This window comes from Inquilinus sp. (genome assembly GCF_039594555.1).
Classification (GTDB): domain Bacteria; phylum Pseudomonadota; class Alphaproteobacteria; order DSM-16000; family Inquilinaceae; genus Inquilinus.
This window is the reverse complement of record NZ_JBCNNF010000006.1, coordinates 1-45,108: the sequence shown is the minus strand read 5'-3', so window position 1 is coordinate 45,108 and position 45,108 is coordinate 1. Positions and strand designations below refer to the sequence as shown.

44 protein-coding genes and 1 pseudogene are annotated in these 45,108 nt (G+C 70.3%); 15 read left to right on the top strand and 30 right to left on the bottom strand.

The features are described 5' to 3' along the window. Both ABDW35_RS01465 and ABDW35_RS01460 read left to right on the top strand, forming a co-directional pair. The coding region (locus ABDW35_RS01465) for a glutathione binding-like protein (RefSeq protein ID WP_343712065.1) at positions 1–580 on the top strand (580 nt) is incomplete at its 5' end. Between the two features lie 16 nt (positions 581–596). Continuing rightward, positions 597–1,106, top strand: a complete 510-nt coding sequence (locus ABDW35_RS01460; RefSeq protein WP_343712064.1) for a DUF1697 domain-containing protein — start codon at positions 597–599, stop codon at positions 1,104–1,106. Here ABDW35_RS01460 and ABDW35_RS01455 read toward each other — a convergent pair. The 7 genes from ABDW35_RS01455 to ABDW35_RS01425 all read right to left on the bottom strand — a co-directional run bounded on the left by ABDW35_RS01455 (position 1,103) and on the right by ABDW35_RS01425 (position 8,578). Beyond that, positions 1,103–2,170, bottom strand: coding sequence for an alpha/beta hydrolase (locus ABDW35_RS01455; protein WP_343712063.1), 1,068 nt, complete (start codon positions 2,168–2,170; stop codon positions 1,103–1,105). The genes ABDW35_RS01460 and ABDW35_RS01455 overlap by 4 nt on opposite strands. Before the next feature lie 69 nt (positions 2,171–2,239). Continuing rightward, positions 2,240–2,674, bottom strand: a complete 435-nt coding sequence (locus ABDW35_RS01450; RefSeq protein ID WP_343712062.1) for an SgcJ/EcaC family oxidoreductase — start codon at positions 2,672–2,674, stop codon at positions 2,240–2,242. A gap of 68 nt (positions 2,675–2,742) precedes the next feature. After that, complete coding sequence (locus ABDW35_RS01445; protein ID WP_343712061.1) at positions 2,743–3,234, bottom strand: hypothetical protein; 492 nt, start codon at positions 3,232–3,234, stop codon at positions 2,743–2,745. A gap of 76 nt (positions 3,235–3,310) precedes the next feature. Beyond that, complete coding sequence (locus ABDW35_RS01440; RefSeq protein ID WP_343712060.1) at positions 3,311–3,925, bottom strand: sarcosine oxidase subunit gamma family protein; 615 nt, start codon at positions 3,923–3,925, stop codon at positions 3,311–3,313. Beyond that, entirely contained in the window at positions 3,918–7,034 is a 3,117-nt protein-coding gene (locus ABDW35_RS01435; RefSeq protein WP_343712059.1) for a 2Fe-2S iron-sulfur cluster-binding protein, read from the bottom strand. Before ABDW35_RS01435 ends, ABDW35_RS01440 begins: the two co-directional genes overlap by 8 nt. Then, positions 7,031–7,306: a sarcosine oxidase subunit delta gene (locus ABDW35_RS01430; protein WP_343712058.1), complete on the bottom strand. Its 276-nt coding sequence runs from the start codon at positions 7,304–7,306 to the stop codon at positions 7,031–7,033. Before ABDW35_RS01430 ends, ABDW35_RS01435 begins: the two co-directional genes overlap by 4 nt. A gap of 12 nt (positions 7,307–7,318) precedes the next feature. Next, a complete protein-coding gene (locus ABDW35_RS01425) occupies positions 7,319–8,578 on the bottom strand; it encodes a sarcosine oxidase subunit beta family protein (RefSeq protein WP_343712057.1) in 1,260 nt (419 codons plus the stop codon). A 131-nt stretch (positions 8,579–8,709) separates the two neighbouring features. Between ABDW35_RS01425 and ABDW35_RS01420 the strand changes: the two genes are divergently transcribed. Together ABDW35_RS01420 and ABDW35_RS01415 are read left to right on the top strand one after the other, a co-directional pair. Further along, positions 8,710–9,018: a metalloregulator ArsR/SmtB family transcription factor gene (locus ABDW35_RS01420; protein WP_343712056.1), complete on the top strand. Its 309-nt coding sequence runs from the start codon at positions 8,710–8,712 to the stop codon at positions 9,016–9,018. Then, complete coding sequence (locus tag ABDW35_RS01415; protein WP_343712055.1) at positions 9,015–9,494, top strand: SRPBCC family protein; 480 nt, start codon at positions 9,015–9,017, stop codon at positions 9,492–9,494. The genes ABDW35_RS01420 and ABDW35_RS01415 overlap by 4 nt, the downstream gene beginning before the upstream one ends. Positions 9,495–9,701: 207 nt before the next feature. Here the strand turns inward: ABDW35_RS01415 and ABDW35_RS01410 are convergent, their stop codons facing one another. Together ABDW35_RS01410 and ABDW35_RS01405 are read right to left on the bottom strand one after the other, a co-directional pair. Beyond that, the gene (locus ABDW35_RS01410) at positions 9,702–11,762 is read right to left on the bottom strand and encodes an acetate--CoA ligase family protein (protein WP_343712054.1); all 2,061 of its coding nucleotides are present in this window, start codon (positions 11,760–11,762) and stop codon (positions 9,702–9,704) included. A 1-nt stretch (position 11,763) separates the two neighbouring features. Beyond that, positions 11,764–12,972: an aminomethyltransferase family protein gene (locus tag ABDW35_RS01405; protein WP_343712053.1), complete on the bottom strand. Its 1,209-nt coding sequence runs from the start codon at positions 12,970–12,972 to the stop codon at positions 11,764–11,766. A gap of 180 nt (positions 12,973–13,152) precedes the next feature. Here ABDW35_RS01405 and ABDW35_RS01400 point away from each other — a divergent pair, with 180 nt between their 5' ends. Further along, positions 13,153–13,494 carry a DUF559 domain-containing protein gene (locus ABDW35_RS01400; protein WP_343712052.1) on the top strand — a complete coding sequence of 114 codons (342 nt, stop codon included), beginning with the start codon at positions 13,153–13,155 and terminating at the stop codon, positions 13,492–13,494. 112 nt (positions 13,495–13,606) lie between these two features. Here the strand turns inward: ABDW35_RS01400 and ABDW35_RS01395 are convergent, their stop codons facing one another. From ABDW35_RS01395 to ABDW35_RS01385, 3 genes are all read right to left on the bottom strand, one after another. Further along, a complete protein-coding gene (locus ABDW35_RS01395; protein WP_343712051.1) occupies positions 13,607–15,163 on the bottom strand; it encodes an NAD(P)/FAD-dependent oxidoreductase in 1,557 nt (518 codons plus the stop codon). Then, positions 15,150–16,769 carry an NAD(P)/FAD-dependent oxidoreductase gene (locus ABDW35_RS01390; protein WP_343712050.1) on the bottom strand — a complete coding sequence of 540 codons (1,620 nt, stop codon included), beginning with the start codon at positions 16,767–16,769 and terminating at the stop codon, positions 15,150–15,152. Before ABDW35_RS01390 ends, ABDW35_RS01395 begins: the two co-directional genes overlap by 14 nt. Before the next feature lie 242 nt (positions 16,770–17,011). After that, a complete protein-coding gene (locus ABDW35_RS01385) occupies positions 17,012–18,355 on the bottom strand; it encodes an aminotransferase class III-fold pyridoxal phosphate-dependent enzyme (protein WP_343712049.1) in 1,344 nt (447 codons plus the stop codon). 194 nt (positions 18,356–18,549) lie between these two features. Here ABDW35_RS01385 and betI point away from each other — a divergent pair, with 194 nt between their 5' ends. The 8 genes from betI (at position 18,550) to ABDW35_RS01345 (ending at position 25,730) form a co-directional block, all read left to right on the top strand. Continuing rightward, the gene (betI, locus tag ABDW35_RS01380; protein ID WP_343712048.1) at positions 18,550–19,218 is read left to right on the top strand and encodes a transcriptional regulator BetI; all 669 of its coding nucleotides are present in this window, start codon (positions 18,550–18,552) and stop codon (positions 19,216–19,218) included. 142 nt (positions 19,219–19,360) lie between these two features. Next, complete coding sequence (locus tag ABDW35_RS01375) at positions 19,361–20,524, top strand: acyl-CoA dehydrogenase family protein (protein WP_343712047.1); 1,164 nt, start codon at positions 19,361–19,363, stop codon at positions 20,522–20,524. A gap of 117 nt (positions 20,525–20,641) precedes the next feature. Further along, positions 20,642–21,757 (top strand): polyamine ABC transporter substrate-binding protein, encoded by a 1,116-nt coding sequence (locus tag ABDW35_RS01370; protein WP_343712046.1) that lies wholly within the window; start codon positions 20,642–20,644, stop codon positions 21,755–21,757. A 185-nt stretch (positions 21,758–21,942) separates the two neighbouring features. Beyond that, positions 21,943–23,091, top strand: coding sequence for an ABC transporter ATP-binding protein (locus tag ABDW35_RS01365; RefSeq protein ID WP_343712045.1), 1,149 nt, complete (start codon positions 21,943–21,945; stop codon positions 23,089–23,091). Further along, a complete protein-coding gene (locus ABDW35_RS01360; RefSeq protein ID WP_343712044.1) occupies positions 23,088–24,029 on the top strand; it encodes an ABC transporter permease subunit in 942 nt (313 codons plus the stop codon). Before ABDW35_RS01365 ends, ABDW35_RS01360 begins: the two co-directional genes overlap by 4 nt. 148 nt (positions 24,030–24,177) lie before the next feature. Continuing rightward, a complete protein-coding gene (locus tag ABDW35_RS01355; protein WP_343712043.1) occupies positions 24,178–25,023 on the top strand; it encodes an ABC transporter permease subunit in 846 nt (281 codons plus the stop codon). A gap of 117 nt (positions 25,024–25,140) precedes the next feature. Further along, on the top strand, positions 25,141–25,353 hold the full coding sequence (locus ABDW35_RS01350; protein ID WP_343712042.1) for a hypothetical protein: 213 nt from the start codon (positions 25,141–25,143) through the stop codon (positions 25,351–25,353). Between the two features lie 206 nt (positions 25,354–25,559). Further along, positions 25,560–25,730, top strand: coding sequence for a hypothetical protein (locus ABDW35_RS01345; RefSeq protein ID WP_343712041.1), 171 nt, complete (start codon positions 25,560–25,562; stop codon positions 25,728–25,730). Between the two features lie 28 nt (positions 25,731–25,758). Here the strand turns inward: ABDW35_RS01345 and ABDW35_RS01340 are convergent, their stop codons facing one another. From ABDW35_RS01340 to ABDW35_RS01280, 13 genes are all read right to left on the bottom strand, one after another. Continuing rightward, positions 25,759–26,163, bottom strand: coding sequence for a GFA family protein (locus ABDW35_RS01340; RefSeq protein ID WP_343712040.1), 405 nt, complete (start codon positions 26,161–26,163; stop codon positions 25,759–25,761). A 20-nt stretch (positions 26,164–26,183) separates the two neighbouring features. Continuing rightward, positions 26,184–26,645, bottom strand: coding sequence for an SRPBCC domain-containing protein (locus tag ABDW35_RS01335; protein ID WP_343712039.1), 462 nt, complete (start codon positions 26,643–26,645; stop codon positions 26,184–26,186). Further along, on the bottom strand, positions 26,629–26,979 hold the full coding sequence (locus tag ABDW35_RS01330) for a metalloregulator ArsR/SmtB family transcription factor (protein ID WP_343712038.1): 351 nt from the start codon (positions 26,977–26,979) through the stop codon (positions 26,629–26,631). Before ABDW35_RS01330 ends, ABDW35_RS01335 begins: the two co-directional genes overlap by 17 nt. A 72-nt stretch (positions 26,980–27,051) precedes the next feature. Beyond that, positions 27,052–27,492 carry an SRPBCC family protein gene (locus ABDW35_RS01325; RefSeq protein WP_343712037.1) on the bottom strand — a complete coding sequence of 147 codons (441 nt, stop codon included), beginning with the start codon at positions 27,490–27,492 and terminating at the stop codon, positions 27,052–27,054. Further along, positions 27,479–27,745, bottom strand: coding sequence for a hypothetical protein (locus ABDW35_RS01320; protein ID WP_343712036.1), 267 nt, complete (start codon positions 27,743–27,745; stop codon positions 27,479–27,481). Before ABDW35_RS01320 ends, ABDW35_RS01325 begins: the two co-directional genes overlap by 14 nt. A gap of 69 nt (positions 27,746–27,814) precedes the next feature. Beyond that, positions 27,815–29,593, bottom strand: a complete 1,779-nt coding sequence (locus ABDW35_RS01315) for an SRPBCC family protein (RefSeq protein ID WP_343712035.1) — start codon at positions 29,591–29,593, stop codon at positions 27,815–27,817. Between the two features lie 201 nt (positions 29,594–29,794). Beyond that, entirely contained in the window at positions 29,795–31,132 is a 1,338-nt protein-coding gene (locus ABDW35_RS01310; RefSeq protein WP_343712034.1) for an 8-oxoguanine deaminase, read from the bottom strand. A gap of 149 nt (positions 31,133–31,281) precedes the next feature. Beyond that, positions 31,282–32,181 (bottom strand): 2-hydroxy-3-oxopropionate reductase, encoded by a 900-nt coding sequence (locus tag ABDW35_RS01305; RefSeq protein ID WP_343712033.1) that lies wholly within the window; start codon positions 32,179–32,181, stop codon positions 31,282–31,284. Positions 32,182–32,272: 91 nt separating this feature from the next. Next, positions 32,273–33,070, bottom strand: coding sequence for a hydroxypyruvate isomerase (hyi, locus tag ABDW35_RS01300; RefSeq protein WP_343712032.1), 798 nt, complete (start codon positions 33,068–33,070; stop codon positions 32,273–32,275). A gap of 155 nt (positions 33,071–33,225) precedes the next feature. Then, on the bottom strand, positions 33,226–34,983 hold the full coding sequence (gcl, locus tag ABDW35_RS01295; protein ID WP_343712031.1) for a glyoxylate carboligase: 1,758 nt from the start codon (positions 34,981–34,983) through the stop codon (positions 33,226–33,228). Between the two features lie 251 nt (positions 34,984–35,234). Next, positions 35,235–36,035: an IclR family transcriptional regulator gene (locus ABDW35_RS01290; RefSeq protein ID WP_343712030.1), complete on the bottom strand. Its 801-nt coding sequence runs from the start codon at positions 36,033–36,035 to the stop codon at positions 35,235–35,237. A gap of 19 nt (positions 36,036–36,054) precedes the next feature. Then, entirely contained in the window at positions 36,055–37,395 is a 1,341-nt protein-coding gene (gene guaD, locus ABDW35_RS01285) for a guanine deaminase (protein WP_343712029.1), read from the bottom strand. A 174-nt stretch (positions 37,396–37,569) separates the two neighbouring features. Further along, positions 37,570–38,826 carry a urate hydroxylase PuuD gene (locus ABDW35_RS01280; protein ID WP_343712028.1) on the bottom strand — a complete coding sequence of 419 codons (1,257 nt, stop codon included), beginning with the start codon at positions 38,824–38,826 and terminating at the stop codon, positions 37,570–37,572. A gap of 162 nt (positions 38,827–38,988) precedes the next feature. On the opposite strand from ABDW35_RS01280, the gene ABDW35_RS01275 reads away from it, so the two are divergent. Next, positions 38,989–39,900, top strand: a complete 912-nt coding sequence (locus tag ABDW35_RS01275; RefSeq protein ID WP_343712027.1) for a LysR family transcriptional regulator — start codon at positions 38,989–38,991, stop codon at positions 39,898–39,900. On the opposite strand, the gene ABDW35_RS01270 is transcribed toward ABDW35_RS01275, so the two are convergent. Further along, positions 39,878–41,017 carry a cysteine desulfurase family protein gene (locus ABDW35_RS01270; protein WP_343712026.1) on the bottom strand — a complete coding sequence of 380 codons (1,140 nt, stop codon included), beginning with the start codon at positions 41,015–41,017 and terminating at the stop codon, positions 39,878–39,880. The genes ABDW35_RS01275 and ABDW35_RS01270 overlap by 23 nt on opposite strands. A 140-nt stretch (positions 41,018–41,157) precedes the next feature. Here ABDW35_RS01270 and ABDW35_RS01265 point away from each other — a divergent pair, with 140 nt between their 5' ends. Beyond that, positions 41,158–41,496 carry an endonuclease domain-containing protein gene (locus ABDW35_RS01265; RefSeq protein WP_343712025.1) on the top strand — a complete coding sequence of 113 codons (339 nt, stop codon included), beginning with the start codon at positions 41,158–41,160 and terminating at the stop codon, positions 41,494–41,496. A 94-nt stretch (positions 41,497–41,590) separates the two neighbouring features. Here ABDW35_RS01265 and ABDW35_RS01260 read toward each other — a convergent pair whose 3' ends face one another. The 4 genes and pseudogenes from ABDW35_RS01260 to ABDW35_RS01245 all read right to left on the bottom strand — a co-directional run. Then, positions 41,591–42,670 carry a BMP family ABC transporter substrate-binding protein gene (locus ABDW35_RS01260; RefSeq protein WP_343712024.1) on the bottom strand — a complete coding sequence of 360 codons (1,080 nt, stop codon included), beginning with the start codon at positions 42,668–42,670 and terminating at the stop codon, positions 41,591–41,593. A gap of 79 nt (positions 42,671–42,749) precedes the next feature. After that, positions 42,750–43,673 carry an ABC transporter permease gene (locus ABDW35_RS01255; RefSeq protein ID WP_343712023.1) on the bottom strand — a complete coding sequence of 308 codons (924 nt, stop codon included), beginning with the start codon at positions 43,671–43,673 and terminating at the stop codon, positions 42,750–42,752. After that, complete coding sequence (locus ABDW35_RS01250) at positions 43,673–44,758, bottom strand: ABC transporter permease (RefSeq protein ID WP_343712022.1); 1,086 nt, start codon at positions 44,756–44,758, stop codon at positions 43,673–43,675. Before ABDW35_RS01250 ends, ABDW35_RS01255 begins: the two co-directional genes overlap by 1 nt. Next, a pseudogene (locus tag ABDW35_RS01245) lies at positions 44,748–45,108 on the bottom strand (ABC transporter ATP-binding protein); the annotation flags it as partial. The gene ABDW35_RS01250 and the pseudogene ABDW35_RS01245, both read right to left, overlap by 11 nt.

Below are 45,108 nucleotides of genomic sequence, written 5' to 3'. Positions count from 1 at the left end.
GGGCGAACTCGGCCTGCCGCATGCGCACATCCCGGCCGGCGGCGATTTCGGCGGGCTGGACGACCCCGCCTTCCGCGCCCGGAACCCGCATGGACGGGTGCCGGTGATCGATGATGGCGGCATGGTGGTGTGGGAATCGCACAGCATCCTGCGCTATCTGGCTGCCCGCGACGGCCGGCTGTGGCCGCAGGATCCGGCCGAGCGGTCGCTGGCCGACCGCTGGATGGACTGGTCGCTGGCGACGCTGCAGCGCGACTTCATGGACCTGTTCTGGGGCCATTGGCGGACGCCGGAAGCCGAGCGCGACCCGGAGCTGATCGCCCGCAAGCAGGCCGCCTGCGCCGCCCATTTCCGGCTGCTGGACGCGCATCTGGCCGAGCGGCCCTATCTGGCGGGCGACGCCTTCGGCCTGGGCGACATCCCGGCCGGCACCGTGCTGTACCGCTATTTCGGCATGGGGCTGGTGGTGCCGTCGGTGCCGCATGTCCGCGCCTGGTACGCCCGGCTGATGGAGCGGCCGGCCTATCGCGAGCATGTGATGATGCCCTTCGACGACATGTATGGCCGGCTGGCCTATTGATCCCTCGGAGACGGCCATGACCAGCTTCGTCATCCTGCTGCGGGCGGTGAATGTCGGCGGCACCGGCAAGCTGCCGATGAGCGACCTGAAGGCGCTGTGCGAGAAAGCCGGCCTGACCGACATCCGCACCTATATCGCCAGCGGCAACGTCGTCTGCCGCAGCGACCGGACCGAGGCCGAGGTCAAGGCGGCGGTGGAGGCGGAACTCCAGACTTATGCCGGCAAGCTGGTCGGCGTGCTGGTGCGCAGCGCCGCGGAGATGGCGCAGGTGCTGGCGGCGAACCCGTTCCCGGACGCCGCGCCGAACCGGACCGTCGCGATCTTCCTCGATGCCCCGCCGCCGGCCGACGCGCTGGACAAGGCGACCGGCGTGCAGGCCGAGGAGATGCGGCTCGGCAAGCGCGAGATCTATGTCCATTACGGCGACGGCATGGCCCGGTCCAAGCTGGCGATCCCGGCGGCGAAGGCCGGCACGGCGCGCAACATGAACACCGTCGCCAAGCTGGCCGAAATGGCGCGGGGCTAGCGCCCGCCCAGGAAGGTCACAATCTCGGCGATCAGCGCGTCGCGCCCACGCTCCGGCCAGTCGAGATGCGTGTAGTGGGTGGCGCCGGGCAGGGTGATGCTGCGCACCCCGGCCGACCGCACCGCGTCATGGGCGAAGGCGGCCATGTCCTCCGTCCGGCTCCAGAAATCATGCTCGGACCGGATCAGCAGCACCGGGGCGGTGATCGACCCGGCGTCGAACAGCCGGCGCCCGCCCGCCTGCAGGAAGCTGTCCGCGATGGCGCCGGACGGGGCGCGGAAGGCCGGGGGATCGCGGGTCTCCGCGGCCGGGTCGCTGGCCAGCGCCGCCCGGGCATAGGCGTCGGCGACGGCCGGGTCGCGCCACAGCGTCTTGTCGTCGGCCGGGATGCTCCGGTCCCAGGATGGGAACAGCGCCGCCGCGGTGTTCAGCGTGTAGCCGCCGATCGTCGGGTTCAGCCGGTCCGGACGGGCCGGATCGGCGGCGGGCGAGCCGGGGCCGAGGGTCGGATGCCGGTCGGCGCCGCCATAGAGCGCGTTCAGTACGACCAGATGGCCGACCCGCTCCGGCCACAGCGCGGCATACCAGGCCGACCACATGCCGCCGGTGGCCCAGCCGACCAGGGCGACGGTGCCGGTGCCGGCGCGCGCCGCGGCCAGCCGAGCCACGGCGTCGATGTCGCGCACCACCTCATGGCCGCGAGCCAGCGGCAGGCTCTCGGCCGCCGGCCGGTCCATCGCCGCCGAGCGGTCGGAGCCGCCATAGCCCCTCGCATCCATGACGTAGACGGCGCGGTCCAGCCGGTCGGCCAGGTCGGCGGCCAGCGACCCGCCCGGAACCTCGAGGTCGAAGGAGGCGATCCCCGGCACCCGGGCGCCATGCACCAGGATGATCGGCTCACCGGCGCCGCCGTCGCGCGGCCGCACCTCGCGGACCCGGATGCCGATGCCGTCCGCGGTGGTGGCCCTCAGCTCCTCGCGGACAACGTCGGACGCGGCCTGGGCAGGGGTTGCGGCAAGGGCGATGGCGAGAAGGGCGGCTCGGGACGCGTGCAGGACGGACACGGCTTCCTCCGGGGCTGGTGGGCTCCGGCCCTGTTTGGCGATTCGTGTCTGATCGATCAAATATCGCGTCTACTCGCTTTGATACGTCTCCGGTATCAGCGGAGGCTCGGCTCCTCCGGCCGTGGCCGGCTGCACGGTCAGCAGGTTGGCGTCGCGGGTCAGCAGCCAGCGCCCGTCCGGCTGCTTCCTCAGGATGGTCAGGATCCAGCCCGTGCGGCGCACCTTCTGGCCCACCGGCGGGATCATGGTGATGTCGAGATGGCTGCGCAGATATGCCCAGTCGCCCAGCACCTGCAGCTCGCGGATCTCGCCGCCGCCCTCGATGCGGAACTCCGACTGGCCGGAGGCCGCGGCGAAGGCTTGCCTGCCGAAAGGCTCGTGCCGGGGGACCATGAAGACGGCGTCGTCCGCCATCAGGCCCAGGACCGTCGCCGTGTCGCCGGCCCTGCTGGCCGCCATCCAGGTCTCGACCAGATCGCGGATCGCGCGCTCGTCATCCGTCATCGCAGGCCTCCCCGGTTGCGGGACGGAGTCACTCTAGGCCGAAGCCGACAGATGGCCAGCCCTCGGTCTCAGACTCGCCGGGCGTGGAACTCGGCCAATAGGCGCCAGTCGCGCTCGCCATCGGGCGACCGCTCGGCCCGCCAGGTGAAGCTGTCCGGCATGATCTCGCGGAAGCTCCAGCGGATGGTGGCGCCGCCATCGTCCCGGCCGAGCTGGACGATGTCGCGGCCCTCGGCCCGGCCGAGCTGGCGGGTGTAGAGCTGCTTCAGCGGGTCGTGCCAGAGGATGTGCCAGGCATCGAGGCCGTGGTCGTAGATCCTGATGGTGGTGCCGAAGAAGGCGCCGGGCAGGATCCAGACATCCTGGATGGCGCGGCCGTTCAGCGCCCAGCCGAAATGAATCTCGCCATGGCCGGGCGTGGCGGTGCCGTCCTCGGCGAAGAGGCGGGTGTCCATCTCCCAGTCGCCTACCAGCCAGCCATAGAGGCCCATCTTCTCGGCGAGGTCCGGCGCCGGGCCGTCGGCGAACAGGGCGGCCTGAAGGGAGGGATAGGTGGGCATCGGGGCTCTCCGTTCGCTTCGGGGAGCCCTGGCTTAGGCTGCCACGGGTCGCCGCTGCTTGGAGAAAATTGCGCTCCTACTTCAGCCGCACCAGTCGGGGCGATTCCTGGGGCGGGGGCGGGCGGTGCAGCACGGCCGGGTCGATCCGGGCGCCGTATTCCAGCGCGGCGTCAGCCAGGGCGCCGAGGGTGAATTCGGCGTAAGAGACCGGCAGCAGCAGGTCGAAGGCGTCGGCCCCGGCGCGCTGCAGATGCACCCGCACATGCTCCAGCTTCGCGGTGGCGAAGTCGCCCTCCACCAGCATGTCCGGATGCAGGTCGATCGCCGCCAGCTTGGCCAGCAGGTCGCGCGAGCGCGGGCCATCCAGTCTGAGGCCGACATAGCCGCCGGTGCTGGGCACCGCCGCGACATCGGCCGGCAGAGCCGGCAGGGTGGTGCCGGCCTCGGCGATCAGCAGCCGGCGCCAGGGCGCGGTCGGCCACAGCCGCACCCCGTCCCGCGCCAGCGTCGCGCCGGCCCCGGCGATCGAGGCGCCGAAGGTGGCGCGCTCCCATTGCGCCAAAGCGGCGGCGGAGTCCTCGCTCCAGGCGGCCAGCTGCAGGATCGCGGCGGGGCACCACGGGCGGAAGGTCAGGCCGTCGGCGTCCAGGGTCGTCAGCGCCGCGACGGGATTCACCAGGAGCTCAGCCACGGACGCGCTCTCCCTTCGGGTCGTACATGCAGGGCTCGACCACCCGCACCTTGATGTGGCTGCCGCGCAGCGGGTCGGTGGCGAAGATAGTGCCGCCGGTCCGCTCCCGTGCGCGGGCCAGCAGGCCCAGCGCGATCGGCAGCCCCGTCACCGGGCTGGTGCCGCTGGAGGTGACATGGCCCTGGGTCGGCTCGTTCGGGCGGTACATGCCGCCCTCGACCAGATGGGCCCCGGAAACCAGCGGCGCGCCATCCTCCGACACCAGCCCGACCAGCCGCGGCCGGTCCGGGTCGGCCATGCCCTCGCGCAGCGACATCGGCTTGCCGACGTAGTTGCCCTCGCGCTTGGCGAAGCGCTCATGCGCCAGGTCGGCCAGGGTGGTCTGGCCGTTGATCTCGGCGCCGGTCAGGAAGCCCTTCTCGATCCGCAGCAGCTCCAGCGCCTCCAGCCCGAAGCGCCGCAGCCCGGCCGGCTCGCCGGCCGCGATCAGGCGCCGCCACAGCTCCGGCGCGTGCTGGGATTCGACATGCAGCTCGTAGCCCAGCTCGCCGGTGAAGCTGACGCGCAGGATGCGCAGCGGCAGGCCGCCCAGCCTCACGTCGCGGACCGCCATGAAGGGCAGGGCCTCGTTCGAGACGTCGGCGGCGTCGCCGACCAGCCGGGCCAGCACCGTGCGGGCCTCGGGGCCGGTCAGCGCCAGCGCCGCGCGGGCCTCCGTCACCTCCGTCACCGCCACCCGAAGATCGGGCCAGTCGACCTCGGTCAGCCGCTCCATCATCCGCACCACGTCATGCGCCTTGGCGCTGGTGGTGGTGACGTAGAAGCGGTCCTCGGCCAGCCGGGTCACGGTACCGTCATCCATCACGATGCCGTCGTCGCGCAGCATGATGCCGTAGCGTGAGCGGCCGACCGGCAGCGTCTCGATCCGGTTGACATAGAGCCGCTCCAGGAACGAAGCGGCGTCGGGGCCGCAGACGTCGACCTTGCCCAGGGTCGAGACGTCGAACACGCCGACCTGCGACCGGACATGCCGGGCCTCGCGCAGCGATGCCTGGCCCAGCGTCTCTCCCGGACGCGGGTAGTAGAGCGGCCGCATCCAGCCGCCGGACCGCACGAAGACGGCGCCGTCGGCCCGGTGGAACTCGTCGAACGGCGTCCGCCGGCTGGGGACGGCGTGCCAGCCGACCGACCGGCCGGCGATCGCGCCGAAGGCGACCGGGGTGTAGGGCGGACGGAAGGTCGGCGCCGCCAGGTCGCCCGGCCGCAGCCCGCGGGCATCGGTCAGCACGCCCAGGGCCGGGCCGTTCGAGGTCTTGCCCTGGTCCGTCGCCATGCCTTGGGTGGTGTAGCGCTTCATATGCTCGGGCGAGGTGTAGCCCTCGCGCGCGGCCAGACGCACATCGGCGGCGGTGACGTCGTTCTGGAAGTCGACGAAAGCCTTGCCGGCCACCTGCGGGTCGGTGACCGCGGGGGCTGTGGCAGGTATGGGAGCAGGGCGGGGCAGGTTCTCCAATGGAGTCCCCCCTCCCCCTGCGGGAGGGGGGTAGGGGGAGGGGGAGGGGGAGGGGGGTGTCGAAGCCAAGCTCAAACCCGCGGATTCTGCTCCGGCGGCACCAACCCCCTCCCCCTTGCCCCCTCCCGCGAGGGGAGGGGGGACTCTCATAATTTGCCGGAATTGGGCAGCCTGCCGTCCCACCGCCAGGCCGTCGGCGATCGCGGCCTCGGTGGTGGCGCGGCCGGCGCAGGCGCCGGCGGCCAGCAGCGGGCCGTCGAGATCCGGCAGCACATAGCCGCCGCGGGTCCAGTCCAGCTTCGGGCGGATGCCGCGCTGGCTCAAGAGATGCGTGGTCGGCATCCAGCCGCCGGACATGGCGATGGCGTCGCAATCGATCGCGATGGCTCTGCCGCTGCCGTCGGCCGCGCCGATGCGGGCGCCCTCGACGCCGAGGCGGCCCCTGGCGCCGCGAAGGGCGGAGCCGGCATGGACCGCGATGCCGGCGGCGCGCAGCGCCTCCGCCAGGGGGCCGGGCAGGGCGGCCCGGCTGTCGACCAGCCCGGCGACCTCGACCCCGTGCCGCTTCAGCGCCAGGGCGGCGCGGGCGGCGCCGTCGTCGATCCCGGCCACCAGCACCCGCTTGCCCGGGGCCACGGCATAGCGATGGGCGTAGCGATGCGCCGCGCCGGCCAGCATCACGCCGGGGCGGTCGTTGTTCGGGAACACCAGCGGCTGCTCGATCGCCCCGGCCGCGACCACGATCGCTGCGGCCCGGATGGTCCAGAAGCGCTGGCGCGGCAGGTGCGGCGGCGGCTCGGGAAGGTGGTCGGCAACGCGCTCGACCAAGCCGACCGTGCCGTGGTCGTAGACCCCGAAGGCCATGCCGCGCGGCACCAGCGTCACCCGGTCGCCGAAGCCCTGCAGTGCCGCCAGCCGGTCGGCCACCCATTCCGTCGCCGGACGGCTCTCGACCGGCTCGTCCTCGCCCAGCAGGCTGCCGCCGAAGCGGTCGCCCTCGTCGCACAGGATCACCCGTGCGCCGGCCTCGGCCGCGGCCAGCGCAGCACTCAGCCCCGCCGGGCCGCCGCCGACCACCAGAACGTCGCAGAAGGCATGGCGGCGCTCGTAGCGGTCGGGGTCGGCCTCAGTCGGCGCGGTGCCCAGGCCGGCGGCGCGGCGGATGATCCGCTCATAGACCGGCTCCCAGAACGAGGCCGGCCACATGAAGGTCTTGTAGTAGAAGCCGGCCGGGAAGACCGGGGCCAGCAGGCCGTTGACCACGCCCAGCGCGTCGAAGCTGAGCGACGGCCAGCGGTTCTGGCTGTTGGCCGCCAGCCCGTCATACAGCTCGACCATGGTGGCGCGGGTGTTCGGCTCGTGCCGGCCGCCGGTCCGCAGCTCGACCAGGGCGTTCGGCTCCTCCGACCCGGCGGACAGGATGCCGCGCGGCCGGTGGTACTTGAAGCTGCGGCCGACCAGCCGCACGCCGTTCGCCAGCAGGGCCGAGGCCAGCGTGTCGCCGGGATGGCCCTCGTAGCGCTGCCCGTCGAAGGTGAAGCCCAGCCGCGCCGACCGGTCGATCAGCCCGCCCTGGGCCAGGCGATGGGAGGTCATCGTCCACCCTCCGAAGCGGGACGCCGCATCGGCTCGGCCGCCGTGATCTCATGGGTCAGCGTGTCGCGCGTGACCAGGATCCAGGACCGGCAGCCGTAATTGTGCTGCCAGTACTCCTGGTGCGATCCGCGCGGATTGTCGTGGCGGTAGACATGGTCGAACCAGGGGCCGACTGCCGTCTCCTCATGCGCCGGGCGCGGCGTCTCGGCGTCGCCGCCATAGAAGAACTCGGACAGGTCGCGCGGGCCGCACCAGGGGCAGGGAATTCGCATGTCGTCCGCTCCTCAGTGCCGGTTCGCGATCGGCCCGACGCCGTTCTCGTCGATGATCCGGCCGCGCTCGAACCGGTCGAGCGCGAAGGGCCGGTTCAGCTCGTGCGGCGCGCCATGGGCGATGGTGTGGGCGCAGACCCAGCCGGAGCCGGGGATGGCTTTGAAGCCGCCATAGCACCAGCCCATGTTGAGGTAGAGCCCGTCGATCGGCGCCAGGCCGATGATCGGGCTGCCGTCCATCGACATGTCCATCACCCCGGCCCAGTGCCGCAGGATGCGGGTGCGCGACAGGTTGGGCATCAGGGCGATGGCGGCGGTGGCGATGTCCTCCACCACCGGCAGGTTGCCGCGCTGGGCGTAGGAGTTGTAGCCGTCCAGGTCGCCGCCGAAGACCAGCCCGCCCTTGTCGGACTGGCTGATGTAGAAATGGCCGCTGCCGCCCCAGGAGAAGACGTGATCGACCACCGGCTTCAGCCCCTCGCTGACGAAGGCCTGCAGCAGGTGGCTCTCGATCGGCAGCTTGAGGCCGAGCTTGCGGGTGAGGGTGGAGGAGGAGCCGGCGGTGGCCAGGCACACCCGGTCGGCGCTGATCGGGCCCTTGGCCGTCATCACCCCGGTCACGCGCTCGCCGTCGCGCAGGAAGTCCAGCACCTCGCAATCCTCGATGATGTCGACGCCGAGGTTGCTGGCGCCGCGGGCGAAGCCCCAGGCCACGGCGTCGTGCCGGGCGGTGCCGGCGCGGCCCTGGCGCATGCCGCCATAGATCGGGAACAGCGCGTTGTCGGAATAGTCGAGGTTCGGCGCCATCCGGCGCAGATCGTCCAGCTCCAGCCACTCGGCATCGATGCCGGCCAGGCGCATGCCGTTGCCGCGCCGGCGCAGCGCCATGGCGTTGCCCACCGACGTCGCCAGGAAGATCGAGCTGCGGGCCGAGAACATGACGTTGTAGTTCAGCTCCTCGCTGAGGCCGTGCCACAGCTTGAGCGACCATTCGTAGAAATGCTGGTTGTCCGGCAGCAGGTAGTTGGAGCGGACGATGGTGGTGTTGCGGCCGACATTGCCGCCGCCGATCCAGCCGCGCTCGATCAGCGCGACATTGGTGATGCCGTGGTTGCGGGCCAGGTAGTAGGCGGTGGACAGGCCGTGCCCGCCGCCGCCGACGATGACGACGTCGTAGCTTTTCTTCGGCGTCGCTTTGCGCCACGCCGGCTCCCAGCCGCGATGGCCGCCCAGCGCCTTCCGCGCCAGCGAGAAGAAGGAATAACGCTGCATCCTCGCGCCCGCCTCCGCCGGATTGGCCCGGCACCTCCCGATCCTGCCGGTACAGTACACCACTGTATGTTCGGGGGAAGAGGGATGTTCGGGCGGGTTGACTCTGTGTAAGCATAGGCTTACCGTAAGCCATGGCTAACGAAGAAAGAGCGCTCGCCGCGCTGGCCGATCCCACCCGCCGGATCGTGTTCGAGCGGCTGGCGCGGGGGCCGCAGGCGGTGGGCGAGCTGGCGAGCGGCCTGCCGGTTAGCCGGCCGGCGGTGTCGCAGCATCTCGCCGTCCTCAAAGCCGCCGGACTGGTGCTGGACCGGGCCGACGGCACACGACGGGTCTACCAGATCGACCCTGCCGGGCTGGGGCCGTTGCGTGCCTGGCTCGACCAGTTCTGGGACAGCGCCCTGGAGGCATTCAGGGCGGCAGCCGAACGGGAGGATCCATGACCTTGGGCATCAAGCCGGCGCCGGTTCGCAAGAGCCTGAGCATCAAGGCCGGCCAGCAGAAGGCCTTCGACGTCTTCACCGCCGGCATGGGCCGATGGTGGCCGCCCTCGCACAGCCTGCTGAAGGCGCCGCGCGCCGATGTGGTGATGGAGCCGCGGGCCGGCGGCCGCTGGTATGAGCGCGCGGTCGACGGCAGCGAATGCGACTGGGGCCGGGTGCTGTCCTGGGAGCCGCCGGGTCGCGTGCTGCTGGCCTGGCAGTTGACAGGCGAATGGCGCTTCGACCCCGGTTTCGAGACCGCGCTGGAAATCCTGTTCCTGCCCGAATCCGAGACGGTCACGCGGGTCGAGCTCGAGCACCGGGACATCGAGAAATTCGGTGAGGCCGAGGAGGCGGCGCGCCGCTCGCTCGACTCCGATGGCGGCTGGACCGGCGTCCTGCGGGCGTTTGCGGAAATGGCCGAGCAGACTGCCTGAGGCGCGCATTCCTTCCAGAGTTCCAACACCGTCATTGCGAGCGCAGCGAAGCAATCCATCGGGCCACAAGAGCGGAGGCATGGATTGCTTCGTCGGCTTCGCCTCCTCGCAATGACGGTGAGAAGCGGACGTTGCGAACAGACCTCGCAGGCAGAGAGGCAATAATTCGCTGCCCGTGCGATCAGCTTGGCGTGACCGGATCCAAAGTCATCCGCGCCGCCCCACGACCAGCGCGTCGACGGCGACGGCGCCGCGCGGCAGGGCCAGGACCGGGTTGACGTCGATCGCCTCGACCAGGTCGCCCAGCGCCGCGGCAAGGGCGGAGAAGCGGGCGGCCGCCGCGGCCAGGGCATCGATGTCGGCGGCCGGGGCGCCGCGGGCGCCGTCCAGCAGCGGGCGCAGCCGCAGCCGGTCGATCAGCCGCCGCGCCTCGGCGGCGTCGAAGGGCGGCAGGGCGAAGGCGGCGTCCCGCAGGATCTCGGCATGGATGCCGCCGAAGCCGATCACCACCACCGGCCCGAAATCCGGGTCGCGCTGCAGCCCCAGCATCATCTCCACGCCCTTGTCCCGGACCATCCGCGCCACCAGCACGCGCGGGCCCAGCCGCACCGCCAGGTCGCGATGGGCCTGGCGCAGCGCCACAGGGTCAGCCAGGTTCAGCCGCACCCCGTCGACATCGCTCTTATGCGCCGTGCCGGCGGTCTTCAGCGCCACCGGGAAGCCGATCCGCATCGCCGCCTCGACCGCTTCGGACTCGTCCTTGGCCATGGCGCAGGGCGTCACGGTCAGGCCGAAATCGGCCAGCAGGCGCAAAGCCTCGGCCTCGGTGACGGGGTGCCCGTCGGCCAGCTGCGCCCGCCAGCGCCGCACCGCCGCCTCCGGGGCCGGCGGCGGGCGCATCGGCGGCCGGGCAGCGGCGTCGCGCCGATCGAAGGCGATGCGGCAGGCCCGCAGGACCGCCGGCACCCCGTCCAGCACCGGCACGCCGGCGCGGGTCGAGGCCACGGCCGCCGGGTCGCCGCCGCTGCCCTGGTGGTTCGAGACGATGACCACCGGCTTGCCGCTGGCCGCCCGGGCCCGGCGCGCCACCTCGAGATACAGCGGTGTCACCTGGCCGCCGACCGAGCGGTCCAGCGCCAGCGCGCCCAGGGCGGTGTCCGGGTCGGCCATCAGCGCCTGGACGCAGGCCTCGAAATCGGCCGGGTGGTTGCGGCCGGTGCCCCAATGGTCCAGCGGGTTGACCGGCGGCAGGCCGGGATCCAGCGTCGCCTCCAGCCGGACCACCGTCTCCGGCGACAGGCTGGCGAAGCGCACCCCGGCCTCGGCCGCCAGGTCGACCATCAGCCCGCGCTCGCCGCCGCTGTCATGGGTGCTGGCCAGGCCGCCGGGGCCGAGATCCGCGGCCACCGGCAGCAGCATCATCGCCGCCGCCAGCTCATCCACCGACCGGACCTGGCCGACGGCAAAGCGCTCGAACAGCGCGTCATAGACGGCGTAGTCGCCGGCGATGGCGCCGGAATGGCTCAGCGCCAGCGCCGCGCTCTCCCGTGTCCGGCCGACCTTCAGCGCCACCACCGGGATGTTGCGCGCCTGCGCTTTCGCCAACGCTGCGACGAAGCGCTCCGGGTCCCGCGCCGCCTCCAGGAACAGCCCGACCACGCGGGTCTCCGGCTGGTCCAGGGCGAAGTCGAGATAATCGGCCAAAGTGGTGGTCAGCTCCTGGCCGGAGGAGACGGCGAGGGCGTAGTCGATCCGCGCCTCGGCATCGACCAGGGCGGTGAACAGCGACCCGGAATGGGTCAGCAGCACGGCGCCGCCGGGGACATGGTCCGGCCGGGTGGCGAAGCCGCACAGCCGGACCCGGCCGGTGAAGTTGTAGAAGCCCATGCCGTTGCCGCCGCACAGCACGACGCCGGCCTCCAGCGCCATCGCCCGGATGCGGTCGCGCAGGGCCGGATCGGCCAGCGGGGCGACGATGGTCGCGGCCTTCACCCCATGCCGCAGCACCGCGGCGAAGGCTTCGGCGATGGTCTCGTCGCCCAGGCAGAAGGCGGCGTGCTCCACCGGCTCGGGCAGGTCGGCAATCGCGGGCAGGCAGGGCAGGCCCTGCAGCGTCCCGCCCTTCGGATTGACCGGATGCACCGGGCCGGGGAAGCCGCCCTCGACCAGCTGCCGCAGCATCACCGCGCCGACCGAGCCGGGCCGCGCGCTGGCGCCGACCACCGCGATCGAGCGGGGGCGCAGCAGCGGGTCCAGCCGGTGGCCCATCTCAGACCTCGGCCGGCGGCGTGGCCCGGCGCCGCGGCGGGTCGTAGAAGGGCCGGTCCACCACCCGGGCCCGTACCATCAGCTTGTGGTAGACCAGCTCGCGCAGGGCGTAGATCTCGACCCAGAGATCCTCCTTCACCGTGTCGCCATAGGGCCGGCGCAGCGAGGCCAGGGCGATGTTGCGCTTGGCCGAGGGCGACCAGGCGGCGGCGGTGATCTGCCCGGCCTCAACCTTGCCCTTGTGGTAGACGATGGCATGGTCGGCCGGGACATTGCCGTCGATGTCCAGCCCGACCAGGCACCAGCGGGCCGACCGGTCGCGGCGCTGGGCCAGGATGGCGCGCTTGCCGGTCCAGTAGGCGGCCTTCTTCTCGTCCACCAGCCAGCCCAGGCCGATCTCGTCCGGCGTGCGGCGGCGGTCGACGCGGATCGCGGTCTCGGCGGTGACGAAGTCGCTGTTGGCGATGATGAAGCCGGCCTCCAGCCGCGCCAGGTCCAGCGCCGCGAAGCCGATCGCCTGCAGCCCGTGCCAGGGGCCGGCCGCCCACAGCCGGTCCCACAGCGGCAGCGCCGCCTCAGGCTCGGCGAACAGCTCGTAGCCCAGGTCGCCGGCGAAGCCGGTGCGGGACACGGTGACCCGGCCCTCATCCAGGTGAAAGTCGCGGATCTGGAAGGGCTTCAGCGTCTCGATGCCGTCGAAGCCGGCGCGGGTCAGCAGCGCCCGGCTGGTCGGGCCCTGCAGCGCCAGGGCGGCCACCTGCTCGGTCTCCTCGGCGACCTCGACTTCGAAACCGATGGCGGAGTCCAGGAGCCAGTTCAGGTGCCGCTCCTGGCAGCACAGCCGGAACTCGGCGGCGCCCAGGCGGAACAGCGTGCCGTCATCCAGCACATGGCCCTCGTCGTCGCACCAGCAGGTGTAGTGCACCCGGCCGACGGCGAGCTTCGAGACGTCGCGCACGGTCAGCCGGTCCAGGAACGCCTCGGCCTCCGGCCCGGCGATGCGGTACTTCACCATCGGCGTCAGGTCGAACAGCGACGCGGCGTTGCGGATGGCGAAGTATTCCTGCTCGGCGTCCCGGAGGGTGCGGGCGGAGACATAGCCGCCCCAATTATACCAGTCCTCGGCCTGCATCAGCGCCGCCAGGCGCGGGTGGAACGGCGTCTGCAGCAGTGGGCGGCGGAAATGGTCGCGGGGCAGGGGGCGTCGCATGGCTCAGGCCCCGTCCCTGCCCAGCGGTGAGAACCCCCTCCCCCTGGCCCCCTCCCGCGAGGGGAGGGGGGACTCTGTCTGTTCGGGTTGGGAGAGCATTCCTTCAACCTGCACCGCTCCAGTCCCCCCTCCCCTCGCGGGAGGGGGGTAGGGGGAGGGGGTTTTCGAGGCAGCAGGCCGATGGCCGATCCACGTGTTCAGTTCCTGCGGCAGAACCAGACCGAAGCCGAGCTGCTGCTGTGGCACCAGTTGCGAGACAAGCGTGTCGGCGGCCTCCGTTTCCGGCGCCAATACCGTCTCGGCCCTTACATCGTGGATTTCGTCTGCCTCTCGGAGCATTTGGTGATCGAGATCGATGGGCCGTCGCATGAGCTGACCTTTGACGCCGACGCCCGGAGAACGCGCTGGCTGGAAAACCAGGGCTTCCGCGTCGTGCGCTTCTCCAACGAGCAGGTCATGAGTGAGCTTGCCGGTGTCGTGCAGACGATCGCGGCCGTGCTGACCCGGGAAAGTGAGACCTAGTGGGGCTGGCTCGTGCGTCGAGAACCCCCTCCCCCTACCCCCCTCCCGCAGGGGGAGGGGGGACTCAAAGAGCAAGGGCGCGCGTTTGGCAAAGGCCCTCATCTCACCCATCTCACCCTCCCGCCAGGATCCGGCGCGCGGCGTTCAGGCCGGCGGCGCCCATCACCCCGCCGCCGGGATGGCTGCCGGCGCCGCAGAGATACAGGCCCGGCACCGGCGTCGCGTACTGGCCGGCGCCATGCACCGGGCGCAGCATCATCAGCTGGTCGACCGCCAACTCGCCATGGTGCCAATGGCCGCCGGGTATGCGGTAGCGGGCCTCCAGGTCGGCCGGGGTCAGCAGCTCCGCCGCCAGCACCCGCGCCGACAGGCCGGGCAGGTGCCGCTCCAGCACGGCCAGGATGCGGTCGCGGAAGGCGGGGCCGCCGGCCTCCCAGCCGCCCTGCAGCCCGGCCGGGGCGTATTGTGCGACGATCGACATGACATGCTTGCCGGCCGGGGCCAGCGCCGGGTCGGTCAGGGACGGGATCACCGCCTCCAGCACCGGCTCGGGCGAGGCCTCGCCGTATTTCGCGGGATTGAACGCGGCCTCGACCGCGTCGATGCCCGGCGCCACCACCAGCCGCCCGGCCAGCAGCGTCGGGTCCAGCCCCTCCGGCAGCCCGTCCAGCGCCAGGTGCAGCTTGGCGGCGTTGCCGCGCATGCGGACATGGCCGATGCGGCGGACGAAGCCGGCATCGAGCGCCCGCGGGCCGAGCAGGTCGAGAAACGTGGTGCGCGGATTGGCGCCGGAGACGACGACCGGGGCCCGGATCTCCGCCCCCTCCGCCGAAATGACGCCGACGGCGCGGTCCTCCTCGACCAGGATCTTCGCCACCGGCGCATCGGTGCGGATCTCGACGCCTGCGGCCCGGGCCGCGGCGGCGATGGCGGCGGCGATCGTGCCCATGCCGCCCCTGGGCAGGGCCAGCGCCGCCGGCACGCCGTCCGCCTGCCCGGCCAGCCGGTGCAGCAGCGCCAGCAGCGAGGTCGGGGAGCGGGGGCCGAGATGGGTGCCCAGCACCGCATCGAAGGCGACGGTGCCCATCAGCCGTGGATCCGACAGCTCCTCCTCCAGCACGTCGGCCACGTCCATCAGGATCATGCGCAGGAATTCGCGCATCTCCTCGCGGCCCAGCCGGCGGATCGCCCAGCCGAGCTTGCCCAGCGCCAGCGCGTCGCCGCGCCCGCCGCCGCGCAGCCGGGGCGGCACCTGGGTCAGGAACGGCTGCAGCGCGCCGGCGAAGCGCAGCAGCCGGGCGCGCAGCGCGGCCCAGGCCTCGGGCTCGCCGGCCGGCAGCCTGCCCGCGAGCCGCTCGCCGAAGGCGCCGTGCAGCGTCAGGTGCCGGCCGTCCGCCGCCAGTGCCGTGGTCGGGATGGTGCTCGCCGCCAGCGCCAGGCCGTGCCGCTTCAGGTCCAGTGCCTTGATCACCTCCGGATGCAGCTGGTTCAGCACATGCGCGACATGGGAGACGCGGAAGCCCGGTGCGAACTCCACCGTCCGGGCGGCGCCGCCGACCTCCCCGGCCGCCTCCAGCAGCACCACCTTGCGGCCCTTCCTGGCCAGCAGCGCGGCGCAGACCAGGCCGTTATGGCCGCCGCCGATGACGATGGCGTCAAAGGACGTCATAGGCGTCGCTCATCACCGCGGGCCGGCGCTTCAGGTCGCGCAGGACCTCCGCCGCCGCGTTGCGGCCCGGCGCCCCCATCACCCCGCCGCCCGGATGGGTGGAAGAGCCGCACATGTACAGCCCCGCCACCGGCGATCGGTACTGGGCGTAGCCGGGCACCGGCCGGTTGAACAGGATCTGGTCGAAGGTCAGCTCGCCCTGGAAGATGTTGCCCTCGGTCAGGCCGACCTCGGCCTCCAGTTCGCGCGGGGTGCGGATCTCGGCATGCAGGATCAGGTCGCGGAAGCCGGGCGAATAGTCGGCGATCTGGTCGATCACGGTCTGGCCGAAGGCGTCGCGGTCGGCATCGGTCCAGTCGCGGCCCTCGACCCTGGGCGGGCAGTACTGGACGAAGCAGCTCATGAAGTGCTTCCCCGGCGGCGCCATGGTCGGGTCCAGCGTGGTCGGGATCATCATGTCCAGGAACGGGTCGGCCGACCATCGCCCGGCCTTCCAGTCGTCATAGCCGCGCTCCATTCGCTCGACGCTGTCGGTGAAGTGAATGTCGCCGCGCAGGCAGGGCGACCCCTCCGGCAGGGCCGGGAAGCGGGGCAGGGCGTCCAGCGCGATGTTCACCTTGCCGGAGGAGCCGCGGATCTTGAAGGCGCGGACGCGCTTGACGAAGGGCGCCGGCAGCTCCCGCTCTTCCAGCAAGGTCAGGAAGGTGCGCTTGACGTCGAGGTTGGAGACGACCTGCCGGGCGCGGATCTCCTCGCCGCCCGCCAGCACCACCCCGGCGGCCCTGCCGTTCTCGACCAGGATGCGCTCGACCGCGGCGCCGGTGCGGATCTCGCCCTTCGCCGCCCGCAGCGACCCGGCCATGGCCTGGGTGATGGCGCCCATGCCGCCGCGGGCGAAGCCCCAGGCCCCGGTGGCGCCGTCGACATCGCCCATGTAGTGGTGCAGCAGCACATAGGCCGAGCCGGGCGAGCACGGGCCGAGCGCGGTGCCGATGATGCCGGACAGGGCGAAGCCGGCCTTCACCACCTCGCTCTCGAAATACTCGTCCAGAAACTCGGCGATGCTCATGGTCCAGAACCGGATGGTGTCGGCCATCTCGGTCTCAGTCAGGCCGTGGAACCTGCGGCCGAGATACAGCATCTCCTGCAAATCGCGCGGCCGCAGCGACGCCGGGTCCGGCGGCGTGCGCAGCAGCAGCGGCCGGATGAAGCGGCATTGCCGGGTGACGTCGGCCGAGTAGCGGTCATAGGCCTCGGCGTCGCGCAGCGAGAAGCGCTGGATCTCGCGCCGGTGGGCGTCGTGCTGGCGATAGGTCGCCAGCGCGTCGCCGTCGCGGGTGAACACGGCGCCGCCCTCATAGGGGATGACCTGCAGCCCGTGCCGCGGCAGCTCCAGGTCGCGCATGATCTCCGGCCGCAGCAGGCTGCAGACATAGGAGCAGTTGGAATAGAGGATGCCGGGATGCAGCGACCGGCTGACGGCCGCGCCGCCGACCCAGTCGTTCTTCTCCACCACCAGCACCTCAAGCCCGGCCCGGGCCAGGTAGCCCGCCGCCACCAGGCCGTTGTGCCCGGCCCCGACGACGATGACGTCCCAGGTCTTCATGGGTTGAAGCCGGAGACGGTGGAGTAGGAACGGCTTCTCTTTCTGAGTCCCCCCTCCCCTTGCGGGAGGGGGGTAGGGGGAGGGGGTTCGCGCCGCATGCGCCGGGCCAAGCTGATAGAGGCCCTGTCCCCTCCGATCGGCAACCCCCTCCCCCTAGCCCCCTCCCGCGAGGGGAGGGGGGACGAGGATGGGTTGCCTCGCTTGCTTCCCCCCATGGGCCGTGCCTCCGCCCGGTCTGCCGCTCAGTGTGCCACGGCTCGCTTGGCGGCGTCGCCGCCCTTGTCCAGGGTGCGGTCGACGGCGCGCTCGAACCCGGCCAGCGTGTCGGCGAGGCAGCTGTCGTCATGCGCCTCGCAGACGAACCAGGGCTCGCGCGAATCCGGCTCGCACAGCACGCCCTCCTCATGCAGCTCGCGCGCCAGCGCGTCGTAGAAGCTGTAGTCGGAGCGCTTCCAGTCGCGGTAGTCGCGCGGCGGCGCCGGGGCGAAGAACAGCCCGCCCATCGACGGGTGGCCGGCGAAGCAATGGACCACGCCGCGAGCATCCAGGATCCTCTTAATTCCGGCCTGCATCCGCCGGCCATAGGCGGCAATGGTCTCCAGCGCCGGGGTCTCGTCCAGGATCTGCAGCGTCTTCTCGGCCGCGGCCAGCGCCACGGAATGGGCGGTGTAGGTGCCGCCATGGGCGACGCCGCGGCCGTAGCGGCGCATGATGTCCTCGCGCCCGCCGATCGCCGCGATCGGATAGCCGTTGGCCATCGCCTTGGCCATGGTGGTGATGTCGGCCTTCACGCCGATCAGCCCCTGCGTGCCGCCGCGGGCGACGCGGAAGCCGGACTTCACCTCGTCGATGATCAGCAGCACGCCGTAGCGGTGGCACAGCTCGCGCACGGCGCGGACATAGGCGACGTCGGCGGTGATGCCGCAGCAATTGCCCATGATCGGCTCGATCAGCATCGCCGCGATCTCGTGCGAGCGGCGGCGCAGCAGGTCCTCCAGCCGGTCGGCGTCGTTCATCGGCGTCAGATGCACCAAGGGCCGCACCGCCTCCGGCACGCCCTTGGAATAGGGCACAACGGCCGGGTCCTGGTCGGTCCTCTGCGGGTCCCACTGGTCCAGCGCCACCATCCACATCGCCGCGTCGAACAGCCCGTGATAGCTGCCCTCGACCAGCACATAGGATTCCTTGCCGGTGTGGGCGCGGGCCAGGCGCAGCGCCGCCATCACCGCCTCGGTGCCGGAGTTGGAGAAGCGCACCAGCTCCGCCGCCGGCATCATCTTGGCGATGCGCTCGGCCACGGTGAATTCGCGCTCGGTCGACAGGGCGAAGACGCCGCCGACCTCCATGCCCTGCCGCGCCGCCTCGTCCACCCGCGGGTCGGCATAGCCCAGGATCGCCGGGCCGTAGCCGAGGCGATAGTCGACATAGGGGTTGTCGTCGAGGTCCCAGATCCGGCCGCCGCGGCCGCGCTTCACATAGATGGTCCGGTCGTCGCCCCAGTAGCGGAAGTTGGAGGCGACGCCGAGCGGCAGGCGGGTCGACGCCCGACGGAACTGCGCGTTGCTGCGCGCCAGGCTGCGGGTCATGGCAGCGGGTCCTTGTGTCGTTGGTCCGGCGGTTCTGATGCCGCAATTTCAGGACCCAGGATGGCATGGCAGGGCTGTTTCTGTCCATCGTGTTGAATGAACGTTCAATTAGAAGCTTGCTGGATGTTCATTCAGCATCTTTGCAGAAAACCGCGCCGATGCTACGCTTTTATGGATATTTGACGGGGGTGCCGATGGCCGAAGGCCAGGCCGTGCGCAAGGTGAATGGGGGGCGGCGGCAATCGAAGGAGCTGCGGCGGCAGGAGCTGATCGAGGCGACGATCGACGCCATCGCCAAACGCGGCTACGAGGAGACGACGATGGCCGTGGTCGCCGACGGCGCCGGCCTGTCGCGCGGCATCGTCAACTTCCATTTCGAGAGCAAGGAGAAGCTGCTCGTCGAGACGCTGCGCTACATGTCCGACGAGTACCGCGCCCATTGGCGCCGCGCCTTGCACGAGGCCGGGCCGGCCGCGGCGGAGAAGCTGTGGGCGCTGGTCCTGGCCGATTTCGACCGCCGCATCTGCAACCCGCGCAAGATCGCCGCCTGGTGCGCCTTCTGGGGCGAGGCCAAGACCCGGCCGCACTACCGCGCTTTGTGCAGCGCCAACGACCAGGACTACCACCTGACCCTGCTGAACCTGTGCCGCGAGCTGGCGGCGCCGGGCCAGTCGCCGGACCTGCTGGCCCGCAGCCTGAACGGGCTGCTGGAGGGGCTGTGGCTGCATGTGATGATGGGGCCGAAGGAGTTCGGCCGCGAGGACGCCCGGGCCTGCGCGGTCGAGATGCTGGTCTCGGTCTTCCCCCGGCATTTCACCCGGGACGGCCCGATCCGGCCAGGGCCTGAGGATGGGAAGGGGTGACCCTTCCTTTACTGTCATCCTCGGGCTTGACCCGAGGATCCAGGGGCCACGGAGAGCGGCTCTGGCCGCCCCTGGATTGCCGGGTCAAGCCCGGCAATGACAAAAAGGGGAGCTGGCGGCAGTCAGGACCAGGAAGAAGGCCATGAGCTTCACGCTCCCCGACAGCGCCCGCGACTGGCAGGACAGGATCCGCCGCTTTGTCGAGGCCGAGCTGATCCCGTGGGAGGTGGAGGCCGAGCTGGCCAGCGGCGAGATCCCGGCCGAGGTCGCGGCCCGGCATGAGCGCATCGCGCTGGAACTGGGCCTGCCGCGGATCGACGCGCCGCAGCGCCATGGCGGGCTGGGGCTGCCGCTGCTCGACCAGGTGGCGATCGCGGAGCAGACCGGCCGCGTCACCAACGCCCTGGCCTGGTGCTATGGCGAGGCGCAATCCTGGATGTTCGAGGCCTGCTCGCCGGACCAGATCGACCGCTTCATCCTGCCGCTGATGCGCGGCGAGCGGCATGTCTGCACCGCGGTGACGGAGGAGGGCGCCGGCTCCGATGTCGACGACATCGCCACCACGGCGCGGCGCGACGGCGACCACTACGTCATCGACGGCGAGAAATGGCACGTCACCAGCGCCAACCTGGCCGACACGGTGATCGTCCAGGCCAGGACCGATGGCGGCCACGCCTTGTTTTTCGTCGAGATGCCGGCCGAGGGGCTCAGCACCGTGCGCAGCCCGGCCTACACCCACAGCTATCGCCATCACCACCCGATCCTGCGCTTCGATGGCGTGCGGGTGCCGGCGGCCAACCGGATCGGCGCCGAGGGGCAGGGGATGGGCTTCATCCATGCCTGGTTCCGGCGCGAGCGGCTGATGATCGCGGCGCGCTGCTGCGGCGCGGCCGACCGGCTGATCGAGGCGGCCACCGAATTCGCGGCGGAGCGGAAGATCGGCGGCGAGCCCATCGCGCGGTTCCAGCTGGTCCAGGCGATGCTGGCCGACAGCGTCGCCGAGCTGCACGCCGCGCGGCTCGTGACCTATGAGGCTGCCGCCGCGCATGACCGCGGCCTGGACGTGAAAGCGCTGCACGCCCGCTGCTCGGTGGCCAAGCTGCTGGCGTCGGAGATGGCCGGCCGCGTCGCCGACCGGGCCGTGCAGATCTTCGGCGGCCGCGGCTATATGCGCGAGAACGTGGCCGAGCGATTCAACCGCGAGCTGCGGGTCGACCGGATCTGGGAGGGCACCAGCGAGATCCAGCGCCTGATCATCGCCGGCAGCCTGCTGAAGCGCGGGCTGCAGGGCACGATCGGCCTGTAGGAATTCAGGTGAAGAATCCGCTGGAGAATCCCGGCGAAGCGGGCTCTGAATAGGGAAGGCCGATGGCCGCGGCGGACACAAACGGCCGGCAGGTGAGGCGACACAGGGAGCCAGGCGATGACGCGTTCCCCCTTGGCCATCGGGCTGCTGGCCGCGGCCGCCATCCTCGTCGGTCCCGGCGCCGGCGGCGCCGCGGCGCGGGCCGAGGAGGAGAAGGTTCTCAACGTCTACAACTGGGTCGACTATATCGGCGAGACCACGATCCAGGATTTCGAGGCCGAGACCGGCATCAAGGTGGTCTACGACACCTATGACGCGTCCGAGACCGTCGACGCCAAGATGATGGCCGGCCATTCCGGCTATGACGTGGTGCTGCACGGCTCGCATCTGATCCCGCCGCTGGTCAAGGCCGGGGTGTTTCGGAAGATCGACAAGTCGAAGCTGACCAATTACGGCAATCTCGACCCGGAAATCCTGAAGGTCGTCGCCGGCCACGACCCGGGCAACGAGTACTTCGTGCCTTACATGTGGGGCACGGTCGGCTTCGCCTACAATGTCGACATGATCAAGCAGCGGATGGCCGACGCGCCGGTCACCTCGCTCGACATGCTGTTCAAGCCCGAGCTGGCGGCGAAATGGGCGGATTGCGGCATCTCGATCCTGGAATCGCCGACCGACATGATCCCGCTGGCGCTGTCCTACCTGCACCGCGACCCGAACTCGCAGAAGGCCGAGGATTACGAGGCCGCGGCGGCGCTGTTCAAGCCGATCCGGCAATACGTCAAGGCGGTGGATTCCGCCAACTACCTGAACCAGCTGCCGAACCAGGAGCTGTGCCTGGCCTTCTCCTGGTCCGGCGACTACGCCACGGCGGCCAGCCGGGCGGCGGAGGCGGGGGTGAAGGTCAACCTGGCCTATTCGGTGCCGGACACCGGCGGCCCGGCCTGGTTCGACGGCTGGCTGATCCCGTCCGACGCGCCACATCCGGAGAATGCGCTGATCTTCATCAACTACATGCTGCGGCCGAAGGTGATCGCCGACGCCACCAACTTCACCAACTACGCCAATGCCAACAAAGCGTCCGTGGAGTTCGTGAACAAGGAGATCCTGGAGAACCCGGCAATCTATCCGGACGCGGCGACGCGGGCGAAGCTCTACGTCCCGGCCGACCTGCCGCAGGAGGCGCTGCGGCTGCGCACCCGGGCCTGGAGCCAGATCAAGGCCGGGCAGTAGGGGCAAAGACGGTGCGTGGCATCGACAACCCCCTCCCCCTAGCCCCCTCCCGCGAGGGGAGGGGGGACAAGGGTTTTGACGGTTGGAGAGAGATCTCTCAGCCAATGCAATCGAGTCCCCCCTCCCCTCGCGGGAGGGGGGCAGGGGGAGGGGGTTCGCGCCGCCAGACCCCGCGCCGACCCTAGATGGCCACCGCCGAGCGTTATCCGGACACCAAGGACCGGCCCTGGCTCGACCCGCAGGCCAAGCCGATCCTCCGGATCGAAGGCCTGACCAAGAAGTTCGCCGACTTCACCGCGGTCGACGGCGTCGATCTCGAGATCCACCGCAAGGAGCTGTTCTGCCTGCTCGGCGGCTCCGGCTGCGGCAAGACCACGCTCTTGCGCATGCTCGCCGGATTCGAGACGCCGAGCGCCGGCCGCATCCTGATCGACGGCCAGGACGTCACCCGGGCGCCGCCCTATGAGCGGCCGGTGAACATGATGTTCCAGTCCTACGCCCTGTTCCCGCATATGAGCGTGGAGAAGAACATCGGCTACGGGCTGAAGCATGAGGCGATGACCCCGGCCGAGCGGCGCGACCGGGTTTCCGAGCTGCTGGAGCTGGTGCAGCTGCAGGGCTTCGGCCCGCGCAGGCCGCACCAGCTGTCCGGCGGCCAGCGCCAGCGCGTCGCCCTGGCCCGGGCGCTGGCGAAGAAGCCGAAGCTGCTGCTGCTCGACGAGCCGCTGGCGGCGCTCGACAAGAAGCTGCGCGAGCAGACCCAGTTCGAGCTGATGAACATCCAGTATCAGGTCGGCGTCACCTTCATCGTCGTCACCCACGACCAGGAGGAGGCGATGGCGCTGTCGACCCGGATTGCGGTGATGAATCGCGGCCGGATCGTGCAGACGGGCACGCCGACCGACATCTACGAGTATCCGAACTGCCGCTTCTCGGCGGATTTCATCGGCTCGATCAACCTGTTCGACGGCACGGTGGAGAGCGCGGCCGACGGGCGGGTGACGGTGGCGACCGGGCAGGCCGGGCCGCTGGTCGTCGCCCATGCCGGGGCGGTGGCGCCGGGCACGAAGGTCTCGGTCGCGGTGCGGCCGGAGAAGATCGCGATCGGGCGCGAGCCGCCGCAGGGCGCCGCCAACACGCTGCAGGGCATGGTCTACGACCTTGGCTATTTCGGCGACCGCTCGCTGTTCCGGGTGAAGCTCGGCAACGGAAGGCTGGTCTCGGTCAGCCGGCAGAATGAGTGCCGCGGGCGAGAGGAGGACCGGCCGGTCGACTGGGACGACCGGGTCTGGCTGTCCTGGTCCCCCGCCGCTTCGCTGCTGCTGACCGAATGACGGCCGTTCCCGAGCCTGGGCCGAGCGCACCGCTCTGGCTTCGGGCCCTGCGCCGGGTCGGCGATGCCTGGCGCGGCCTGATCATCGGCGTGCCGACGGTCTGGCTGGTGCTGTTCTTCCTGGTGCCGTTCCTGATCGTGCTGAAGATCAGCCTGGCGCAGAGCATCGTCGGCCGGCCGCCCTATTCGGCGCTGCTGGACTGGGGCGAGGGGACGTGGCCGGCCATCACCGCCTCGCTGCGCAACTACGTGTTCCTGACCCAGGACTGGCTCTACGTCGCGGGATACCTGAATTCGGTCAAGATCGCGCTGATCTCGACCGCGCTGTGCCTGGTCTGCGGCTATCCGATCGCGTACGGCATCGCCCGGTCCTCGCCCGGCGCGCGCAACATCCTGCTGCTGTTCGTGATCCTGCCGTTCTGGACCTCGTTCCTGCTGCGCATCTATGCCTGGATGGGGCTGCTCAACAAGCAGGGCATCCTCAACGGCTTCCTGGTCTGGAGCGGCATCCTCGACCAGCCGGTCGAGATGATGAACACCGAGTTCGCGGTCTATCTCGGCATCGTCTACTCCTACCTGCCCTTCATGATCCTGCCGCTCTACGTCACGCTGGAGAAGCTGGACCAGAGCCTGGTCGAGGCGGCGATGGACCTCGGCTCGCGGCCCTGGCGGGTGTTCGTCGACGTCACCCTGCCGCTGTCGCTGCCCGGCATCGTCGCCGGGTCGCTGCTGGTGTTCATCCCGGCGACCGGCGAATACGTGATCCCGGCGCTGCTGGGCAACCCGTCCAGCCCGATGATCGGCCAAGTGCTGTTCAACGAGTTCTACTCCAACCGCGACTGGCCGGTGGCCTCGGCCGTGGCGGTGGTGCTGCTGCTGGTCCTGGTGCTGCCGATCCTGTGGTTCCAGAACCGCCAGGCGCGGGGGGAGGGGGCATGAGGGGGCCTCTCCGGGATATGGCATTTCCCCCATTGTCATTGCCGGGCTTGACCCGGCAATCCAGGGGCCGCCGGTGCGGGCGTCGGCAGTCTCTGGATCCTCGGGTCAAGCCCGAGGATGACAGTGGAGGACGTAGGGAGTCGGCGCCGTGAAGGGCCGGTCCCGCTTCCTCACCCTCTGGCTGGTGGCCGGCTTCGTGTTCTTCTACGGGCCGATCGCCTCGATGATCGTGTTCTCCTTCAACCAGTCGCGGCTGGCGACGATCTGGGGCGGCTTTTCGACCAAGTGGTATGTGGCGCTGTGGGGCAACCGGCAGGTGATGGACGCGGCGCTGCTGAGCCTGCAGATCGCCGCGGTCTCCGCCACCATCGCCACGGCGCTCGGCACCATGGCCGGCATCGCTTTGGCGCGGCTCGGCCGGTTCCGCGGCCGGTTGCTGCTGGCCGGCATGGTCACGGCGCCGCTGGTGATGCCGGAGGTGATCACCGGCCTGTCCCTGCTGCTGCTGTTCGTGGCGCTGGAGGATACGTTCGGCTGGCCGTCCGGCCGCGGCGCGCTGACCATCACCATCGCCCATGTCACCTTCTGCATGGCCTATGTCGCCGTGGTGGTGCAGTCGCGCCTGGCCGACATGGATGCATCGATCGAGGAGGCGGCGGCCGATCTCGGCAGCCGGCCCTGGCAGGTGATGGTCGACATCACCCTGCCGCTGCTGGCGCCGGCCATGGTGTCGGGCTGGCTGCTGTCCTTCACCCTGTCGCTGGACGATCTGGTGATCGCCACCTTCACCTCCGGCCCCGGCGCCAACACGCTGCCGATGCTGATCTTCTCTAAGGTCCGGCTGGGGCTGACGCCGGACATCAACGCGCTGGCGACGATCATCATCGTGGTGGTGGCCGGCTTCGTCATCGCCAGCGCCCTGATCCTGAACCGCCGCGACGCCCGCAAGGCCCGCGACAGCCGCCGCGCCGCGGCCGAAGGCGGATCGGCATAAAGATCACCATCGATTTTTGCGTAAATGTGGTGGAAGGAACCGGCTCTCGCTTCGTCACGTTGGGTATCTGCGTTGCGGCCTGGATTCGGGTCGCTTCACTGCACTGGAGGACGTGAGATGCGTTCCATATCCACGGCTTTGGCCCTGGCAGGCCTGTCGCTGCTGGCGACCGCCTGCACGGTGAACACCGCCCCGCCCGGCCGGACCACCGTTGTGGCCCAGCCGGCACCGGCTGCCGTGGTCGCTCAGCCGGCCCCGACCGTCGTCACCACCCCGGGCACCGCCTATGTCACGCCGCCGCGCACGACGGTGGTGACGCCGGCCTACTGACGCCGGATCGTTGAGCTCGTGCCGGCACGGCGCCCCGCGGCCCCGGCCGCCAGGATGTCCCGATCGGGCGTCCGCTTCCCTGGGCCGCCATGCCGGCCCGAGCCTCTGACCTCAACCCCAGCGGGGAACACGGCACCGCATCGCCCTGTTGCTGACTGAGCGCGGTGTCGCTTCTAGCCGCTTCCAACCGAAATGGAGGATTGGACATGCGCTCCATCGTTCTTGCCCTCACCATCGCCGGGCTGCCGCTGCTGGCCGCCTGCACGGTGAACAACACGCCGGACAAGCCGGACACCACCGTCGTGACCCAGCCGGCCCCGTCGGCGACCGTGGTGACGCCGCCGCCGCGCACCACCGTCGTGACCCCGGCCTACTGACGGCAGGCCATGGCGGGGGCGCGCGGCCTCACAGGTGGCGCGTCTCCGCCGGCGCCCTGTCCCAATGGTCGGCGCGGCCGTCCTCATGGGCGACCGGCAGCGCCGCCAGCTCCCCGGCTGAAACATCGTCCAGGCACGCGATGTTGATGGCGTAGAAGGTGCCGCCCAGCGCCTCCATATGGCCGCGCCCGAACGGTTTGACGCCACAGCGGCGGCAGAACAGGTGATGGATCGTGCCGCTGCCGAATTGGTAGTCCGATAGCGCGTCCCCGCCCTGCACCAGGCGGAAATCGGGCGCCGGCACGATCGCCTTCCAGAACCGCCCCTTGCCGCAGATCGAGCAGTTGCAGCGGCTGGTGCCGGCCTCCAGGTCGGCGTCGCATTCGAAGCGCACGGCGCCGCAATGGCAGCTGCCGTGATAGGTGCGTTTCATCGCATTCCCCCGTCCGATATTCAGATCTGCGCCAAGTAGGCCGGCAGCCGGTCGAAGCACTCGTTCCAGCCGCCGCGGTGGCTGTCGCGGCTCTCCACCGAGCGGAAGCCGGTCTGGCGGAAGGTCATCTCGGTCCGGCCACCGCGCTCGCGGAAGGTGAGGGCGATCAGCATCCGCTCCGCCGCCTCCTCGTCCCAGGCGAAGGTGAAGACCAGCCGCTCCGGCGGCGCGATCTCGCGATACACCCCGCCCATGCCGTAGGCGTTGCCCTCGGGCGAGGTGATGACGGCGCTCCAGGCGCCGCCCGGCCGCAGATCGATCCGCACGGCGGAGGCGGCGAAGTCCTTCGGCCCCAGCCAGCGCACCAGATGCTCGGGCTCGGCCCAGGCCTTGAAGACCAGGCTGCGCGGAGCGTCGAAGACGCGGGTAATGACCAGCTCCGGTCCTGTGTCCACAGCGGCGGCGTCACTGGGTGCGGTCATCCTTGGTCTCCTTGCCTTGCAGTTGCCGCAGATAGTCGTCCAGCCGGTCGAAGCCGCCATCCCAGAACGGGCGATAGCTCTCGACCCAGTCGGCGATGTCCTTCAGCGGGCCGGCCTGCAGCCGGCAGGGGCGCCACTGCGCCGTGCGGCTGCGCGTCACCAGCCCGGCACGCTCCAGCACCTTCAGGTGCTTGGAGACGGCGGTCAGGCTCATCGCGAAGGGCTCGCTGAGCTCAGTGACCGAGGCCTCGCCGCGGGCCAGCCGCGCCAGGATCGCCCGGCGGGTCGGGTCGGCCAGCGCTGCCAGCGTGAGACTGAGAGGGTCCGTCGACACGTATTGAACCGATTGGTTGATTAACCCAATGGTTCAGTACCGGGCGAACGACCCCATGTCAAGTGATGGGCGTCACATCGCCAGAAGGCGATCGATGCGGTTTCGCCAATCCTCGATCATGCGGGTGAACGCCGCCTCGCTCAGCTCGGCGAGATGCACCCGCCCTTGCGGGCTGAGGGCCGTATAGGTGTAGGCGATCGTGGCTTCGGTGCGACCGCCCGGCGCTTCCCGGCAGACCACCTCGACGAAGCCGAAGCGGGAGGATGGCGTGACCCGGACGTACCGGACCCGATGTGACTCGGGGTTCCAGTCAATGCAGGCCCACAGCGTGGTCTCGCCGTGATGCCGGGTCCGGAACACCATGCCGTCCATGATGTCTCCGCTCGCCGGATGCAGGAATTCGGGATCCCAGCCTTCCGCCCAGAGTGTCTCGCCGGCCGGCGTGAACAAGGGGAAGACCCGGTCGACCGGGCCTGCCAGGACGATGGCATGGCAACGCTCAAGATGATCCATGGCTCGTCCCCTCTCCTGGATCCTCCAGCCGGTGGCTGTCGGCCGCGCCGAGGTCCAGCCCGTAGATGCCCTTCAGCCTGGCGATCGTGTCCAGGGTCTCCGGCGTGAAGGGCGGCCGCCCCTCGAAGGCGTGCAACACGATGCCTTCCAGCAGTTCGCCGAGGCTCATGTCGCGATACTCCGCCAATGCCTTGAGCACCTTCACCAGCCGCTTCTCAAGGCGGACGCCGGTCTGCACGCGTTCGATGATCATGGTTGACATGTACCATGGTACATAACTGCCGGCAATTCTCATCAGAGCGGCGTCGCGTATCGGCTGCTTCTATCGCGGCTGCCCGGCTTCCGGCACGTCGCGGCGGATCCAGCTTTGGAAGGCGCGGAGATTGATCTCCTTCTCGCCCAGCACGCCGCTGCCATAGGCCGAGCCGGACAGGCCCTGCTGGACCGAGCGGATCAGCGCCGCGTCCTCGTCATGCACCCGGTTGTTCACCCGCAGGTTCAGCCGCCGGGTCAGCCGCATGGCGCGGCGGTCGTCCGGCCGGGCATAGGCCCGCCAGCGCAGGATCGACCGGCCGGGCCCGGCCGGCAGGATGTGGAAATAGTCCAGCAGGTCCGGATACAGCTCCAGCGACACGCCGGGATACAGGAACAGATAGGTCCAGCGCCGCTTCAGCGCCTCCGGCAGGTGCGGCACGTCCGGCAGCAGCCGGGCGTAGGCGCGGGTCGACCAGCCGCCATCGGGCTCCCGGCGCAGCGCGTGGCTCAGGCGGATGGTGCGGGTGGCGTCGTCCGGCTCGCGGTCATAGGCGCCGGACATCAGTCCGAACAGGCCGGGATGGCCGGTCGGGAAGTGGTAGTCCTCGAGGTAGTTGTCCCAGATGGTCTTCCAGTCGGCGTCGATCTCGCCGATCCAGTAATCGGTGACCGGCACCATCTCCTCGATCCGGTGCGCCGCCAGCTCCGCCGCATAGGGGGCGTAGCGCTCGGCCACGGACGGGCCGCCGCTTTCGAAGCGCAGGAAGACAAAGCCCGAGAACACCTCGCAGTCCAGCGGCAGCAGGCCCAGGCCGCTCGTGTCGATCTCCGGGAAGGTCTTCGCCGCCGCCACGGCGCGCAGCCGCCCGTCCCAGGCGTAGCACCAGGCGTGGTAGGGGCAGCGGATCAGCCCGCTGCAATGGCCGTCGCGGCCCTGCAGCACGGCATGGGCGCGGTGCCGGCAGACATTGTGGAAGGCGCGGACCCCGGAGTCTTCGCCGCGGATGACGAAGGCGCGCTCGCCCAGCGCCTCGAAGGTGACGTAGTCGCCGGGGGCCGGCAGCTCCGAGACATGCGCCACCAGGTGCCAGGCCGGGCGGTGGATGCGCGCCACCTCGGCCGCATGGATGCCGGGATCGGCATAGGTCCAGCCGGGCAGGGTCGGCGGTAAGGCGGGGGCGTCGGCCTCGGCCTCGGCCACCAAGCGCAGCCGGGCCGGGGCGGCGAACTCCGCCGGAAACAGGTTGGCCAGGTAACGGCGGCAGGTGTCGACTGCGTCGTCCCAGTCGAAAGCCTCGCGCTGCACCAGCGCCTCCTGCGACAGCGCGTCGACCAGGCCGCACAGGCCCAGCGCCGCGGCGCGCAGCTCGACCCGGGCGCCGGCGCGCTCGGCCAGCTCGGCCATCAGCGCGTGCACCGCCTCGTAGAAGGCGCGGTCGGAGGCGCCGACGGTTGCCATGTAGTCGTCGCGGGCCCGGCTCTCGCCCCAGAAGGCGTACCAGACCGCCAGCCGCTCCAGGCTCGCCACCTGCGGGTCGAAGCTGGCGCGGACCAGCGCCATCAGCGCCTCCTCCGGCGCCCGGCCGGCGGCAGCCACCGCGCTTTCGCACAGGGTGCGGTAGGCGTCGGCCATGCGCGCCAGCGTGGCCTGCAGCAGGTCCTGCTTCGACTTGAAGTGGAAATTCACCATGCCGGCGGTCAGCCCGGCCAGGCTGGCCACCTTGGTCAGCGTGACATTCGACAGGCCGTGCTCGGCGATCGCCGTGATCGCCGCGTCGATCAGCTGCTCGCGCCGCGCATCCTGCGGCAGCCGCGCCCGCACCCGGCCCTCCATGCCGTCGTCCATGCCAACCTCCCGATCGGCCGTTCGACTCTATCGAATGGAAATTTTAGTGAATCGAATGGCTGTTCGGCAAGTCGGATGTCTTCTCCATTCACCTTCATCGTCATCCCCGCGAAAGCGGGGATCTCCTCGCAGCCTATCGGAGAGAGATTCCCGCTTTCGCGGGAATGACGGGCTTGGAGAGATCGTGGGTTGTACGAGCGTTCAGCCACCCTGCATCCGCGCCGCCAGGGCCTGGTGGCTGCGGATCAGCCGGGGCAGGTCGAGGCCGGGGATGGCGCCGTTCCGCACCCGCCAAGCGCCGCCGACCATGACGAAATCGGCCCGGTGGGCGCCGCACAGCACCAGGGCGGCCAGCGGGTCGCCATGGCCGGCGAAGCGCAGCTCGTCCAGCGCGAACAGGGCCAGGTCAGCCTGCCTGCCCGGCGCGATCACGCCGAGATCCGGCCGGCCGAGGCAGGCGGCGGAGCCGGCGGTGGCCCAGCGCAGCGCGTCGCGGTGGCTGATCCGGGTGACGCCGGTGTGGTGGCGCTGCAGCAGGAAGGCGGCGCGCACCTCCTGCATCAGGTTCGACCCGTCATTGGAGGCGGAGCCGTCGACGCCGAGGCCGACGGACATCCCGGCCTGCTCCATGCCGTGCACCGGGCAGTGGCCCGAGGCCAGCACCTGGTTCGAACAGGGGCAATGCGTCACCGCCGTGCCGGCGCGGGCGAGGCGGCCGATCTCGGCCTCGTTGAAATGGATGCCATGCGCCAGCCAGGTGCGGGGGCCCAGCCAGCCGCATTCCTCCAGATAACCCAGCGGCCGGCAGCCGAACTTTTGGACGCAGAAGCGGTTCTCGTCCTCGGTCTCGGCCAGATGGGTGTGCAGCCGGACGTCGAGGCGCTCGGCCAGCTCCGCCGTCTTCCGCATCAGCGATCCGGTGACGGAGAAGGGCGAGCAGGGGGCCAGGGCGATCTGCACCATGGCGCCGTCGCCGGGCTGGTGATGCGCCGCGACCAGCCGCTCGCTGTCGGCCAGGATCTCGTCCTCGTCCTGCACCACGCTGTCCGGCGGCAGGCCGCCGTCGCGCACCGACAGGTTCATCGACCCGCGGGGCAGCACGGCGCGGATGCCGAGCGACTTCGCCACCTCGACCTCGATGTCGATGGCGTGCTCCAGCCCGTCCGGGAAGACGTAATGGTGGTCGGAGGTGGTGGTGCAGCCGGACAGCAGCAGCTCCGCCATCGCCACGGTGACGGCGCTGCGCAGCGCCTCCGGGTCCAGCCGGGACCAGACCGGGTACAGCGCCTGCAGCCAGGGGAACAGCTCGCGGTCCAGCGCCGCCGGCAGGGCGCGAGTCAGGGTCTGGTAGAAATGATGGTGGGTGTTGATCAATCCCGGCAGCACGACATGGGCGCCGGCGTCGAACACGCTGTCGGCCGACGCCGTCGGCTCGCGCCCCGCCGGCACCAGCTCGGTGATCTTTCCGTCCTCGACCACCACGCCGCGTTCGGCGCCCTCCGCCAGGATCGCCAGCGGGTCCTTGATCCACAGCCGCATCACGCGCCTCCTGTCCCGTCCGCGGTCAGCCTAGCAGCCCGGGGAAGGGAGGGGAGGGGTAGGCCGGTTTGAAAGTGCTTCAAACGAGATTTCCGGCGAATGGCCTTTCTACTCTCCCCCTCCCCTTGCGGGAGGGGGAGACCATCTGGTCACGCCGCGTCCTGCCGGGCCGCCGCGGGCGCGGCGATCTCGAAATCGGCCTGGCGTTCCAGCACCTTGAGGATGGCGGAGTGGTCCCAGGCGGCGCCGCCCTGGGCGACAGCCGCGTGCAGCAGCTGCTGGGTCGCCGCGGTGTTCGGCAGCGGCACGCCCAGGGACCGGGCGCCGTCCAGCGCCAGGGCCAGGTCCTTCTGGTGCAGGGCGATGCGGAAGCCGGGGGCGAAATTGCGCTGGATCATGCGCTCGCCATGCACCTCGAGAATGCGCGAGGCCGCGAAGCCGCCCATCAGGGCCTGCCGCACCCGGGCCGGGTCGGCGCCGGCCTTGGCGGCGAACAGCAGCGCCTCGGCCACCGCCTCGATGGTCAGGGCGACGATGATCTGGTTGGCGACCTTGGTGGTCTGGCCGTCGCCATTGCCGCCGACGAGCGTGACGTTCTTGCCCATCGCCTCGAACAGCGGGCGCACCCGGTCGAAAGCGGCCTGCGGCCCGCCGACCATGATGGTAAGGCTGGCGGCCTTGGCACCGACCTCGCCGCCCGAGACCGGCGCGTCGAGATAGTCGCAGCCCAGCGCATTGACCTTTTCGGCGAAGCCCTTGGTGGCGATCGGCGAGATCGAGCTCATATCGACCACGACCTTGCCCGGCGACAGCCCCTCGGCGACGCCGCCGGGGCCGAACAGCGCCGTCTCCACATGCGGCGTGTCCGGCACCATGGTGATGACGATGTCGGCGCGGCGGGCGGCCTCGGCGGCGGAGGTGACGGCGGTGCCGCCCAGCCCCTCCGGCACGCCGGTGATGTCGTGGAGGAAAAGACTGTGCCCGGCGGCGATCAGATGGCCGGCCATGGGGCGGCCCATGATGCCGAGGCCGATGAAGGCGACATTCATGACGAACTCCTGTGAATATGGAGAAGGGGCTTTCCAATCTGGTCCCCCCTCCCGCGAGGGGAGGGGGACTAAGGTATTTCGCCGACCCGCCCTAAGCCGCGACCGTGGCCTTGGCCCGATACGGCGCGAACCAGCCCAGCCCGGCCTCGGTGCCCGCCTGCGGCACGTATTCGGCGCCGACCCAGCCGGCATAGCCGAGCGCGTCGAGCAGGCGGAACAGGAAGGGGTAATGGATCTCGCCGGTGCCCGGCTCGTGCCGGCCGGGATTGTCGGCGACCTGGATGTGGCCGATGCGGGAGATCAGCGCCTGCAGCGTCGGGCCCAGGTCTCCTTCCATCACCTGCATATGGTAGATGTCGTATTGCAGCTTGGTGTTCGGCGCCTCGACCGCGTCCAGCACATCGAGCGTCTGCTGCGATCCGCTGAGGAAGAAGCCCGGGATGTCGCGGGTGTTGATCGGCTCGACCAGCAGGTCGATGCCGGCCTCGCCGAGCGCCTTGGCGGCGAAGCGCAGATTGTCCACCAGCGTGTCGCCCAGCACCGTCTCGGCCACGCCCGCCGGCCGCTTGCCGGCCAGGCAGTTGACCTGGCGGCAGCCCAGCGCCGTGGCGTAGTCGATGGCCAGGCCGACCCCGTCCTGGAATTCGCCCTTGCGGTCGGGCAGGCAGGCGATGCCGCGCTCGCCCTTGGCCCAGTCGCCGGCCGGCAGGTTGTGCAGCACCTGGGTCAGGCCGTGGCGCTGCAGCCGCTCGGCCAGCTCCTCCTTGGGGTAGGGGTAGGGGAACAGGTACTCGACCCCGGCGAAGCCGGCCTCGGCGGCGCGGCCGAAGCGGTCGAGGAACGGATGCTCGTTGAACAGCATGGTGAGGTTGGCGGCGAAGCGCGGCATGAAGGGCTCCGGGGATTGGGGCGGAGATTTGCGCTTTCTTGTCATCCTCGGGCTTGACCCGAGGATCCAGGGGCGGCCAGAGCAGCTCTTCGTGGCCCCTGGATGCCCGGGTCAGGCCCGGGCATGACAGGAAAGGGAGGGCGGAGTGTCGGGCCTTACACCGTCTCCGGCTCGCGGGCCGGGGCGGGGGCGAGGTCGATGATCTCCTCGAACTCGGTGACCTTGTCGATCTCCGGCCCCATGGCGATGTTGGTCACCCGCTCGGTGATGATCTCGACCAGCACCGGCAGGCTGGCCTGGGTCGCCCGGGTGCGCGCCCATTGCAGGGCCTCGCCGATCTCCTCCGGGTCGAACACCCGGCGGGCGATGCAGCCGAAGGCCTCCGCCGCCTTGACGTGGTCGACGCCGTAATCGCCGATCTCCGGCGCGTTGATGTTCTGGAACGAGAGCTGGACCTCGTAATCCATGTTGTAGCCGCGCTCCGCCTGGCGGATCAGGCCGAGATAAGCGTTGTTCAGCACCACCAGCACGAAGGGGATGCGGTACTGCGCCGCCACCGCCAGCTCCTCGATCAGGAACTGCAGCGAATAATCGCCGACGATGCCGACCACCTCGGCCGATGGATCGGCCAGCTTGGCGCCGGTGCAGGCCGAAACCTCCCAGCCCAGCGGGCCGGCCTGGCCGCAGATGATGTAGTTGCGCGGCTTGTACACCTTCTGGAACTGGCCGGACGCGATCTGATACAGGCCGATCGCGGTGACGAAGCGGGTGTCGCGGCCGAAGGCGGCGTTGATCTCCTGGAAGGCCCGCTGCGGCTTGATCGGGGTGTTGTCGAAATCGGTCCGGCGCAGCATGGTGCGCTTGCGCTCCTGCACCCCCGCCACCCAGCTCTCGCGCTTCGGCAGCCGGCGGCCGCGGGCTTCGGCGATCAGCGCCTCCAGCGCCAGCTTGGCATCGGCGACGATTCCCAGGTCCGGGCAGAACACCCGGCCGATCTGGGTCGGCTCGATATCGACATGGATGAACTTGCGGCCCTTCGTATACACATCCGTCGATCCGGTGTGCCGGTTGGCCCAGCGGTTGCCGATGCCCAGCACCACGTCGCTCTGCAGGAAGGTGGCGTTGCCGTAGCGGTGCTGGGTCTGCAGCCCGACCATGCCGGCATTCAGAGGATGGTCGTCCGGGATGGTGCCCCAGCCCATCAGCGTCGGCACCACCGGCACGTTCACCAGCTCGGCGAACTCGACCAGCAGGTCGGACGCCTCGGCGTTGATGATGCCGCCGCCGGCGACGATCAGCGGCTTCTCCGCCGCCAGCAGCATGTCGACGGCGCGGGCGATGGCGGCCGGGCTCGGCGCCGGCCGGGAGACCGGCAGCGGCGCGTCGGTCTCGGGATCGTAGTCGATGATCTCCTTCTGCACGTCGATCGGCAGGTCGATATGCACCGGCCCGGGCCGGTCGGAGCGCATGATCTGGAAGGCGCGGCGGAACACCCAGGGCACCTGGGCGCCCTCCATCACCGTGATCGACCATTTGGTCACCGGCCGGGCGATGGCGGCGATGTCGACCGCCTGGAAATCCTCCTTGTGCAGCTTGGCGCGCGGCGCCTGGCCGGTGATGCACAGGATCGGGATCGAATCCGCGATGGCGGAGTACAGGCCGGTGATCATGTTGGTGCCGGCCGGGCCGGAGGTGCCGATGCAGACGCCGATGGCGCCGGCCCGGGCCCTTGTGTAGCCCTCGGCGGCATGGGTGCCGCCCTCCTCGTGCCGGACCAGCACATGGCGGATGCCGCTGTCCTTCAGCGCCTCGTAGAAGGGCAGGATCGCCGCGCCGGGCACGCCGAACGCCACCTCCACCCCCTCGCTGCGCAGCACATGCACCGCCGCTTCCATCGCCGTCATCTTGGGCATCATGCCCTCCCGTTCGAAGGTTCTCGGGAGGATGGTGGCGGGCGAGGCGGGGCGGGGCCAGCGGCGGCCCGAAACATTCCAGGGCGTGGAAATCGGCGGGGCGGGGCGGTCTTTTTCACCTGGTGGAAGGGAGCCCACGCTCCCCCTTTTTGTCATGCCCGGGCTTGACCCGGGCATCCAGAGAGCGTCGACACCCTCTGGATTGCCGGGTCAAGCCCGGCAATGACAATCGTGGGGTGGGGAGAGAGGCCTCAATGAGGCCGGCCGCCGAGCTGCAGGGTCACCTTCTCGGCCGCCTGGCGCACCAGCATGCCGATCTGGCCGATGCGGTCGTCGCCCATGCGCTCGCGCGGGGCGGAGATCGACAGCGCCGCCACCGGGCGGCCGCCGCGGTCGAGGATCGGCGAGGCGACGCAGCGCACGCCGGACAGGTGCTCCTCGTCGTCGATGGCAAAGCCGGAGCGGCGGGCGCGGCTGATCTGGTCGCGCAGGCTGGGCAGGTCCGGCACCGTCTTCTCGGTCAGCCGGGTCAAAGCGAGCGCGGGCAAAGTGCGCGACAGCACCGGGTCGGTCTTGGCCGACAAGAGCGCCTTGCCGACGCCGGAGCCGTGCACCGGCAGCGGCGTCGACCCCGGCAGGCTGGCGCCCGGGTCGCCGAGCTGGTGCAGGTAGAGGATGGTGCCGCGCTCCTCCACCGCCAGGTTCACGGTCTCGTGGCACAGGCCGAACAGGGTGCGCATCGGCGGGTCGGCCAGGCGGCGCAGCCCCATGCCGTCGGCATAGGCGAGGCCGGAGAGGAAGGCCTGCACCCCGACCATCCAGCGCCGCGTCGCCGGGTCGAAGCGCACATAGTGCGCCTCCTCCAGCGTGGTCAGCAGGCGGTGGACGGTGGGGGCGGAGAGGTCGGTGGCGCGGGCCAACTCGGTCAGGCTCATGCCCTCGGCCCGGGCGGCCACGGTGTCGAGCAGCCGCAGGGCGCGGAGCAGGGACCGGACCTGCCCGGTCTTCGGCTCGTCGATGCTGGGGTCGGCGTCGCGATCGATCTCGGCCATGGCGCTCCTGACTGGACGCTCAGGCCGGTGACCGGCTGCGCGTACCCTCCCGTTCGTGCATGCGGCGCCCTTGGATGTAGGTCGCCTTGATCGACCGATCATCGCCCAAAGTCATGAGGATGAACAGTTCTTCCTCCAGATCGGCCTCCACCGCCTCCATCCGGTGCGCCATGGCGGCGGTGGCGCGGGCGTCCAGCACCACCAGGTCGGCATAGCGGCCGGGGGCGATGCTGCCGATCTCCTGCTCCAGGCCCAGCGCCTCGGCATTGCCGGCGGTGACCAGGTGGAAGGCCTCCAGCGCCGACAGGTTGGTGCCCTGCAGCTGCTGCACCTTGTAGCCCTCGCCGAGCGTGCGGAGCATGGAGTAGCTGGTGCCGCCACCGACATCGGTCGCAGCCGCGATCCGCACCGGCGGGTCGCGCCGGGCCAGCTCGCGCATCGGGAACAGGCCGCTGCCGATGAACAGGTTCGAGGTCGGGCAGAACACGGCGACCGAGCCGGTCTCGGCCATGCGCGCCCGCTCGCGCTCCTCGAGATGGATGCAGTGGCCGAACAGGGTCTTCGGGCCCAGCAGGCCGTAGCGGTCATAGACATCGAGATAATCGCGGCTGTCCGGGAACAGCTGCTTCACCGCCTCGATCTCCTTCAGGTTCTCGGCGATATGGGTCTGGACATAGGCGTCCGGAAACTCGCGGGCCAGCGCGCCCGCCGCCTCCAGCTGCGCCTCGGTCGAGGTGATGGCGAAGCGCGGGGTGACGGCATAGCGCTGCCGTCCCTTGCCGTGCCAGCGCTCCAGCAGGCGCTTGCTGTCGTCATAGGAGGATTGGGCGGTGTCCAAGAGACCGGGCGGGGCGTTGCGGTCCATCATCACCTTGCCAGCGATCATGGCGGTGCCCAGCCGCTCGGATTCGGCGAAGAAGGCCTCGGCCGAGCCGGGATGGACCGAGCCGTAGACCGCGGCGGTGGTGGTGCCGTTGGCCAGCAGCTCGGTCAGGAACCACTTGGCCTGGCGCTCGGCATAGGCCGGGTCGCCATACCGCTGCTCGGCGACGAAGGTGTATTTCTGCAGCCAGTCCAGCAGCTGCGCGCCGTAGGAGGCGATCACCTGGGTCTGCGGGAAGTGCAGATGCGCGTCGATGAAGCCGGGCAGGATCAGCTCGTCCGGATAGTGGTCGACCGCGGTGCCGGGCGGCAGCTTCGGCAGCACCTCCGTCGCTGGGCCGACCCGGGCGACCCGGCCGTCCTCGACGACCACCACCCCGTCCGGGATGTAGCGATAGCTGGCGGCGTCGCCGGCGCCCTTCGGGGCGGCGAGGAAGCTCAGCAGGCGGCCACGCAGGGCGGTGGTTGGGGCGGTCATATCAGATCTCCGGTCGCGCGGGATTCCAGCCGAGTGTCGTCACGACACCCTTTCTGTCATTGCCGGGCTTGACCCGGCAATCCAGGGGCCACCGAGAGCCGCCCTGAAAGCCCCTGGATCCTCGGGTCAAGCCCGAGGATGACAAAGGAGGGAAGGCCAAGGACATCTTGGGTCTCACTGCACGGCCGTGTCGGGATCGGCCGTCCAGCGCCCGAGGAGGTCGCGCTCCTCCGGCGTGATCTGGCTGACATTGGCCGGCGGCATCGCATGGGTCAGCACCGCCTGCAGGCGGATCAGCCTGGCGTGGCGCCGGATCTCCTCCGGCGAGTCCAGCAGCACGCCGCGCGGCGCCTCGTTGATGCCCTCCCAGCCCGGCATGGTGGAATGGCACATGCTGCAGCGGGACACCACGATGTCGGTCACCTGGGCGAAGGACACCGGACCCGCCGCGGCGGCCGCCTGCACCGGGGCGGGCGCCGGCTGGTCGATCCAGGGCTTGGTCGCGGTCGCCACCTCATGCTCGCGCGGCGGCGGCAGGGAGGACAGCCAGATGATCGCCGCCATGCAGGCGGCGGCCACCGCCCAGGTCCACCACGGCGTCGCCTTGCCGGCATGGCGGGAGTTGAAGAAGTGCCGGATCACCCCGCCCATCACCAGCACCAGCGCCGTCATCACCCAGGCCCAGTGCGACCCGAAGGCCAGCGGGTAGTGGTTGCTGAGCATCAGGAACAGGACGGGCAGGGTCAGATAGTTGTTGTGCAGCGACCGCTGCTTGGCCTGCCGGCCCAGCCTCGGGTCCGGCGACTGCCCGGCCAGCAGGGCGTCCACCACCTTGCGCTGGTTCGGGATGATCAGGAGGAAGACGTTGGCCACCATCATGGTGCCGATCAGCGCGCCCATCTGCAGCATGGCGCCACGGCCGCTGAACACCTGGGAGAAGCCGTAGGAAGCCGCGACCAGCACGACGAAGCCGGCGGCGGCCAGCTTCACATCGCTTTCGCCCAGCGGCGACTTGCACAGCAGGTCGTAGGCCAGCCAGCCGAGGGCGAGGCTGACGACGCTGAGGGCGATCGCCTCCTTCGGCGACAGCATCGACACCTGCGGGTCGACCAGGAACAGGTCGGCGCCGCGGTAATACAGGACGCAGAGCAGGAAGAAGCCGCTGATCCAGGTGGAGTAGGCCTCCCATTTGAACCAGGTCAGCTCCTTCGGCAGCCGGTCCGGCGCCACCAGGTACTTGACCATGTTGTAGAAGCCGCCGCCATGGATCTGCCAGGCCTCGCCGCCGGCGCCCTTCGGCAGGTCCTCGCGCTTCTTCAGGCTGAGGTCGAGGGCGACGAAGTAGAAGGAGGAGCCGATCCAGGCGATCGCGGTGATCACATGCACCCAGCGGGCCACGAAGTTGATCCATTCCCAGATGATCGGCTCCATGCCGCCGCCTCCGCCGTCCTGGCTGATTATCCGTTCCGACGAGCCTAATGAACATCGCTGCGGCGAGGGAAGCGTGGGCAGACCACAGCACTTTCAAAAGAAAGGCTATAATCCCATCCGGCGAATGCGCTCAGAATCGCCTCGAGCAACAGGGAGCCCGGATTGGCGCTGCTGGAGAACATGCGGGTCTTCGTGCGCGTGGTCGAGCTCGGCAGCCTGTCGGCGGCCGGCCGGCAGGTGCGCATGTCCCCGGCCGTGGTCAGCCACCGCATCCAGCAGCTGGAGCAGCATCTCGGCGTCCGCCTGCTGAACCGCACCACCCGCCAGGTGCAGACCACGGAGCACGGCCAGACCTTCTACCGCCACTGCCTGGTGGTGCTGGACGCGATGGAGCGGGCCGAGACCAGCGTCGCCACCACCAGCGGCGTGCCTTCCGGCAGCCTGCGGGTGACAGCGCCGCTCGGCTTCGGCCGCCGCATCCTGGCGCCGCTGGTGCCGCAGTTCCACGAGCTGTATCCCCGGGTCGACGTGCGCCTGCGCCTGTCCGACCACCTGCTCGACCTGCTGGGCGAGGCGGTGGACCTGGCGATCCGCATGGCGGAGCTGAAGGATTCCAGCTTCGTGCTGCGCAAGATCGCCGATTGCCGGCGGGTGCTGTGCGCGGCGCCGTCCTATCTCGAGGCCCAGGGCAACCCGAAATCGCCCGAGGAGCTGATGGGCCACAACTGCCTGCTGCTGCGCTTCCCGGGGTCGCGGCAGTACCAGTGGACGCTGGAGGGCAGGGACGGCCCGTCCAAAGTGCCTGTGCGCGGCAGCTTCGACGCCGATGACGGCGACGTGCTGACCGACTGGGCGCTGGACGGCCGCGGCATCGTTATGAAGCCGGTGTGGGAGGTGGCGGCCCATCTGCGCAGCGGCGCGCTGCGGGTGGTGCTGCCCGACCACCCGCCGGAACCGGTGGTGCTGGCGGTGCTGTACCCGCATCGCAGCTTCCTGCCGGCCAAGGTGCGGGTGTTCTCGGACTACCTGGTGGAGCAGACGCGGGCTCGGCTCAGCCCCGATCTCGCGCTCTGATCGCCTCGGCGATCCGGGCCGCGACCCGGTCGATCTCGTCCTCGGTGGTGCCGCGGCCGAGGCCGAAGCGCAGGCTGCCATAGGCCTGCTCCGGCGACAGGCCGATGGCGCGCAGCACATGCGACGGCTCCGGGCTGCCGGTGGAGCAGGCCGAGCCGGTGGACAGCGCCAGGTCGGGCAGGTCCAGCAGCAGGTCGGCGGCATCCAGCCCCGGCACGCTGACATTGAGGCAGCCGGGCAGGCCGTGGTCGGATGAGCCGTTGCGGCGCAGCTCCGGCAACCCGTTCTGCAGCGTCGAGAACAGCCGCTCGCGCAGGGCGGTCAGGCGCTGCGCGTCGGCCGACCGGCGCTGCCGGGCGATGCGGCAGGCGGCGCCGAGCCCGACGCACAGCGCGGTCGGCAGGGTCCCGGCCCGGCGCCCCTCCTGCTGGTCGCCGCCATGGAGCAGGGGGCGCAGCGAAGTGCCCTCGCGCACGAACAGCGCGCCGATGCCCATCGGGCCGTACAGCTTGTGCCCGGACAGGCTGAGGAAGGCGAGGTCGAGGGCGCGGATATCGACCAGGCCCGTCGACAACATCTGCACGGCGTCGCTGTGCAGCAGGGCGCCGGCCTCGGCGCAGATCCTTGCCGCCTCGGCCAGCGGCTGGATGGTGCCGATCTCGTTGTTCGCGGCCATCAGCGAGACCAGGGCCGGGCGGCCGGCCAGCAGGGTCTTCAGCGCGTCGAGATCGGCGGTGCCGTCGGGCCCGACCGGCAGGGTGGCGGTGCGGTGCCCTCGCGCGGCGAGCTCCGGCAGGCAGGCCAGGACGCTGGGATGCTCGATCGCCGAGGCGATCGCCGGCCAGCCTGCGGGGATGCCGCCCAGCAGGGCCAGGTTGTTGGCCTCGGTGGCGCCGCCGGTGAACAGGATCTCGCCCGGCCGGGCGCCGATCAACGCCGCCACCTCGGCCCGCGCCGCCTCGATCGCCTCCGCCGCCCGCCAGCCCGGCCGGTGCCACGCCGCATGCGGGTTGCCGACCGCGGCCGGATCGAGCCAGGGCCGCATGGCGTCGAGCACCTCGGGATCCAGCGGGGTGGAGGCGAGATGGTCGAGGTAGAGGACGCGATCGGCGCTCATGAGGGACGTCCCATTCCGCCTATGGCGCCACAGTTTCCTATCGTGCTGTAGCCTTTGCGCACGGCGCCGCCGCACAATGGAGTCCCCCCTCCCCTCGCGGGAGGGGGGTAGGGGGAGGGGGTTTCCGAGGCAACGCGCTGATGGCCGATGAACGCGTCCGGTCTCTGCGGCAGAACCAAACCGAAGCCGAACTTCTGCTGTGGCATCAGCTGCGGGACAAACGCGTTGGGGGCCTCCGCTTCCGGCGCCAATACCGCCTCGGCCCGTTCATCGTCGATTTCGTCTGCCTCTCGGCACGGCTGGTGATCGAGGTGGACGGGCCGTCGCACGAACTGACATTCGATGCCGATGCCAGGAAAACGCGCTGGCTGGAAGATCAGAGCTTTCGCGTCGTGCGCTTCTCCAACGGCCAAGTCATGTATGAACTGGAGGGTGTCATACAAGCAATCCGAGAGGTGTTGGCCGGGGGAGGTGAATAGTTGGGGGCTTGGCTCTTGCGGCGGGAACCCCCTCCCCCTACCCCCCTCCCGCGAGGGGAGGGGGGACTCAAAATGGACCACGTGTGGCCGCGTGTCAGGCCTCGACACCCTCGACATACCAATCCATCTTGGCGATCTCGTCGTCGCTCAGGGACTTGCCCTCGGGCACGACCAGCTCGCCCTTCTGGTTCTTGATCGGGCCGGCGAAGGGGTCGAGCGTGCCGGCGATGATGTCGGCCTTCGTCTTCTCCGCCGCGGCCACCACCTCGGCCGGCATCGCCTCATTGTACGGCGCCAGCGTGACCATGCCGTGCTTGAAGCCCCACCAGATGCTGGAGGTCTTCCAGGTGCCGTCCATCACCGCCTGCACCCGCTCGACGTAATACGGGCCCCAATTGTCGACGATCGAGGTCAGCTGCGCCTTGGGCGCGAAGTTGCGCATGTCCGAGGCCTGGCCGAAGGCGTGGATGCCGCGCGCCTCGGCGACCTGGATCGCGGCCGGGCTGTCGGTGTGCTGGCACAGGATGTCGGCGCCGCCGTCGATCAGCGCCTTGGCGCCGTCGCTCTCCTTGCCCGGGTCGTACCAGCTGTTGACCCAGATCACCTTCACCTTCATGTCCGGCCGGATCTTCCGGGCCGCGAGGGTGTAGGCGTTGATGCCCATTACCACCTCCGGGATGGGAACCGAGCCGATATAGCCGGTGATGCCGGACTTGGTCATGTGGCCGGCGATGGTGCCGCACACCGCGCGCCCCTCATGGAAGCGGGCGTTGTAGGTGCTGACATTCGGCGCGGTCTGGTAGCCGGTGGCGTGCTCGAACTTCACCTTCGGCAGCGTCTTGGCCACCCGGATCGTCGGGTTCATGTAGCCGAACGAGGTGGTGAAGATCAGCTCGTTGCCGGCCTGGGCCAGCTGGCGCAGCACGCGCTCGGCGTCCGGGCCCTCCGGCACGCTCTCGACATAGCTGGTCTTCACCTTGTCGCCGAACTTCGCGTCGATCTCGCGGCGGGCGACATCGTGGCCGTGGGTCCAGCCGTAATCGCCGATCGGGCCGATATAGATGAAGCCGACCTTCAGCGGGTCCGCCGCCCAGATCCGGCCGGGCAGGATCGTCGTCGCCAGGGTGGCCGCGGAGCCCGCCAGCACCGACCGGCGGGAGAAGCGCATCGACATGAAGACCTCCTTGTTGTGATTCATCGGATGATAGCGATCCGTGATTGGAAGCGCGATTGGGATCGCGCTCCTGTCCGGCCTAGATCGACGGCCGGAACGGCTTGCCCAGCGCCGCCGGCGCCTGCAGCCGGCCGCGCCACGGGCCGGCGGCGATGATCACCAACACCGCGATGGTGGCGAGGTAGGGCAGCATGGTGAAGACCTGGGCCGGGATGTCGATGCCGCCGATGCCCTGGGCGTGCAGCTGCAGGATGGTGACGCCGCCGAACAGATAGGCGCCCAGCAGCACCCGCCATGGCCGCCAGGAGCCGAACACCACCAGCGCCAGCGCGATCCAGCCGCGACCGGCGGTCATGCCCTCGATCCACAGCGGGGTGTAGGACAGCGACAGGAAGGCCCCGGCCAGCCCGGCCATGGCGCCGCCGAACAGGCAGGCCAGGTAGCGCACCAGCAGCACCGGATGGCCGATCGAATGCGCCGATTCCGCAGATTCCCCGACCGCGCGCAGCACCAGCCCGGCGCGGCTGCGCTTCAGGAACCACGCCACCCCGAAGGTCAGGGCGACCGACAGGTAGACCAGCGCGTCCTGGCCGAACAGCAGCGGCCCGACCACCGGCAGGCCGGTCAGCACCGGCAGCGCCAGCTTCGGCAGCGGCGCGATCGGGTGGCCGACGAAGCCGGCGCCGAGCAGGGCGCTCAAGCCGACGCCGAAGATGGTCAGGGCCAGGCCGGTGGCGACCTGGTTGGCCATCAAGGTCAGGGTCAGCACCGCGAAGATCAGCGACATCGCCGTGCCGGCCAAGGCCGCGGCCAGGATGCCCAGCGCCGGCTGGCCGGTGGTGAAGGTGACGGCGAAGCCGGTGACCGCGCCGATCAGCATCATGCCCTCGACGCCCAGGTTGAGGACGCCGGAACGCTCGACCACCAGCTCGCCCAAGGCGGCGAGGAGGAGGGGGGTGGCCGCGGTGATCACCGTCGCCGCGATCAGGACGAACATCTCCATCACGACACCGTCACGGGCTTGGCCTGGGCCGAGGCCCAGCGCAGGCGGTAGCGGACCAGCACGTCTGCGGCCAGCAGGTAGAACAGCAGCATGCCCTGGAACACCCCGGTCGCCGCGGTCGGCAGCCCGGCCGAGACCTGGGCGTTCTCGCCGCCGATATAGGACAGGGCCATGACCAGCCCGGCGACGACGATGCCGATCGGGTGCAGCCGGCCGAGGAAAGCGACGATGATCGCGGTGAAGCCGTAGCCCGGGGTCAGCTGCGGGATCAGCTGGCCGATCGGGCCGGCTGCCTCGAAGGTGCCGGCCAGCCCGGCCAGGGCGCCGGACAGCAGCAGGCTGAACCAGGTCACGCGCTTGCGGCTGAAGCCGGCGAAGCGGGCGGCGGCCGGCGCCTGGCCCACCACCTGGATCTGGAAGCCGAACACGGTGCGGCCCATCAGGAACCAGGCGCCGACCGCGACCAGCCCCGCCACCAGCACGCCGAGATGCAGCCGGGTGCCTTCGACCAGGATCGGCAGCACCGCGGCGTCGGTGAACATCCGGGTCTGCGGGAAGTTGTAGCCGTCCGGGTCCTTCCACGGCCCGTACACCAGCAGGCCCAGCACCTGGACGGCGACATAGGTCAGCATCAGGCTGGTCAGGATCTCGCTGACGTCGAAGCGGGTCTTCAGGAAGGCCGGGATCGCGGCATAGGCCATGCCGCCCAGGGCGCCGGCGACGCACATCGCCGGCAGGATCCACCAGCCCTCCTCGCCCCAGAAGCCGAGGGCGACAGCGCCGGCGGCGACGGCGCCGATGATCAGCTGGCCCTCCGCCCCGATGTTCCAGACATTGGCGCGGAAGCCGATGGCCAGGCCGGTGGCGATCAGGATCAGGGGCGCCGCCTTCACCCCCAGCTCGGTCCAGCCGTAGAAGCTTTCCACCGGCACGATCAGGAACTGGTACAGCGTCTCGGCCGGATCCAGGCCGAGGGCCAGGAACAGCAGGTAGCCGCTGGCGACGGTCAGGGCGATGGCGATCAGCGGCGTCAGCCACACCATGGCGCGCGATGGCTCGCGGCGAGGCTCGATCCTAAGCGACATGGGCGGCGTGCTCCTTCTCCTCGGCCGCGGCCGGCTCGGTGCCGTGCAGCCCGCCCATCAGCAGGCCGATCTCGGCGACCGAGATGTCATGGGTCGGCCGGGCCTCGGACAGGCGGCCGAGATTGATCACCGCGATGCGGTCGGTGACCTGCAGCAGCTCGTCGAGATCCTGCGAGATCACCACCACCGCGGCGCCGTTCTGGGCCAGGGTCATCAGCGCCTGATGGATCGCGGTGGCGGCGCCGGCATCGACGCCCCAGGTCGGCTGCGACACGATGAAGATCTCGGGCGTCTGCAGCACCTCGCGCCCGACCACGTATTTCTGCAGATTGCCGCCGGACAGGCTGCCG

What these genes read in the sequence shown, in the direction of transcription:
- ABDW35_RS01460 (WP_343712064.1), top strand. Translation starts at nt 597, where the DNA reads ATGACCAGCTTCGTCATCCTGCTGCGGGCGGTGAATGTCGGCGGCACC.
- ABDW35_RS01450 (WP_343712062.1), bottom strand. Translation starts at nt 2,674, where the DNA reads ATGACGGATGACGAGCGCGCGATCCGCGATCTGGTCGAGACCTGGATG.
- ABDW35_RS01445 (WP_343712061.1), bottom strand. Translation starts at nt 3,234, where the DNA reads ATGCCCACCTATCCCTCCCTTCAGGCCGCCCTGTTCGCCGACGGCCCG.
- ABDW35_RS01435 (WP_343712059.1), bottom strand. Translation starts at nt 7,034, where the DNA reads ATGACCTCCCATCGCCTGGCCCAGGGCGGGCTGATCGACCGGTCGGCG.
- ABDW35_RS01430 (WP_343712058.1), bottom strand. Translation starts at nt 7,306, where the DNA reads ATGCGAATTCCCTGCCCCTGGTGCGGCCCGCGCGACCTGTCCGAGTTC.
- ABDW35_RS01425 (WP_343712057.1), bottom strand. Translation starts at nt 8,578, where the DNA reads ATGCAGCGTTATTCCTTCTTCTCGCTGGCGCGGAAGGCGCTGGGCGGC.
- ABDW35_RS01420 (WP_343712056.1), top strand. Translation starts at nt 8,710, where the DNA reads ATGGCTAACGAAGAAAGAGCGCTCGCCGCGCTGGCCGATCCCACCCGC.
- ABDW35_RS01415 (WP_343712055.1), top strand. Translation starts at nt 9,015, where the DNA reads ATGACCTTGGGCATCAAGCCGGCGCCGGTTCGCAAGAGCCTGAGCATC.
- ABDW35_RS01410 (WP_343712054.1), bottom strand. Translation starts at nt 11,762, where the DNA reads ATGGGCCACCGGCTGGACCCGCTGCTGCGCCCCCGCTCGATCGCGGTG.
- ABDW35_RS01405 (WP_343712053.1), bottom strand. Translation starts at nt 12,972, where the DNA reads ATGCGACGCCCCCTGCCCCGCGACCATTTCCGCCGCCCACTGCTGCAG.
- ABDW35_RS01400 (WP_343712052.1), top strand. Translation starts at nt 13,153, where the DNA reads ATGGCCGATCCACGTGTTCAGTTCCTGCGGCAGAACCAGACCGAAGCC.
- ABDW35_RS01395 (WP_343712051.1), bottom strand. Translation starts at nt 15,163, where the DNA reads ATGACGTCCTTTGACGCCATCGTCATCGGCGGCGGCCATAACGGCCTG.
- ABDW35_RS01390 (WP_343712050.1), bottom strand. Translation starts at nt 16,769, where the DNA reads ATGAAGACCTGGGACGTCATCGTCGTCGGGGCCGGGCACAACGGCCTG.
- ABDW35_RS01385 (WP_343712049.1), bottom strand. Translation starts at nt 18,355, where the DNA reads ATGACCCGCAGCCTGGCGCGCAGCAACGCGCAGTTCCGTCGGGCGTCG.
- betI (WP_343712048.1), top strand. Translation starts at nt 18,550, where the DNA reads ATGGCCGAAGGCCAGGCCGTGCGCAAGGTGAATGGGGGGCGGCGGCAA.
- ABDW35_RS01375 (WP_343712047.1), top strand. Translation starts at nt 19,361, where the DNA reads ATGAGCTTCACGCTCCCCGACAGCGCCCGCGACTGGCAGGACAGGATC.
- ABDW35_RS01370 (WP_343712046.1), top strand. Translation starts at nt 20,642, where the DNA reads ATGACGCGTTCCCCCTTGGCCATCGGGCTGCTGGCCGCGGCCGCCATC.
- ABDW35_RS01365 (WP_343712045.1), top strand. Translation starts at nt 21,943, where the DNA reads ATGGCCACCGCCGAGCGTTATCCGGACACCAAGGACCGGCCCTGGCTC.
- ABDW35_RS01360 (WP_343712044.1), top strand. Translation starts at nt 23,088, where the DNA reads ATGACGGCCGTTCCCGAGCCTGGGCCGAGCGCACCGCTCTGGCTTCGG.
- ABDW35_RS01350 (WP_343712042.1), top strand. Translation starts at nt 25,141, where the DNA reads ATGCGTTCCATATCCACGGCTTTGGCCCTGGCAGGCCTGTCGCTGCTG.
- ABDW35_RS01345 (WP_343712041.1), top strand. Translation starts at nt 25,560, where the DNA reads ATGCGCTCCATCGTTCTTGCCCTCACCATCGCCGGGCTGCCGCTGCTG.
- ABDW35_RS01340 (WP_343712040.1), bottom strand. Translation starts at nt 26,163, where the DNA reads ATGAAACGCACCTATCACGGCAGCTGCCATTGCGGCGCCGTGCGCTTC.
- ABDW35_RS01335 (WP_343712039.1), bottom strand. Translation starts at nt 26,645, where the DNA reads ATGACCGCACCCAGTGACGCCGCCGCTGTGGACACAGGACCGGAGCTG.
- ABDW35_RS01325 (WP_343712037.1), bottom strand. Translation starts at nt 27,492, where the DNA reads ATGGATCATCTTGAGCGTTGCCATGCCATCGTCCTGGCAGGCCCGGTC.
- ABDW35_RS01320 (WP_343712036.1), bottom strand. Translation starts at nt 27,745, where the DNA reads ATGATCATCGAACGCGTGCAGACCGGCGTCCGCCTTGAGAAGCGGCTG.
- ABDW35_RS01315 (WP_343712035.1), bottom strand. Translation starts at nt 29,593, where the DNA reads ATGGACGACGGCATGGAGGGCCGGGTGCGGGCGCGGCTGCCGCAGGAT.
- ABDW35_RS01310 (WP_343712034.1), bottom strand. Translation starts at nt 31,132, where the DNA reads ATGCGGCTGTGGATCAAGGACCCGCTGGCGATCCTGGCGGAGGGCGCC.
- ABDW35_RS01305 (WP_343712033.1), bottom strand. Translation starts at nt 32,181, where the DNA reads ATGAATGTCGCCTTCATCGGCCTCGGCATCATGGGCCGCCCCATGGCC.
- hyi (WP_343712032.1), bottom strand. Translation starts at nt 33,070, where the DNA reads ATGCCGCGCTTCGCCGCCAACCTCACCATGCTGTTCAACGAGCATCCG.
- gcl (WP_343712031.1), bottom strand. Translation starts at nt 34,983, where the DNA reads ATGCCCAAGATGACGGCGATGGAAGCGGCGGTGCATGTGCTGCGCAGC.
- ABDW35_RS01290 (WP_343712030.1), bottom strand. Translation starts at nt 36,035, where the DNA reads ATGGCCGAGATCGATCGCGACGCCGACCCCAGCATCGACGAGCCGAAG.
- guaD (WP_343712029.1), bottom strand. Translation starts at nt 37,395, where the DNA reads ATGACCGCCCCAACCACCGCCCTGCGTGGCCGCCTGCTGAGCTTCCTC.
- ABDW35_RS01280 (WP_343712028.1), bottom strand. Translation starts at nt 38,826, where the DNA reads ATGGAGCCGATCATCTGGGAATGGATCAACTTCGTGGCCCGCTGGGTG.
- ABDW35_RS01270 (WP_343712026.1), bottom strand. Translation starts at nt 41,017, where the DNA reads ATGAGCGCCGATCGCGTCCTCTACCTCGACCATCTCGCCTCCACCCCG.
- ABDW35_RS01265 (WP_343712025.1), top strand. Translation starts at nt 41,158, where the DNA reads ATGGCCGATGAACGCGTCCGGTCTCTGCGGCAGAACCAAACCGAAGCC.
- ABDW35_RS01260 (WP_343712024.1), bottom strand. Translation starts at nt 42,670, where the DNA reads ATGTCGATGCGCTTCTCCCGCCGGTCGGTGCTGGCGGGCTCCGCGGCC.
- ABDW35_RS01255 (WP_343712023.1), bottom strand. Translation starts at nt 43,673, where the DNA reads ATGGAGATGTTCGTCCTGATCGCGGCGACGGTGATCACCGCGGCCACC.
- ABDW35_RS01250 (WP_343712022.1), bottom strand. Translation starts at nt 44,758, where the DNA reads ATGTCGCTTAGGATCGAGCCTCGCCGCGAGCCATCGCGCGCCATGGTG.